Source organism: uncultured Thiodictyon sp., from assembly GCF_903946935.1.
In the GTDB taxonomy this organism is placed as follows: Bacteria; Pseudomonadota; Gammaproteobacteria; order Chromatiales; family Chromatiaceae; genus Thiodictyon.
Map to the genome: position 1 here is coordinate 1 of NZ_CAJAXH010000220.1, position 45,877 is coordinate 45,877.

At 65.3% G+C, this 45,877-nt stretch carries 48 protein-coding genes; 33 read left to right on the forward strand and 15 right to left on the reverse strand.

What is annotated here, in order from left to right:
• Positions 1–311: 311 nt before the first annotated feature.
• The 3 genes from QZX93_RS19155 to map form a co-directional block, all read right to left on the reverse strand.
• Complete coding sequence (locus QZX93_RS19155; RefSeq protein WP_295390832.1) at positions 312–815, reverse strand: hypothetical protein; 504 nt, start codon at positions 813–815, stop codon at positions 312–314.
• Between the two features lie 231 nt (positions 816–1,046).
• Positions 1,047–3,665 carry a [protein-PII] uridylyltransferase gene (glnD, locus tag QZX93_RS19160; protein ID WP_295390830.1) on the reverse strand — a complete coding sequence of 873 codons (2,619 nt, stop codon included), beginning with the start codon at positions 3,663–3,665 and terminating at the stop codon, positions 1,047–1,049.
• The gene (gene map / locus QZX93_RS19165; RefSeq protein ID WP_295390841.1) at positions 3,662–4,444 is read right to left on the reverse strand and encodes a type I methionyl aminopeptidase; all 783 of its coding nucleotides are present in this window, start codon (positions 4,442–4,444) and stop codon (positions 3,662–3,664) included. The genes glnD and map overlap by 4 nt, the downstream gene beginning before the upstream one ends.
• A gap of 452 nt (positions 4,445–4,896) precedes the next feature.
• On the opposite strand from map, the gene rpsB reads away from it, so the two are divergent.
• From rpsB to QZX93_RS19265, 20 genes are all read left to right on the forward strand, one after another.
• A complete protein-coding gene (gene rpsB, locus QZX93_RS19170; RefSeq protein WP_295390839.1) occupies positions 4,897–5,625 on the forward strand; it encodes a 30S ribosomal protein S2 in 729 nt (242 codons plus the stop codon).
• Positions 5,626–5,774: 149 nt separating this feature from the next.
• A complete protein-coding gene (gene tsf / locus QZX93_RS19175; RefSeq protein ID WP_295390829.1) occupies positions 5,775–6,659 on the forward strand; it encodes a translation elongation factor Ts in 885 nt (294 codons plus the stop codon).
• A 71-nt stretch (positions 6,660–6,730) separates the two neighbouring features.
• Positions 6,731–7,447: a UMP kinase gene (gene pyrH / locus QZX93_RS19180; protein WP_295390827.1), complete on the forward strand. Its 717-nt coding sequence runs from the start codon at positions 6,731–6,733 to the stop codon at positions 7,445–7,447.
• 2 nt (positions 7,448–7,449) lie between these two features.
• Positions 7,450–8,007 carry a ribosome recycling factor gene (gene frr / locus QZX93_RS19185; RefSeq protein ID WP_295390825.1) on the forward strand — a complete coding sequence of 186 codons (558 nt, stop codon included), beginning with the start codon at positions 7,450–7,452 and terminating at the stop codon, positions 8,005–8,007.
• A gap of 31 nt (positions 8,008–8,038) precedes the next feature.
• Positions 8,039–8,818: a polyprenyl diphosphate synthase gene (gene uppS, locus QZX93_RS19190; RefSeq protein ID WP_295390823.1), complete on the forward strand. Its 780-nt coding sequence runs from the start codon at positions 8,039–8,041 to the stop codon at positions 8,816–8,818.
• Positions 8,815–9,669 (forward strand): phosphatidate cytidylyltransferase, encoded by an 855-nt coding sequence (locus tag QZX93_RS19195; RefSeq protein ID WP_295390821.1) that lies wholly within the window; start codon positions 8,815–8,817, stop codon positions 9,667–9,669. The genes uppS and QZX93_RS19195 overlap by 4 nt, the downstream gene beginning before the upstream one ends.
• A complete protein-coding gene (ispC, locus tag QZX93_RS19200) occupies positions 9,666–10,853 on the forward strand; it encodes a 1-deoxy-D-xylulose-5-phosphate reductoisomerase (RefSeq protein ID WP_295390820.1) in 1,188 nt (395 codons plus the stop codon). The genes QZX93_RS19195 and ispC overlap by 4 nt, the downstream gene beginning before the upstream one ends.
• A gap of 6 nt (positions 10,854–10,859) precedes the next feature.
• Positions 10,860–12,206, forward strand: coding sequence for an RIP metalloprotease RseP (gene rseP / locus QZX93_RS19205; RefSeq protein ID WP_295390818.1), 1,347 nt, complete (start codon positions 10,860–10,862; stop codon positions 12,204–12,206).
• 288 nt (positions 12,207–12,494) lie between these two features.
• The gene (bamA, locus tag QZX93_RS19210; RefSeq protein WP_295390837.1) at positions 12,495–14,807 is read left to right on the forward strand and encodes an outer membrane protein assembly factor BamA; all 2,313 of its coding nucleotides are present in this window, start codon (positions 12,495–12,497) and stop codon (positions 14,805–14,807) included.
• Positions 14,808–14,849: 42 nt separating this feature from the next.
• Entirely contained in the window at positions 14,850–15,338 is a 489-nt protein-coding gene (locus tag QZX93_RS19215; protein ID WP_295390836.1) for an OmpH family outer membrane protein, read from the forward strand.
• On the forward strand, positions 15,335–16,417 hold the full coding sequence (lpxD, locus tag QZX93_RS19220) for a UDP-3-O-(3-hydroxymyristoyl)glucosamine N-acyltransferase (protein WP_295390816.1): 1,083 nt from the start codon (positions 15,335–15,337) through the stop codon (positions 16,415–16,417). The genes QZX93_RS19215 and lpxD overlap by 4 nt, the downstream gene beginning before the upstream one ends.
• A gap of 71 nt (positions 16,418–16,488) precedes the next feature.
• Entirely contained in the window at positions 16,489–16,929 is a 441-nt protein-coding gene (gene fabZ / locus QZX93_RS19225; protein ID WP_295390834.1) for a 3-hydroxyacyl-ACP dehydratase FabZ, read from the forward strand.
• Positions 16,926–17,696 carry an acyl-ACP--UDP-N-acetylglucosamine O-acyltransferase gene (gene lpxA / locus QZX93_RS19230; protein ID WP_295390814.1) on the forward strand — a complete coding sequence of 257 codons (771 nt, stop codon included), beginning with the start codon at positions 16,926–16,928 and terminating at the stop codon, positions 17,694–17,696. Before fabZ ends, lpxA begins: the two co-directional genes overlap by 4 nt.
• On the forward strand, positions 17,696–18,892 hold the full coding sequence (gene lpxB / locus QZX93_RS19235) for a lipid-A-disaccharide synthase (protein ID WP_295390812.1): 1,197 nt from the start codon (positions 17,696–17,698) through the stop codon (positions 18,890–18,892). Before lpxA ends, lpxB begins: the two co-directional genes overlap by 1 nt.
• Before the next feature lie 298 nt (positions 18,893–19,190).
• Entirely contained in the window at positions 19,191–20,009 is an 819-nt protein-coding gene (xthA, locus tag QZX93_RS19240; protein WP_295390810.1) for an exodeoxyribonuclease III, read from the forward strand.
• 57 nt (positions 20,010–20,066) lie between these two features.
• Positions 20,067–20,312, forward strand: a complete 246-nt coding sequence (vapB, locus tag QZX93_RS19245) for an antitoxin (RefSeq protein WP_295390809.1) — start codon at positions 20,067–20,069, stop codon at positions 20,310–20,312.
• Positions 20,296–20,712, forward strand: a complete 417-nt coding sequence (locus QZX93_RS19250; RefSeq protein WP_295390807.1) for a PIN domain-containing protein — start codon at positions 20,296–20,298, stop codon at positions 20,710–20,712. Before vapB ends, QZX93_RS19250 begins: the two co-directional genes overlap by 17 nt.
• Before the next feature lie 31 nt (positions 20,713–20,743).
• The gene (murI, locus tag QZX93_RS19255; RefSeq protein WP_295390805.1) at positions 20,744–21,589 is read left to right on the forward strand and encodes a glutamate racemase; all 846 of its coding nucleotides are present in this window, start codon (positions 20,744–20,746) and stop codon (positions 21,587–21,589) included.
• 54 nt (positions 21,590–21,643) lie between these two features.
• The gene (locus tag QZX93_RS19260; protein WP_295390803.1) at positions 21,644–22,237 is read left to right on the forward strand and encodes a hypothetical protein; all 594 of its coding nucleotides are present in this window, start codon (positions 21,644–21,646) and stop codon (positions 22,235–22,237) included.
• Complete coding sequence (locus QZX93_RS19265) at positions 22,228–22,446, forward strand: hypothetical protein (protein WP_295390801.1); 219 nt, start codon at positions 22,228–22,230, stop codon at positions 22,444–22,446. The genes QZX93_RS19260 and QZX93_RS19265 overlap by 10 nt, the downstream gene beginning before the upstream one ends.
• A 231-nt stretch (positions 22,447–22,677) precedes the next feature.
• On the opposite strand, the gene QZX93_RS19270 is transcribed toward QZX93_RS19265, so the two are convergent.
• The 4 genes from QZX93_RS19270 to fur form a co-directional block, all read right to left on the reverse strand.
• Complete coding sequence (locus QZX93_RS19270; protein ID WP_295390800.1) at positions 22,678–24,159, reverse strand: SUMF1/EgtB/PvdO family nonheme iron enzyme; 1,482 nt, start codon at positions 24,157–24,159, stop codon at positions 22,678–22,680.
• A complete protein-coding gene (locus tag QZX93_RS19275) occupies positions 24,123–25,328 on the reverse strand; it encodes a hypothetical protein (RefSeq protein WP_295390798.1) in 1,206 nt (401 codons plus the stop codon). The genes QZX93_RS19270 and QZX93_RS19275 overlap by 37 nt, the downstream gene beginning before the upstream one ends.
• Positions 25,325–26,143 (reverse strand): hypothetical protein, encoded by an 819-nt coding sequence (locus tag QZX93_RS19280; RefSeq protein WP_295390797.1) that lies wholly within the window; start codon positions 26,141–26,143, stop codon positions 25,325–25,327. Before QZX93_RS19280 ends, QZX93_RS19275 begins: the two co-directional genes overlap by 4 nt.
• Positions 26,144–26,281: 138 nt before the next feature.
• Entirely contained in the window at positions 26,282–26,695 is a 414-nt protein-coding gene (gene fur, locus QZX93_RS19285; protein ID WP_295390795.1) for a ferric iron uptake transcriptional regulator, read from the reverse strand.
• A gap of 141 nt (positions 26,696–26,836) precedes the next feature.
• Here fur and QZX93_RS19290 point away from each other — a divergent pair, with 141 nt between their 5' ends.
• Positions 26,837–27,301: an outer membrane protein assembly factor BamE gene (locus QZX93_RS19290; protein WP_295390793.1), complete on the forward strand. Its 465-nt coding sequence runs from the start codon at positions 26,837–26,839 to the stop codon at positions 27,299–27,301.
• A 262-nt stretch (positions 27,302–27,563) separates the two neighbouring features.
• Here the strand turns inward: QZX93_RS19290 and QZX93_RS19295 are convergent, their stop codons facing one another.
• From QZX93_RS19295 to QZX93_RS19325, 7 genes are all read right to left on the reverse strand, one after another.
• Entirely contained in the window at positions 27,564–27,998 is a 435-nt protein-coding gene (locus QZX93_RS19295; RefSeq protein WP_295390791.1) for a type II toxin-antitoxin system RatA family toxin, read from the reverse strand.
• Between the two features lie 3 nt (positions 27,999–28,001).
• Positions 28,002–29,348 (reverse strand): phosphoglucosamine mutase, encoded by a 1,347-nt coding sequence (gene glmM / locus QZX93_RS19300; protein ID WP_295390789.1) that lies wholly within the window; start codon positions 29,346–29,348, stop codon positions 28,002–28,004.
• A 190-nt stretch (positions 29,349–29,538) separates the two neighbouring features.
• Entirely contained in the window at positions 29,539–30,507 is a 969-nt protein-coding gene (gene folP, locus QZX93_RS19305) for a dihydropteroate synthase (RefSeq protein ID WP_295390788.1), read from the reverse strand.
• Positions 30,508–30,524: 17 nt separating this feature from the next.
• Positions 30,525–32,438, reverse strand: a complete 1,914-nt coding sequence (ftsH, locus tag QZX93_RS19310) for an ATP-dependent zinc metalloprotease FtsH (protein ID WP_295390786.1) — start codon at positions 32,436–32,438, stop codon at positions 30,525–30,527.
• 169 nt (positions 32,439–32,607) lie between these two features.
• Positions 32,608–33,231 carry an SAM-dependent methyltransferase gene (locus QZX93_RS19315; RefSeq protein ID WP_295390784.1) on the reverse strand — a complete coding sequence of 208 codons (624 nt, stop codon included), beginning with the start codon at positions 33,229–33,231 and terminating at the stop codon, positions 32,608–32,610.
• A 185-nt stretch (positions 33,232–33,416) separates the two neighbouring features.
• Positions 33,417–33,800 carry a high-potential iron-sulfur protein gene (locus QZX93_RS19320; RefSeq protein WP_295390782.1) on the reverse strand — a complete coding sequence of 128 codons (384 nt, stop codon included), beginning with the start codon at positions 33,798–33,800 and terminating at the stop codon, positions 33,417–33,419.
• A gap of 157 nt (positions 33,801–33,957) precedes the next feature.
• The gene (locus tag QZX93_RS19325; protein WP_295390780.1) at positions 33,958–34,428 is read right to left on the reverse strand and encodes a C40 family peptidase; all 471 of its coding nucleotides are present in this window, start codon (positions 34,426–34,428) and stop codon (positions 33,958–33,960) included.
• A gap of 310 nt (positions 34,429–34,738) precedes the next feature.
• Between QZX93_RS19325 and trxB the strand changes: the two genes are divergently transcribed.
• From trxB to infA, 5 genes are all read left to right on the forward strand, one after another.
• Positions 34,739–35,692, forward strand: coding sequence for a thioredoxin-disulfide reductase (trxB, locus tag QZX93_RS19330; RefSeq protein ID WP_295390778.1), 954 nt, complete (start codon positions 34,739–34,741; stop codon positions 35,690–35,692).
• Between the two features lie 46 nt (positions 35,693–35,738).
• Positions 35,739–36,926 (forward strand): GNAT family N-acetyltransferase, encoded by a 1,188-nt coding sequence (locus QZX93_RS19335; RefSeq protein ID WP_295390776.1) that lies wholly within the window; start codon positions 35,739–35,741, stop codon positions 36,924–36,926.
• A 4-nt stretch (positions 36,927–36,930) separates the two neighbouring features.
• A complete protein-coding gene (aat, locus tag QZX93_RS19340) occupies positions 36,931–37,725 on the forward strand; it encodes a leucyl/phenylalanyl-tRNA--protein transferase (RefSeq protein ID WP_295390774.1) in 795 nt (264 codons plus the stop codon).
• The gene (locus QZX93_RS19345) at positions 37,712–38,470 is read left to right on the forward strand and encodes an arginyltransferase (RefSeq protein WP_295390772.1); all 759 of its coding nucleotides are present in this window, start codon (positions 37,712–37,714) and stop codon (positions 38,468–38,470) included. The genes aat and QZX93_RS19345 overlap by 14 nt, the downstream gene beginning before the upstream one ends.
• Before the next feature lie 118 nt (positions 38,471–38,588).
• Complete coding sequence (infA, locus tag QZX93_RS19350) at positions 38,589–38,807, forward strand: translation initiation factor IF-1 (protein ID WP_100917997.1); 219 nt, start codon at positions 38,589–38,591, stop codon at positions 38,805–38,807.
• 148 nt (positions 38,808–38,955) lie between these two features.
• On the opposite strand, the gene QZX93_RS19355 is transcribed toward infA, so the two are convergent.
• The gene (locus tag QZX93_RS19355) at positions 38,956–39,816 is read right to left on the reverse strand and encodes a phosphatase PAP2 family protein (protein ID WP_295390768.1); all 861 of its coding nucleotides are present in this window, start codon (positions 39,814–39,816) and stop codon (positions 38,956–38,958) included.
• Between the two features lie 242 nt (positions 39,817–40,058).
• Between QZX93_RS19355 and QZX93_RS19360 the strand changes: the two genes are divergently transcribed.
• From QZX93_RS19360 to QZX93_RS19390, 7 genes are all read left to right on the forward strand, one after another.
• Positions 40,059–40,844: an alpha/beta fold hydrolase gene (locus QZX93_RS19360; RefSeq protein WP_295390766.1), complete on the forward strand. Its 786-nt coding sequence runs from the start codon at positions 40,059–40,061 to the stop codon at positions 40,842–40,844.
• A gap of 209 nt (positions 40,845–41,053) precedes the next feature.
• On the forward strand, positions 41,054–42,274 hold the full coding sequence (locus QZX93_RS19365; protein ID WP_295390764.1) for an argininosuccinate synthase: 1,221 nt from the start codon (positions 41,054–41,056) through the stop codon (positions 42,272–42,274).
• An 89-nt stretch (positions 42,275–42,363) separates the two neighbouring features.
• Positions 42,364–43,377 carry an ATP-binding protein gene (locus QZX93_RS19370; RefSeq protein ID WP_295390762.1) on the forward strand — a complete coding sequence of 338 codons (1,014 nt, stop codon included), beginning with the start codon at positions 42,364–42,366 and terminating at the stop codon, positions 43,375–43,377.
• The gene (locus QZX93_RS19375; RefSeq protein ID WP_295390760.1) at positions 43,374–43,916 is read left to right on the forward strand and encodes a hypothetical protein; all 543 of its coding nucleotides are present in this window, start codon (positions 43,374–43,376) and stop codon (positions 43,914–43,916) included. The genes QZX93_RS19370 and QZX93_RS19375 overlap by 4 nt, the downstream gene beginning before the upstream one ends.
• Positions 43,917–44,176: 260 nt before the next feature.
• A complete protein-coding gene (locus tag QZX93_RS19380; protein WP_295390758.1) occupies positions 44,177–44,356 on the forward strand; it encodes a DUF433 domain-containing protein in 180 nt (59 codons plus the stop codon).
• Between the two features lie 524 nt (positions 44,357–44,880).
• Positions 44,881–45,171, forward strand: coding sequence for a co-chaperone GroES (groES, locus tag QZX93_RS19385; RefSeq protein ID WP_295390756.1), 291 nt, complete (start codon positions 44,881–44,883; stop codon positions 45,169–45,171).
• Between the two features lie 108 nt (positions 45,172–45,279).
• Positions 45,280–45,877, forward strand: a 598-nt coding sequence (locus tag QZX93_RS19390; RefSeq protein ID WP_295394856.1) for a TCP-1/cpn60 chaperonin family protein, incomplete at its 3' end; no start/stop codon positions are given.

Genomic DNA, 45,877 nt, shown 5'->3' on the forward strand with positions numbered 1-45,877 from the left:
GACCTTTGCCAGAAAATCAAAAACTTCATCGACTATTTCAACAAGACAATGGCCAAACCATTCCGCTGGACCTACCAAGGCAAGCCGTTGGCAGCCTAGCTTGACATGGTCCGAGCACTTTCATCCTGCGGTACTAGGTCGGATTAGGACAGTTGCGCGCTAGCTTCCCGCGGGCCGCTAGGGTGCGAGGCGGAGTCTAGCGGAACAGCCAGGACTCCGACAGTGCCTTACAAGACCCCATCCCGGCCACCTTGCTGCGCGAGTCGGTGCACGAGTGGAAGAAGATCATCAAGCGCACCCTTGCGAACCGCTCATCCCTCAGCATCGCGCAAGCGGAGGCGATTCATGTGGCGATGGCTTGGAGCCCGGTCGGCAGCGACGTAGGGTGGATAAGCGCAGCGCATCCACCAGCGCGGCCGACACCTTGGCTGACCGTAGCGGGTCGGCCCCACCCCGCCGATGTTAAGCGCCCCATAGCGGAAGCAAAGGCCGTCGGCGAAGGCCCCATCGAAGGTGCGCCGGGCGGTGAGGTAGGTGCCGAGCTTCTCGGCGAGCAGGGCATCCCGCGGGCGTCCGGAGAGGTCGGCCATCTCGGTCGCCCAGTCGTAGATGTTCTGATAGTGCCCCCGGCTGAGAAATCGGGAGAGGACCCAGGGGCGCATATTGATGGGGATGCGGCCCTGCGCACGGATATGATCGACGAAGGCAGCCATGGCTGTCGCCAGTGGGCCGTCTGTTGGGCAGCTCGCCTGCAGTGCCGCGGTGCGTTGCTCCAGTGGCGCAGTGTTCGCCCGAGCGATTTCAAATAGGTCCATCAGTTCCAGCCTCTCGAAGTCTCCGGTCTCAAACAGCCTACCACGCCAAATGCGTCCTCAGCACCTCGGGGTATTCAGCGGTTTCCGCCAGTCGCCTGACCACATCGCTTTGATCGGTGTTGTACCCGCGAAACCTGGTTCTCATGTGGCCGGCAGCCGGCGACTTTTTTCGGTGAAAGGGCGTGACAGCAAAAAAACCGCAGGCAACACTGACCCCGCTGTCACGCCCTTTCAAGTCTTGGCGTTACCCTCCAACCGCGCATGAATCTCCCGGCTCAGGCAGGTAAGTGCCGTCTCGCACAGGATCGGCGCCTCGTCCGGGGTGGTGATGAAGAAGACGTCGTCTACCTCGGCGCCGACGGTGGCGATCTTGGCGTTTTGCAGGCGCACCCCGCAGGCCTCGAAGACCTCGCCGACCTCGGCCAGCAGGCCGGGGCGGTCCAGGGTGCTCAGGCGCATCACGGTGCGGCGGTTGGCCTCGTCCACCGAGAAGCTCACACGGGTCTCGATCGGGAAGTGGCGGTGGCTGCGCGGCGGGCGGCGCGCGACCGTGACGCCGTCGCGGGCGTGGGCGCGCAGGTCCGCGATGAGGGTCCCACGGATCTCATCCATCCGGTCAGAGTCGTTGACCGGGTGACCGTCTAGGTCCAACACCTGGTAGGTGTTGACCGCCATGTGGTCGTCGGTGGTCATGACGCGGGCGTCCATGATGTTCAGGGCGAGCTGATCCAGGACCGCGGTGGTGCGGGCGAACAGGTTGGCGCGGTCGGCGGTGTAGACGAAGATCTCGGTGCCGCCGCGGGCGGTGACTGGGCGGATGACCACCAAGGGCAGTTCGCCCGGGTGGGTGTCCAGGATCAGGCGGGTCTGCCAGGCGATCTCGTCGGGTGAGCTGTGCAGGAAGAAGTCCTGGCCGAACCGCAGCCACAGCCGGTCGCAGGCCGCGGGATCGCCGCCGTAGCGTTGCACCAGCCGCTTGGCCTCGGTCTGTTTCAGTTCGATCAGTTCGTGCTGGGCCTGGGGGTGCTCCAGGCCGCGCAGCAGGGCGCGTCGGGTGCTGTGATAGAGCTCGCGCAGCAGGGCGTCGATCCAGCCGTTCCAGCGTTCCGGGTTGGTGGCGCGCGAGTCCGCCACGGTGAGTAGATACAGATAGTCCAGGCGGGTCGGATCGCCGACCAGCTCACCGAAGGACTGGATCACCTCCGGGGCGCCGATGTCCTTGCGCTGGGCGGTCATGGACATCAGTAGGTGTTTCTCCACCAGCCAGGCGACCAGCCGGCTGTCGAACTCGGACAGCCCGTGCAGGCGGCAGAAGTCCCAGGCGTCGCGGGCGCCCAGTTGGGAGTGATCGCCGCCGCGGCCCTTGGCGACATCGTGGAAGAGCCCGGCCAGGTACAGGACCTCCATCTTGGGGATGCGCAGAGTCACCGCGCTGCACAGGGGGAATTCCTCGGCGTGTTCGGCGATGGTGAAGCGGCGCAGGTTGCGCAGCAGGGCGAGCGTGTGTTCGTCGACCGTGTAGACATGGAAGAGGTCGTACTGCATGCGCCCGACGATGTTGGCGAAGGCCGGGATGTAGGCGGCGAGCACCCCGTAGCGGTTCATGCGCCGCAATGCCTGGGTGATGCCACGGGGCTCGCGCAGGCACTCCATGAACAGGCTGCGGGCGCGGATGTCGGCGCGGAAGGCGTCGTCGATGCGGTGGCGGTTCTCGCGGATGGCGCGGATGGTGCTGGCGCGCACCCCGGTCAACTCGGGGTGGGTCTGGAGGATGTGAAAGACCTCCAGCAGGGCGATGGGGTAGCGGCGGAAGACGGTCGGCCCGCTGATCTCCAGAAAGCCGCTGCGTGCCTGAAAGCGCTTGTTGATCGGGACCGGGGGGCCGATGTCGTCGTGCAGCAGGATCGCCTCGCTGAACAGTTGCAGCAGCATCTCGTTTAAGCGGTTGAGCTCCTGCACGGTGCGATAGTACTGCTGCATGAACTGCTCGACCGCGAGGTTGTTGTCGCCGTCGCAGAAGCCGAACCCCTGCGCCAGGGTGCGCTGGTAGTCGAAGAGCACCCGATCCTCGCACCGCCCGGTGAGTCGGTGCAGCGCGAAGCGGATGCGCCACAGGTGGCTCTGCCCCTCGATCAGGGCCTGGTACTCGGGCTCGGTGAGGAAGCCCTGAGTCACCAGTTCGTGCAGGGTGGTGGCGGCGGCAAAATGCCGCTTGGCGACCCAGCCGATCATCTGGATGTCGCGCAGGCCGCCCGGGTTCTCCTTGATGTTGGGCTCCAGGTTGTAGGCGGTGTCGCCATACTTGTGCCAGCGCGCCTGCTGCTCCGCGGTCTTGGCGGTGAAGAAGGACTGGCTGTCCCAGATCCGATCCGGGCCGGTGGCGGTGCGCATGCGCTGGAACAGGGCGGCGTCGCCCGCCAACAGGCGCGCCTCCATCAGGTTGGTCATGACGGTGACATCGGCTTGGGCCTCGTCGACACACTCGGCCACGCTGCGCACGCTGTGTCCGACCCGTAAGCCGATGTCCCAGAAGAAGGTCACCAACTGTTCCAGGGGCTCCTTGAGCGCCGCCTCGGCCGCGGGCTCGGCCAGGATCAGGATGTCCAGGTCGGAACCCGGTTGCAGCTCCTGCCGGCCGTAGCCGCCGACCGCCGCCAGCGCCACGTCCGCGGCGTCCTTGACATGGTGGTGCCAGACCTCGCACACGACCCGGTCGGTGAGCTGGCTCAAGGCCAATACCAGGGCGGTGACCGGCACCCCTTGGTCGAACTCCTTGAACAGGGTCTCGCGCCCGTCCCGCAATTGTTGGCGATAGACCGGGATCAGGTCGCGGAGGTTGGCGTCCGTCATGCGCCGGGGACCGCGGCCCGCTCGTCGGCCCGCAGGGTCAGGACCTCGTGTCCGTCGGGGGTCACCAGCAGCGTGTGCTCCCATTGGGCCGAGAGGCTGCGGTCTTTGGTCACCACGGTCCAGCCGTCCGGCAGCAGCTTGATGAAGCGCTTGCCGGCGTTGACCATGGGCTCGATCGTGAAGCACATCCCCGGGCGCAGGACCAACCCCTCCCCCGGTTTGCCATAGTGCAGCACCTGGGGGTCCTCGTGGAACTCGCGCCCGATTCCGTGTCCGCAATATTCGCGCACCACCGAGTAGCCTTGGGCCTCGACAAACTGCTGGACGGCGTGCCCGATATCGCCCAGGGTGGCGCCGGGGCGCACCACCGAGATACCGCGCCACAGGGCCTCCCGCGTGACCTTGACGAGGCGCCTGGCCAGGATCGAGGGCTCGCCGACACAGAACATCATGCTGGTGTCCCCGTGGTAGCCGTCCTTGATCACGGTGATGTCCAGATTGACAATGTCGCCCTTTTTCAAGCGTTTGTTGGCGGGGATGCCGTGGCAGACCACATGATTGACCGAGGTGCAGATCGATTTGGGAAAGCCCCGGTAGTTCAGGGGTGCCGGGATGCTGCCCTGGACCTTGACGATGTGCTCGTGACAGCGCAGGTCCAGTTCCTCGGTGGTGACGTCCGGCTGGACGTAGGGGGCGATCATGTCGAGCACCTCGGCGGCCAGACGCCCAGCGACACGCATCCGCTCGATCGCCTCGGGGGTCTTGATGTGTACGCTCATAGGGCCTTTGAATGCGTCCATCTGGTATCCAGATTATTAAGGAAAAATTGACAGTCGATTCGCGCCGTCGTTGCCGGGGCGAAGCGGGCTATGGTATAAAACGCGGCACGCCGTCGCAAACGAGCGCCTGAGCGGTGCCTGGCGAAGTCAGGGTCAAGTGCGGGCGTAGGGCTCAGGAGATCAGGGCGGCCGGCGTCCCATCCAAGATTCAAGCGAAAAACTACGGTTTTTCGCTTTATTTTTAGGGGCGCTTGGCAGACCGGGGGTCTTCGGCTGCGGGGCGTCTTAAGTAGTTTAGGTAGCGGCCGCCTGGGCGGTCGGACATTCATCCGCACACGCGTCGTCACATGCTGCCGGGTGCCCGCCAGGTTCATCGCTGAGTGGGTTGCTGCATGGGACGCGTGGAGGCCCAACCCAACACAATTGAGGAAACGATCGTGAGTCAAGTATCCATGCGTCAGATGCTGGAGGCCGGCGTCCATTTCGGCCACCAGACCCGTTACTGGAACCCCAAGATGGGTCCCTTCATCTTCGGGCACCGCAACAAGATCCATATCATCAATCTGGAAAAGACGGTCCCGCTCTTCCAGGACGCACTGAATTTCATGAGCACCCTGTCGGCCAACGGCGGCAAGATCCTGTTCGTCGGCACCAAGCGGGCGGCCCGCGACGCCATCCGCGAGGAGGCGCTGCGCTGCGGCATGCCGTTCGTCAACCACCGCTGGCTCGGCGGCATGCTCACCAACTTCAAGACTATCCGTCAGTCCATCAAGCGCTTGAAGGACCTGGAGGCGATGTTCGAGAGCGGCGGCATCGAGCGCTTCAATAAGAAGGAGGCGCTGGACCTGTCGCGCGAGCGCGACAAGCTGGAGTTGAGCCTGGGCGGCATCAAGGACATGGACGGCCTGCCGGATGCGATGTTCGTGATCGACGTCGGCCATGAGAAGAACGCCGTGACCGAGGCCAACAAGCTGGGTATCCCGGTGATCGGGGTGGTCGACACCAACAACGACCCCAGTAAGGTCGACTATGTGATTCCGGGCAACGACGACGCCATCCGCGCCGTGCGCCTCTATATCGCGGGCAGTGCCGACTCGGTTCTGGAGGGTCGCGACTCCGCGGTCGGGATGGTGTCGGGCCGTGAGAGCGAGTTCCGCGACGCCGCCCCTGGACAGGAATAGCCCGGTCGAGCCCCAGGGGGCGCCCGCTGCGGGTCGCCCCTAGGCGCCTCCCCGCGGTGCCCCCCAGCTGCCCGCGTGCGGGCAACACCCAATTTTGCCGCGTCCCGCCACCTGAGCGGGGCGCCTGAGCAGTACAGAGGATTTGAGGCATGTCGATTACAGCCGCAACCGTTAAAGAACTCCGCGAGCGCACCGGCGCGGGCATGATGGAGTGCAAGAAGGCCTTGGTGGAGACGGGCGGTGACATCGAGGCCGCCATCGATGCGATGCGCAAATCCGGCCAGGCCAAGGCGGCCAAGAAGTCCGGACGCATCGCCGCCGAGGGCGCGGTGGTCATCGAGGTGACTGACGACGGCAAGCACGGCGTCATGGTCGAAATCAACTCTGAAACCGATTTCGTCGCCAAGGATGCCAATTTCGGCGCCTTCGCGGCGGCGGTGGCCAAGACCGCCTTGGCGAGTTCCGCGGCCGATGCCGCCGCCCTGGTGGAGCAGCCGCTCGCCGATGACCCCGCCACCACGGTCAACGCGGCCCGTGAGACGCTGATCACCAAGGTCGGTGAAAATGTCCAGGTGCGGCGCTTGGTGCGTTTCGACGGCGTCGAGGGGGTCCTTTACAGCTATCGTCACGGCCTGCGGATCGGCGTCGTGTTGGAATTGGTGGGCGGCGATGCGGTCCTGGGGCATGACCTGGCCATGCATATCGCGGCCAGCAACCCGGTCTGCCTGAGTGCCGACGAGGTGCCGGCGGAACAACTGGAGCGCGAGCGTGAGATCTTCCGCGCCCAGGCGCTCGAGAGCGGCAAGCCGGCCAATATCGTCGACAAGATGATCGAGGGTCGGATCCGCAAATTCATGGAGGAGGTGACGCTGCTGGGCCAGCCCTTCGTCAAGGACCCCGAGCAGACCGTCGAGAAACTGCTCAAGCAGGCGGGGGCCAGCGTGCGGCGCTTCGCCCGGGTCGAGGTGGGTGAGGGTCTGGAGAAGCGTAACGAAAACTTCGCCGAAGAGGTCATGGCCCTCCAGAAGGATTGACGGCCGGTCCGGGGCGCGCTCGCGCCCCACTCGCCCCACGGCCACGCCCCCATTTCACCTTGAGTGCTCTTATGCCGATCTACCGTCGCATCCTCTTGAAACTCAGTGGCGAGGCCCTGGCCGGCGGCGGTCAGGAGAGCATCGACCCGGACGTGCTCGAAGGACTGGCCGGCGACGTCCGCGACCTGGTCGCTGAGGGGGTCGAGGTCGCCCTGGTGATCGGCGGGGGCAACATCTTTCGCGGTGCGGCGCTGGCCGCCCGCGGCATGGACCGGGTCACCGGCGACCACATCGGGATGCTGGCCACGGTGATGAATGCCCTGGCCATGCAGGATCGCCTGGCGGCGCTGGGGGTGCCGGCGCGGGCGATGTCGGCGCTGTCGGTCGGTGGCGTGTGCGAGGACTATGACCGGGCGCGCGCGCTACGGCATTTGGCGAAGGGGCGGGTGGCAATCTTCGCCGCCGGGACCGGCAATCCCTTTTTCACCACGGATTCGGCGGCCAGCCTGCGGGCCATCGAGATCGGCGCTGACCTGCTGATCAAGGCCACCAAGGTCGACGGTGTCTACTCCGCCGACCCCCTGCGCGTCCCCGATGCGACCTTTTATCCCCGAATCAGTTACGATCGCGCCCTACGCGAGGGGTTGCAGGTGATGGATACGACGGCCATCGTGCTGTGCCGTGACCATGGCCTGCCGCTGCGCGTGATGAATATCAACGAGCCGGGGGCATTGCTACGCTTGGTGCGCGGTGCCGAGTTGGGCTCCCTGGTGGCAAGTGGTGATTGAAGATGATCAATGACATCAAGAAGGACGCGGCGACTCGGATGGGTAAGAGCGTTGAGGCCCTGGGGCACGAGCTGGCGAAGATCCGCACCGGGCGCGCCCACCCGTCGCTGCTGGATCACGTCATGGTCTCCTACTACGGCTCGGAGATGCCGATCCGCCAGGTCGCCAATGTCACCGCCGAGGACTCGCGCACCCTGGCCGTGATCCCGTGGGAGAAGGGCATGGTGCAGGCGGTCGAGAAGGCGATCATGCAGTCCGATCTCGGGCTCAACCCGAACACGGCCGGCACCGTCATCCGGGTGCCCATGCCGGCGCTCACCGAGGAGCGGCGCCGCGACCTGATCAAGGTGGCGCGCCACGAGGCCGAGCAGGCCCGGGTCGCGCTGCGTAACATCCGCCGCGATGCCAATGCCGAGTTGAAGGACATGGTGAAGGAAAAGATGATCTCCGAGGACGACGAACGGCGTGGCCAGGAAATCGTGCAGAAACTCACCGATCAGTATGTCAAGGAGGTCGACGACGTGTTGGCCACCAAGGAAACCGACCTGATGTCCATCTGAGGCGTGTCGAGCGCAGCCGAAACAAGACGACGTGGACACGCTAACCCCCGGCAGCGGGGCACACGATGCTGAACGGCGCGTACCCAGGCACGTCGCCATCATCATGGATGGCAACGGCCGCTGGGCCAAACAGCGCAATCGCGCCCGCACCTGGGGGCACCGCGAGGGTGTCAAGAGTGTGCGGGCGGTGGTGGAGGAGTCGGTGCAGCGCGGGGTCGGTACCCTCACCCTGTTCGCCTTCAGCAGTGAGAATTGGCGCCGTCCGCCCTCCGAGGTCAGTGTGCTCATGGATCTCTTCATGATCACACTGCGTGGCGAGGTGCGCCGGCTCGATGAGAACGGCGTGCGACTGCGGGTGATCGGCGAGCGCTCGGCCTTCAGCGAGAAGTTGCAGCGCCGCATCGAGGAGGCGGAGGGCCTCACCGCCCATAACACCGCCCTGAATCTCCAGGTGGCGGCCAACTATGGCGGGCGTTGGGACATCACCCAGGCGGTGCGCCGCGTGGTCGCCGACGTGGCGGCCGATCGGCTGGACCCCGCCGCGGTGAATGAGCAGGCCATCGCCGCGCGCCTGTCCTTCGCCGACCTGCCCGACCCGGATCTGTTGATTCGCACCGGGGGCGAGAAGCGCATCAGTAACTTTATCCTGTGGCAGTCGGCCTATGCCGAGCTGTTCTTCACCGACCTGCTGTGGCCGGAGTTCAATGCTGCCGCCTATGGCGGGGCGTTGGACGACTTCGCCCACCGCCAGCGCCGTTTCGGTCTCACCGGGGAGCAGGTCGTGGCCGCGTCCGGAGTGGCTGAACAATGAGCGACGCTAAGGTCTTGGCGGCTGGTAGCGCGCTGCGTCAGCGCACCTTGACGGCCTTTATCTTGGGGCCCCTGGTGCTGGGTGCGGTGCTGTGGCTACCCGCGCCTGGATTCGCCCTCTTTATGGCCCTAGTGGTCCTGATCGGCGCCTGGGAGTGGGCTGCACTCAGCGGCGTTGAGGCGCGGGCGGCGCGGGCGGCCTATGTCGTCCTGGTGGCAGTGGGTCTGGGTGTCCTCTGGTTGCAACCTCAGTGGCGCCCCTGGTTGGTCGCCGCGGGTGCCGCCTGGTGGGTCATCCAGACCGTCCTGCTGGCGCGCGTGCAGCATATCGAGTCCCGGCCCGGGTTGGATGCGGTGGGGGCGGCGACCGGACTCCTGGTGCTCGGCGTCGCTTGGGCGGCCCTGATCGAGTTGCGCGCCGCCGTCGCCGCCGGGCCAGTCCTGGTCCTGTTTCTGCTGTTGCTGATCTGGTTCGCGGACTCGGCGGCCTATTTCGCCGGTCGCCGCTGGGGGCGTACCAAATTGGCACCGGCGCTCAGTCCCGGCAAGACCCGCGAGGGGGTCTACGGGGCACTGGCCCTGGCCGGTGTCGGCGGCGTCCTGTTGGGCGCCGTGCTGGCCCCCGGGGCCGGCGGCCTCCTGCTGGCGGTGCTGGTGTGTGTCCTGACGGTCGCCATGTCGGTCGTCGGCGACCTCTATGAGAGCCTGCTCAAACGTCGGCGGGGGGTCAAGGACTCCGGTCAACTGCTCCCCGGGCACGGCGGCTTCCTCGATCGGATCGACAGCCTGACCGCCGCGGCCCCCCTGTTTATGCTCGGTATCACACTCTTGCTCCCGGTGGTAAATACATGATTGGCGTTGCGATACTCGGTTCCACCGGCTCTATTGGTCTCAGCACCCTCGACGTGCTGGCGCGGCACCCGGAGCGTTTCCGGGTCGTGGCCCTGACCGCGAATCGCAACGCGGAGCAATTGGCCGAGCAATGTCGCCGCTATCGGCCGGCCTATGCCGCCATGGCCGATCCGGCGGCCGCCCGCGTGCTCCAGTCCTTGCTCGCGGGGATGCCCGATGCGCCCGAGGTGCTGTCCGGGGTCGAGGGACTGGAGCAGGTCGCCGCCCTGCCGGACGCGCACTATGTGATGGCCGCCATCGTCGGGGCCGCGGGCCTGCCGCCGAGTCTGGCGGCCGCCCGCGCCGGCAAGCGCGTGCTGCTGGCGAACAAAGAGGCGCTGGTGATGGCGGGGGCCCTGTTCATGGATGCGGTGGCCGCGAGCGGGGCCGAGTTGCTGCCCATCGACAGCGAGCACAATGCCATCTTCCAGTGCCTGCCGACTGGCTTTCATGCCGGTCTGGCGCAGGTCGGGGTCGAGCGGATCCTGCTCACCGCCTCCGGCGGTCCGTTCCGTGACTGGCCCGTCGAACGCCTGGCCACGGTAACCCCGGAGCAGGCCTGTGCCCACCCGGTCTGGAGCATGGGGCGCAAGATTTCGGTGGACTCGGCTACCCTGATGAACAAGGGACTGGAGGTGATCGAGGCCTGCTGGCTGTTCGGCACCGGGCCGGAGCGGATCACCGTGGTGGTCCATCCGCAGAGTACGGTCCATTCGCTGGTCCAATACAAGGACGGATCGGTCTTGGCCGAGCTCGGCAATCCGGATATGCGCACCCCGATCGCCCATGCCCTGGCCTGGCCGGAGCGGTTCGACTCCGGGGTGGCCCCGCTCGACCTGGTGGCGCTGGGTCGACTCGATTTTCAGGCCCCGGACCCGGGGCGCTTCCCCTGTCTGCGGTTGGCCTTTGAGTCCGCCCGGGCGGGTGGTTCAGCCCCCTTGGTGCTGAACGCCGCCAACGAGATCGCGGTGGCTGCCTTCCTCGATGGCCGGGTGAGTTTTCCCGGTATCGCCCGGGTGGTGGAGGAGACATTGGCCGCTTCGCTGGAGCAATCCGTGGTGGGGCAGGATTTGGCCGGCCTCGTCGCGCTCGACCAGCGTGCCCGCGCCACGGCCGAACAACTCATCGCCAAGCAGGCCGTCTAGTCCGCCATGTCATTCCCCCACTGGCAGGATATCGGCTATTTTCTGATCGCCCTGACGATCCTGATCGCCGTGCATGAGCTCGGCCATTTCTTGGTCGCGCGCTGGCTCGGTGTCGGGGTGTTGCGCTTCTCCATCGGTTTCGGGCGGCCCTTGCTGCGCTATCGGCGCCGCGCGGACACGACCGAGTATGTGTTTGCGGCCATCCCCTTGGGCGGCTATGTGAAGATGATCGACGAGCGCGAGGAGGAGGTCGCCCCGGAGCAACTCCACCTGGCCTTCAACCGACAAGCCCTATGGCGGCGCGCGGCGATCGTCGCGGCCGGCCCGGCGTTCAATCTGCTGTTCGCCATCTTCGCCTATTGGCTGGTGTTCATGGCCGGTGAGACCGGGTTGCGGGCGGTCGTGGTGTCGGTGGCGCCGGACTCGCCGGCCGCCCAGGCCGGCTTTCAGGAGGGCGACCGATTGCTGCGGGTCGGTGATCGGGACGCCACGATCTGGGAGCAGGCGCTGTTTGCCTTCATGGCGGAGTCTGGCCGCGGCCGTGACTTGCCGGTCAGTGTCCGTGACGCCGCCGGGTGCGCACAGGAGCGTCTGCTCGACGGCGAACGCTTGGCCGCATTGCCCATGGATGCGGGCATCGTGCGGCGCCTCGGACTGAATCCCCGTCCGCCGCACATCCCGGCGATTGTGGGGGAACTCCTCCCAGGCGAGCCCGCAGAGCAAGCCGGTCTGCAACCCGGGGATCGGCTGTTGGCCGGGGACGGTGAGCCGATCCGCGATTGGAGTCAGTTTGTGGAGATGGTCCAGGCCCACCCCGGTCGGGAACTGCATCTAGCGATCGAGCGCTCCGGGGTGCCGTTGGTCCTGCGCCTGACGCCACATGCCTACGAGAAGAATGGCAAGACACTCGGGCGGGTCGGTGCCGCGGTGATGATGGATCGGCTCGAGGTTCGCTATGGCCCGCTGGCCGCGCTGGGGCAGGCGTGGGACCAGACCTGGGACGTCAGCCGACTCACCGTGCGCATGATCGGCCAACTGTTGGTGGGCCGGGCGTCCGTGGAGAATCTGAGCGGTCCGATCACAATCGCCAAGGCGGCGGGAGAGACCGCGAGCAGCGGGTGGGACTCCTTCGTCAAGTTCCTGGCCGTGGTCAGTATCAGCCTGGGCGTCATGAACCTGGTGCCGATCCCCATCCTGGACGGCGGCCACTTACTGTATTTTTTTATCGAGTGGATCAAGGGCAGTCCGGTGTCCGAGTCGGTCCAGATGCAGGCCCAAAAGGTCGGCATCGTCCTGATCGCCGCCCTCATGGGTCTGGCCTTCTACGAGGATCTCGTGCGGGTCTTTGGTTAGCCGCCCCCGATCCCGTATACTAGCGTCTATGGTGGCGGGAAAAATCACTGTCCAACCGCCTATTTTTTCGTCGCGAAGCGAATCTGCCTGTCGTGGGCAGTGTCCGCCTCGTTCAATTGTCGGGCATCTGCAAGCGGCGGGGCGGGTCGATCTCGCACGGGCGCCGTGAGTTTTTCGGTGCCCTTTATTCGCTGTCCCGGGGTGGCCCGCGGCTTGATCTGGGGGAGAGAGTCCTTGCGCGTTTCATCTGCTGACATCGGCGGCGCTCGGCGTCTGTCGCTCGTGGCCATGCTGATCCTGCTCCTGTTCGGTGCCACGGTGTCGGCGGACCAGTTCCAGATTGCCGATATCCGGGTCGAGGGCCTGCAACGCATTGCGCCCGGCACGGTCTTCAATTACCTGCCGGTGCAGGTCGGCGATACGGTGGGGGATGACGTCACCGGCAATATCATCCGCGCACTCTATCAGACCGGGTTCTTCGAGGACGTGCGGGTGGAGCGGGATGGTAACGTCCTGGTCTTGACCGTTCAGGAGCGTCCATCCATCGCCAAGATCGAGTTCGTCGGCAACAAGGACATCGATGAGAAGACCTTGCAGAAGGCCATGGAAGAGATCGGGCTGAAGGAGGGGCGGGTGTTCAATCGCTCGGTGCTGGATCGCATCGAGCAGGAGCTGGAGCGTCAGTATTACTCGCGTGGCAAGTACGGTGTGCTCGTCACCTCCACGGTCTCCCCGCTAGCGCGCAATCGCGTGGCCATCCGCATTGAGGTGACCGAGGGTCTCACCGCCCGCATCAAGCAGATCAATCTCATCGGCAACAAGGCCTTCGACACCAAGACGCTGCTCAAGCTGTTCGAGTTGGGTACCACCAGTTGGTACTCCTTTTACGCGAAGAACGATCAATATTCCAAGCAGAAGCTGGGCGGTGACCTGGAGCGGATGCGCTCGTTTTATCTGGACCGCGGCTTTATCAAATTCGATATCAAGTCGACGCAGGTCTCGATCAGTGCAGACAAGAAAGAGATCTACATCACGGTGGTGATGGATGAGGGGAGTCCTTACACAATAAGTGATATCAAATTGGCCGGACCGCCCGTCGTCCCGGTGGAGAAGGTTTTTCCGCTGATCCAGTTGCGTCGGGGTGAGCCGTTCTCCCGCAAGCTGACCACCGAGAGTTCCGAACGCATCTCCAGCCTGCTCGGCGACGAGGGCTATGCCTTTGCCAACGTCAATACCGTCCCCGACATCAACGAGGCGACCAAGCAGGTGTCCGTCACCTTTTTCGTGGACCCGGGCAAGCGGGTCTATGTCCGTCGCGTCAACATGAAGGGCAACACCCGCACCCGCGACGAAGTGTTGCGGCGCGAGATGCGCCAACTGGAAAGCTCCTGGTTCTCCGCGGCCCTAGTCAAGGATTCGCGCGAACGCCTCAACCGTCTCGGCTATTTCGAAGACGTCAGCACCGAGACCCCGGCGGTCGCGGGTTCGGCGGATCAGGTGGACGTGGATATCACGGTCAAGGAGAAGCCCGCGGGCAATCTGATGGCCGGTATCGGTTATTCCCAGTCCCAGGGTGTTCTGTTAAACGCCAGCATTAATCAGAACAATTTCCTCGGTACCGGCAAGCGCGTCTCGCTGGCGTTCAACACCAGTCAGGCAACCACTCTCTATCAGTTCAGCTACCTGAACCCTTATTACACCGTCGACGGCATCAGCCGCGGGTTTGATCTGTCCTATCGGAAGACCGATTTCAGTCAGTTACTCAACACCACTTACCAGACCTATAACTTGGATGTCGGCGTCGCCGGGGTGAATTTCGGGTTGCCGATCTCGCGCACCAGTCGGGCGGGGCTCGGCCTGCGCTATGAAAATACCAAGCTGGTCTATGACGCGACGATTGCGCCCTTCTACGCCCCGATAGCCGTGTATTTTGCTGCCAAAAATGGTAGCGTATACAATGACTTCGTTTTTAGTGCTGGCTATACTAACGACACCCGTGACCGGGCCGTCTTTCCTACCACCGGGTATAAGCACAGTCTCACTGCCGAGGTCTCCGTGCCTGGCAGCACGCTGACCTATTATCAGGTCGGTTATGAGGGCACGCGTTACATCCCGCTCTTCTCTAAGGTGGTGCTCTCAGCCTTCGGCGATCTGGGTTATGGTGACGGCTACTCCAACCTCAATTCCCTGCCGTTCTTTAAAAACTATTATGCTGGCGGCCCGCACTCGGTCCGCGGTTTCGTCGCCAACAGCCTGGGTCCGCGCGAACTCTCGCTGAATTTCGCTCCGTCGGGCGGTAATCTCAAGATGATTGGTAGCCTGGAGCTCTCGGCCCCGCCGCCATTAGGTGGTGAGATCGAAAAGACGTTGCGGGTGGGGGTCTTCCTGGATGCAGGTAACGTCTGGTTGACCCAGAACGTCTATCAATTTTTGGCTTACAAGACCGGCTTCAACGCTGGTGAGATCCGTTATTCGGCCGGTGTCTCGGCCAATTGGCTGTCGCCGATCGGCGCCCTCTCGATCAGTCTGGGCTTCCCGTTGAACGCCAAGACGGGCGACGATAAGCAGATGTTCCAGTTCGGGGTCGGCCAGACCTTTTGAGGCAGGGGAAACCGCAACGTGAACCCAACCCTTGTCGGCTTTGTGGCGCTGGCACTCCTGCTGGCGCCGGGTGCCCGTGCGACCGATTACAAGATCGGCGTGGTCGATCCCAATCGCGTGGTCGAGCGCTCTCCGCAATACGCCGCCGCTGGCAAGGCGTTGCAGGTCGAGGTGGAAGAGCGCGAACGCAATCTGCGTCAGCAGCAGGAGCAGATCACGGTCTTGCAGGGTAAGCTGGAGCGCGATTCGGCATTGATGAGCGAGAGTGAGATGCAACTGCTGCAGAACGACATCCGCAGTCGTACCCGCAAACTCAAATATGCCCAGGATGAGTTTCAAGAGGACTTTGCCCTGCGCCAGAACGAACTGAGGACCAAGCTGGGGAAACAGGTCCGCGAGGTGGTGATTGAACTGGCCAAGGAGCTCGGGATCGATCTCGTGATTTCCGATGGGCTGGTCTATTACAACCCGCGGATCGATATCTCGGACCTGGTGATCGAGCGACTGAAGCGCAATTCGGCAACCAAATGAACGATAACAGTAGCGGCGATGGCGTGACGGCGGCGGGTCTGGACCTGGAGCGACTCGCGGGTCTGCTGGGTGAGCCCTTTCGCGGCGATCCGCGCACCCGGGTGGTGCGCGTCGCCGATCTGCTGAACGCCGAGGCCGATTGTCTCAGCTTCCTGGGCGATCGGAAATACCGTGGCGCACTCGCCCACACGCGTGCGGGCGTGGTGATCCTGAGTGAGCCGGATGCGGCGGCGGCCACGGCTCCCGTGGTGATCAGTCGCAACCCCTATTTGAGCTTTGCGCGGGCGGCCCGCCTGCTCTACCCGTCCCCGGCGGTGGTCGGCGGTATCCATCCCGCGGCCGTCGTCGCCCCGGACGCGGTCATCGACCCCAGTGCCTGGATCGGTCCCACCGCGGTCGTGGAGGCCGGGGCCCAGATCGGGCCGCGCGTCTTTGTTGGCCCGGGGTCGATCGTCGGCGAAGGGGTGAGCATCGGCGAGGACAGCCGCCTGGTGGCGCGGGTGACCCTGTGTCGCGGGACGCGGGTCGGCAAGCGGGCGCTACTGCACCCAGGTGCGGTGATCGGTCGCTCCGGTTTCGGCTTCGCGAAGGATGGCGAGCGGTGGGTGCGTATCCCGCAGGTCGGCCGTGCGGTCCTGGGTGACGATGTGGAGATTGGCGCCAACACGACTGTGGACCGCGGTGCGATCGGTGACACCGTCATCCATGATGGGGTCAAGTTGGACAACCATATCCAGATTGGGCACAACGTGGAGGTGGGCGAACATACCGCCATGGCCGCGATGACCGGGATCTCCGGCTCCACGCGGATCGGGCGCAACTGCACCATCGCGGGGGCCGTGGGCATGGCCGGACACCTGACGATCGGCGATCAGGTCCATTTCACCGGTCAGGCGATGGTGACCCGCTCCTTTGCGGCGGCCGGGTCCTATAGCAGCGGAATACCAGCCATGCCCAGTGCGGAATGGCGACGGAACGTGGCGCGGTTTCGCCAGCTCGATGAGCTGACGCGTCGACTCAAGCAACTCGAAGCGCGCGTCGCACAGTCTAGTGCCGCGCCTGGGCAGGAGGATAACTGATGCAGGCATCTGAGCCAAAGCAGGTAGACGGGGCGCCGCTCACCGAGCGCGTCGCCGCGGACGTCATTACGATGGACATTCACAAGGTGTTGAGCCTGTTGCCGCACCGTTACCCCTTTCTATTGGTCGATCGGGTGCTCGAATTCAAGCGCGACGAGCGCCTGGTCGCGCTCAAGAATGTCAGCTTCAACGAGCCCTATTTCGCCGGCCATTTTCCGATCCGCCCGGTGATGCCAGGCGTGCTGATCGTCGAGGCCATGGCCCAGGCGACCGGACTGCTGGCCATGGCCTCGCGCCCCGAGGAAGTGGGTGAGAAGGCACTCTATTATTTCGTCGGCATCGATAAGGCCCGTTTCAAGCGCCCGGTCGAACCCGGCGACCAGTTGATCCTGTCGGTGGACCTGTTGGCGGTGCGCCGCGGCATTTGGAAATTCAACGGCGAGGCACGGGTGGACGACCGCCTGGTGGCCAGCGCCGAGATCATGTGTACCGCCCGGGACTTCATCGCTTGATTCACCCGTCTGCCGTCATCGACCCGGGCGCCCTGCTCGATGTGGGGGTGGAGATCGGCCCCTTCACGGTGATCGGCGCCGGGGTCGAGATCGGCGGCGGTACGCACATCGGTCCCCATGTGGTGATCCGCGGTCCCACCCGTATCGGCCGGGACAACCGCATCTTCCAGTTCGCCTCGGTGGGCGAGGACCCCCAGGATATGAAATACCATGGCGAGGAGACTCGCCTGGAGATCGGCGACCGCAATCAGATTCGCGAATGCGCCACGCTGCACCGCGGGACCATTCAAGATCAGGGGGTCACCCGGATCGGCAATGACAACCTGTTTATGGCCTATACCCATGTCGCCCACGATTGTCGCATCGGCGATCATGTGATCATGGCCAATGCCGCCTCTCTGGGTGGGCATGTGCAGATTCAGGACTGGGCCATCCTCGGCGGCTTCACCATCGTCCATCAGTTTTGCCGCATCGGCGCCCATAGCTTTTGTGCCATGGGCACGGCGGTGAGCAAGGACCTGCCGCCCTATGTGATGGTCGGCGGTCAGCCCGCCGCGCCCCATGGGATCAATAGCGAGGGGCTGCGCCGCCGCGGCTTCAGTCCCGCCGCCATCGCCGCCATCAAGCGGGCCTACCGAGCGCTCTATCTGGGCGGACTCAAATTGGAGGATGCCCTGGAGCGCATCCGCGGCCTGGTGGCTGAGGCCCCGGAGGTTGCGGCCTTGGTGGACTTTGTGGCCGAGCGTAGCCGTAGCATCGTGCGGTGATGCAGGCGTCCGAGCTGCGCGTCGGCATCGTCGCCAACGAGGCGTCCGGCGATCTGCTGGGCGGTGCCATCGTCTCTGAGCTCGCCCGACTGGTCCCTGGGTTGAGCTGCGTCGGGGTGGCCGGGCCCTGTATGCTGGCCGCCGGTTGCGCGACCCGGTTCCCGCTGGAGCGCCTCTCAGTCATGGGGCTCGCCGAGGTGCTCGGTCATCTGCCTGAGTTGCTGCGGATGCGCCGGGAACTCACGGCTTATTTCATCAAAGAGCGACCGGATGTCTTCATCGGAGTGGACGCGCCCGATTTCAATCTGGGCCTGGAGCGGCGCCTGCGCGCGGCCGGGATCCCGACGGTCCATATGGTGAGTCCCACCGTCTGGGCCTGGCGCCCGGGCCGGGTCAAGGGGATTCGGCGCGCGGTGGACCTGCTGCTGTGCGTCTTTCCGTTCGAGGAGGCCTTTCTGCGCCGCCACGGCGTGCCGGCGCGCTACGTCGGCCATCCGCTGGCCGATCAGATCCCCCTGGAGGTCGATCGGTCGGCCGCCCGCGCGTCCCTGGGTCTGCCGCTGTCCGGCACCCTGATCGCCTTGCTGCCCGGCAGTCGTCGCGGCGAGTTGCAGCGTCTGGCCGAGCCCTTCATCCAGACCGCGCAGCGCTGTCTGGCGGCGCGGCCGGGACTGCGCTTTGTCGTACCCCTGGTCAACCCCCGGTTACACGCCTATTTTGCCGCGCAGTTGCAGCGCCTGGCGCCGGACCTGCCGGTCACCCTGGTCGCCGGGCGGGGTCGCGAGGTCATCGCGGCAGCGGATTGTGTCCTCACCGCCTCGGGCACCGCGACCCTGGAGACCCTGCTGCTCAAGCGCCCGATGGTGGTCGGCTACCGCGTCCATCCCTTGACTTATCACGTGGTCAAGGGCTTGCGACTGGTGAAGGTCCAATATGCCGCGATGGCCAACCTGCTCGCGGGACGCGAACTGGCGCCGGAATTTATCCAGGATCGCTGCCGTGCCGAGCTGTTGGCCCCGGCCGTCCTGGCCTTGCTGGATGACCAGGCGCGGGTCGCCGAGATCACGGCTGAATACGCCCGCATCCATGCCGGGATGCGGCACAACGCCGCCCGCGCGGCGGCGTTGGCGGTGCTCGAACTGATCGGCCGCGCGCCTGGCCATAAAGATTTATTGTCTGCAAATGAACGCGAATGAACGCAAATTCATTGCGAAACGGGTTAATGGGTAAGTGAGTCGCCGCGTGACGGCGTTGGTCATCGTTCGGGCCACCGGTCCCAGCGATAGGCCGCCATTTCCCATTCTCTGCGTCTCCGCGTCTCTGCGTGAGACATTATTGACTCACGCAGAGACGCGGAGACGCAGAGAAAGATGAGGATAGCGCCACTAGCCGGAACGATGACCAAGGCCCGGCGTGACTGCGTTCTGTTTTATTTGCGTTCATTCGCGTTCATTTGCGGACAAATTTTTTTCCGGGTGCGGTAGAGGTGCCTAGATGCTCACGATCTGTTCATTCAATATCAATGGCATTCGCGCCCGGCCCCACCAATTGGCCGCGCTGAGGGCGGGGCTCGACCCCGATATCCTGGGTCTCCAGGAGTGTAAGGTGGTCGATGAGGAATTCCCCTTGGAGGCGGTGCAAGGGATCGGTTATCGTGCTCAATTCCATGGCCAGAAGGGGCACTATGGGGTTGCGCTGCTCAGTAAGGCGGAACCGTTGGCGGTCGAGAAGGGATTCCCGACCGATCCGCCGGACGCCCAGCGCCGGGTCATTACCGCGCGCTATGCCTTGCCCGGGAATCATGAGATCACCGTCATCAATGGCTATTTCCCCCAGGGGGAGGGTCGCGACCATCCGGTGAAATTTCCGGCCAAGGCGCGTTTCTATCGGGACCTGGCGGCCTATCTGCGGGAGCGCTTCAGTCCCGACCAGAATCTCGTGCTGATGGGTGACATGAATGTCGCGCCCCAGGACCTGGACATCGGCATCGGGGCGGATAACGCGAAACGCTGGCTACGCACCGGTAAGTGCAGCTTCCTGCCGGAGGAGCGGGAATGGCTGAAGGTCATTACCGACTGGGGCCTGGATGACGCCTATCGGGTCTTGCATCCGGCGGTCGATGACCGCTTCAGTTGGTTCGATTATCGCTCCAAGGGCTTTGACCAGGAGCCCCGGCGGGGTCTGCGTATCGATCTGATGCTGGTCAGCGCCCCGCTCAAGCAACGCCTGCGCGATGCCGGTATCGACTATGAGTTACGCGCCATGGAACGGCCCTCGGACCACTGTCCGGTGTGGGCGCGCTTCGATTTTTGAGCGGGATCGGTTGCGCTGGAATATACTTCCGATCTATATCGCCCGGGAGGCCTTCCAGTGCAAAAAACCGCAAAACTCTTCCTCAACGGCCGCAGTCAGGCGGTGCGGTTGCCCGCGGAGTTCCGTTTCGAGGGCAAAGAGGTCTACATCGAGCGCTCGGGCGACACCGTCATACTTCGCCCGAAGCTCGCGGGATGGGACGATTTTTTTGCCGGCCCGAGCGCGACACCGGATGATTTCCTCGCCGACCGTGGCGATATACCGCCCCAGGATCGGGACTTTTTCCATGATCTGGATGCTTGATACCAATACCAGCAGTTTCGTGATCCGCCGCCGACCGCCCAGCGTGAAGGAGCGATTTGATGCAGTGGGTCATGGGCATATCGCTATTTCGGTCGTCGTGCTGGCCGAACTCTTGTTTGGTGCCGAACTCCACCCGACCCGGGGTGCCGCGATTCGTCACGACATCGACGATTTCAGTCGTCGTCTACAGGTGCTCCCATGGACCGCGGAAGCGGCGGCTGCGTATGCCCGTATCCGCGCGGTGCTACAAGGTCAGGGGACGCCCATCGGCAATATGGATATGCTGATTGCGGCCCATGCACTGTCCGCGAATGCGGTGCTGGTTACGAACAACACCCGTGAGTTTAAGAGGGTGTCCGGGCTGCGGCTCGAGGACTGGGTGTCTTCGCCCACCGCCTGACGCTGGTGTAAGCGGTGGCGAATTCAAGGCTATGACCCCTCATCATCCCATCGGAGTATTCGACTCCGGCGTCGGCGGACTCACCGTGCTCAAGGAGATCCGCCGGGAATTGCCCGCCGAGGACCTGCTCTATGTGGCCGACTCCGGTCACGCTCCCTATGGCGACAAGTCGCCATTGCAGATCGAGGCGCGGGCCGTGGCGCTCACCGAATTCCTGATCGGGCAGGGTGCCAAGGCCGTGGTGGTGGCCTGCAATACCGCCACGGGGGCCGCGGCCCGGCTCCTGCGCAGCCGCTATCCGGTGCCGATCATCGCCATGGAACCGGCGGTCAAGCCGGCGGTGGCGCTCACCCGCAGCGGGGTGATCGGCGTGCTGGCCACCCGCGCAACCCTGGCCAGCCACAGCTTCGGCGCACTCCTGGCGCGGGTCGGTGCCGCCACCGCCGCGCAGGTCCTGCTCCAGCCCTGTCCCGGTCTGGTCGAGCGGATCGAGGCCGGCGACCTGGACGGTGACTTTACCCGCGCACTGCTGGCGGACTATTTGCGCCCGCTGTTGGCGCGGGGGGCCGACAGCATCGTGCTGGGTTGTACCCATTACCCCTATCTGCGGCCGCTCATCGTCGAGGTGGCGGGCACCGGGGTGGCGGTGCTGGACTCAGGGGCGGCAGTCGCGCGCCAGGTCAGACGCCGCCTGGAGTCCAGCGGCTTGCTGGCCCCCGCGGGATGCCATGGGACTGAACGCTTCTGGACCAGCGCCCACCCGGCGGCCGGTCAGGAGCTGGTCTCGCGCCTATGGCAGACCCGGGTGACACTGGAGCCGCTGCCCGCCGGCTGGCCTGCGGACTCGCTCGCGATCGCTGCCGGTCGCGCAACCTAGCCACCCGCCAGCCCGTCGGACGCTTGCCCGGCGCCCGCAAGCCGCCTAAGATCGGTGCCCTATTCGATCTCGAATCGTTGGATTTCCGATCCTTTCCCGCTCCGGCCCACTGACGGATGGCCACCGCCCGCAGGCGACCAACTGGCACTCATCGACCGTTATTTCGCCCAAGGGATGGAGCGGCTCGCAGAGAACAGGCAACAGGTCGAGCCAGTCTCCGCGCAATTACTCGCCGTACTCGACGACGCGGTGGGCAAGGCCGCGGTCGCCAGCCTGGTGAGGGCATGGGACGGACTCGACACACTGCAACAGGCCTATGCCGATTATCGGCAGCGCAGCGCAGGCATTCCGGCCGGGACGTCGGAATCCAGGCCAGGGATGGTAATCTCTCAGTCGGCACAAGTACTCAGCACACAGCATGATCAAGGCCGGCAGCCTGACGGCGATCACGCCACCGTGGAAGGCAAGAACACCGCGCAACGGGCACTGAGCGCCACCTTTGTGCCATTCTTCACCGCCCTCCTCTCGTTCCCACGCTCCAGCGTGGGAATGCCGTGCGGACGCTCCGCGTCCGGTCCGCTTACTGGACGCGGAGCGCCCGCTCATGGTATCGGTAAGGTCAAGATAAAGGTGAAAAGATGGTTGTAGCTTTTGTGGTTTGCATCCAAAAGGAAAACCTGGGCGATATCCATGTCGGCCGTCTTTATGAAGTGGTGGAGATGAACGCCGGACATGGAATGATGCGCATCATTGATGAATCAGGCGATGATTATCTCTATCCCGAGCGGTGTTTCGAACCGGTGTTTCTCAAGGAGGCGGCCGCACTAAGGCTTAGTCAAGTATTACCGCACAACTAGACGAGCGCAGCGGGCCTTGATCCGCGTTCCGGCCAGTCGCGGCCCGTCTGCAACCGGAGGTCGAGGCTTTAGCCGGTGGCGGTTTCCGGCAGACTCAAGAGCAATCCGTGGCGCCTGCGCGCCGGACCGGCTAAAGCCTCGACCATCAGTGGCCGGAACGATGACCAAGGCCGTTGGCGCTTTTCTGCCGGAATCATGAGGTGTGCGCTTATTCATGGCGGACGCATGCGCCTATAGGGTTCTGGCGGGCCGCAAACCGATGCTGTAAGACCGGTACAGTGGGCTGTTGCGCAAGCGGACGGCCGCGCGCAGCGTATTGGCGGTGTCGAGCCAAGCCCCGCCGCGTGCCACGCGCACTGTGCAGTTGCCGCGTATCCAGGCCGACCCATCGCTCGGGGCGCCTTGGTAGGTGTCGTGCCAGCAATCTTGGGTCCACTCCTGGACATTGCCCAGCATATCCTTGAGGTCGAAGGCATTGGCCGCGAAGCTGCCGATCGGTGCCAGTTTGGCGTGATGGTCGTCGCAGGGCAGGGGCGCATAAGGCTGCCGACCCTCCCGCTTGCCCGTCTGATCAAAGACATTGGCATACCGACAGGCGTTGCCGGGGTCGTCGCCCCAGAACCAGGGCGTTGTGGTCTTGGCCCGCGCGGCATATTCCCACTCCGCTTCGCTCGGCAGCCGATAGGTCTGGCCGGTCTTCTTGCTGAACCAGGCCATATAGTCTTGGGCGTCGTTCCAGTTCACGTCGCCTACCGGCAGGCGACCCGCTTCGTTGGGGTCATGGGTGCAGCCCCCGGCCTTCACGCAGGCATTCCACTGGTCGAAGGTGACCTCGTATTTGCCGATGGCGAAGGGCCGCTCGAAGGTGACGGTATGGACCGGTCCCTCGTCGTCGGAACGCCCCGGCTCAGTCGCCGGGGAGCCCATCTGGAAGGTCCCGGCCGGGATGACGACCATCTCGGGGCAGTCGGGGCAGTCGCGGAAGGTCTCGCCGACCTTGGGTGGTGCGATCGGTTGAACGCGCGCGGCGGCGGGTGTCGGGCCGGCCTCAGCGCTGGTGCCCCAGGCGATCCCGTTGGACTTGAGAAAGCGCTTGAGCGCCGTGGCCGGCACCGCCAGTCCAAAGTTGCCTTCGTTGGCCATGACCAGGCCCACCACGGCCGCCCCCTTCAGTAAGGGGCCGCCGGAGTTGCCCTCGTCCACCCCGCCCGAGAACAGGATGGCCCGGTCCTTCCACGCCACCACGCTGCCTTGGATGGCGGCCCAGGTGCGCAGGCCGGACGGAACCCCCAGGGCGGTCACGGGGTCGCCGGCCTCCAGATCGTCCCCCCCGCCCGGCGCCATCGCCAAGGCCGGTATCCCGGCGGGGAGCCCGGACTCGAGCAGTAGCACAGCGAGGCCCTCGGGGTTGGCGCCCTCCAGTCGGACGACCCGCGCCGCGTGTGCCCGTTGCGGGTGGTCACGGAAATAGAGCCGGGGTGCGGGCTCGCCCTCCACCACATGGGCCGCGGTGGCCACATAGGCGGATTCGCCCTCGATCCGCACCACGAAGCCGCTGCCGGAGCGCGCCTGCCCGCCCGGCGAGGCCTCGATGCGCACCACCGCCGCCGCCTCGTCCGCGGCCCATGGGGTGCCTGGCCAACCCAGCCCCAGGCCCAGACCCAAGAAGGCGGCGATCAGGAATCCTCGGCCGGGGTGCGCAGCGTTTGCCATAGTTTGTAACCCGCCAGTGAGGTGGGGAAGAGCCACCCGGCAATGCTGAACAGGATGCGCAGTGCGGGGTTGTCCCAGAGCCAGTCGAACCAGGTCAGTCGGGCGTCCTGGGGCTGTTCCGGGGTGCCGATCCGGATCCCGGACGCGACGGCGTCCAGGGTGAGCTTCAGACCGGTGCGTCCGCCGTCGCTGGCCAGACTCAGGCGTTTGATCCGCGCCTTCTCGATCGGCCCCAGGCTCACGAAGTCGGTGGCGGACAGGGCTACCGGGGCCTTGTTCGGAAAGTCCGGATAGCTCAGGGTGCCGGGGGCGACGAGGCTGCCTTCGTGCTCGCCGCCCGGTCCCTGCCGGGTGAAGTCCACTGTGGCGATTGGGATCTGCAGGTCGCGCAGCAGGGCGTCCGCGGACCCCACGGGCTCGAGCTGGATCACCAACCCCTGCGCCGAGCCCTTGACCGTGACGATCCGGTTGGAGCTGGCACGCAGCGACAGTGAGTCCGGATAGCCCGGCACCTGCAGGTCAGCGGCCGACGCACCGGCGAGGTCTTCGGTCAGCTGCAGGTAGTCGGCATCGAGCTGAAAGGGACCCGGGAACGTCAGATGGACCCGCGCCGGGTCCGCCGCCAGGTTGGTCGCCGCGTTCGGGGCCAGGTCCAGGGTCAGCCAGACCTGTTCGGCCTTGGTTCCCGTGGCCAGGTCCATGGCCATCAGGGTCCCGGCCGGGGCGCGTACCGCCTTGATCACGCCGGGGGGTGCGCCGTCCGCCGTGTGCAGGGTGACGGCGGGCGCGAGCCCTTGCGCCTCGGGCACGGGCTGCAACACCGGCCGGCCCGTCAAGGTGAGGGCTCGCCAGGCCCCGCCGTCCAGGACCTCCAGCGAGGTGGATGCCAGGCTCACCCGGGAGGGCCGGTCGATCCGCACCGACCGGACCTGGCCGTGATTGATCAGTTCGGTTGAGCCCTGACCGGACAGGCTGGGCGCGAGCGTGGCCGTAAACCGGTCGACGGTCAGGACCAACTCCACCCGGGTCGGTCGATGGACCAACATCGCCGCCAATACGAGTCCGAGCACCACCACGGTCGGCGCCAGGAGCACGAGGACCCGCCGCCGGATGGGCGGGTGCGGGCTGCGCGGGCGTGGCGTGGGTGGGCGTTGCTTGGCGCGACTCATTGCAGCGCCGGGTCGTGGGTGAACCGGACCTCCTGCAACACGGGTTCATTGGTGGCCAGCGACCAGCCGTCGACCCGCAGCAGGTACTTGCCCGCCGCGAGGGCCGCTACCGGGACCCGACAGGTAAAGGGGCGGCCGGCACCGACCCGCTCGAAGGTCTTGGACCAGAGCGTCCCCGCCACCTCATAGGCGGACAGGGTGCAGGTCAGGCGGGCCGGGAGATTGGTCTTGAAGGTAAACAAATAGTCGGTCACCGTCACCGGGGCATCGTCCCCGGAGAGCACGGCCAGCGCTACGCGCTCCGTCGGGGAGGGCGCGTCGTTCCCCGCCAGTCTCACCACCGCGCCCAGGTCGGCGGGTTGCAGACCGCGGCCGAAGAGCCACCCCAGGACCTCCCGGGTCGGCCAGTGGAAGGCGTTGGCCGCGCCGCTGCGCCAGGGCGTCGGCCCATGGACCTTGTCCATCCAATAATAATGCCGGTAATCGAGCTCCCGCACGGCGATCCGCACGCGCTCGGGCGCGGCGTCCGGCGGTAGGATGAAGCTCAGGCGCATGCGCTCGGGCGGTGCGGCGGTCAGCCCGCCCACCGGTGCGGCGCGTGCCGAGATCAAGGCGATATCGTCGCCGCTCACCGGGCGGGGGCGGATACCCTCGCTGCGGTCGCCGCGGTCCTGGTAGTCATATTGGTCGGCGCTGACCGCCGCCGGTAGGGCCAGGCATAGCAGTAGCGGCGCGAGCCGCGCCAACCGGTTGGGCGGCGCGCGGCGCGGTCCAGACGGCGATGTGCAATCCAAGGACAGTTCTCGATCGGGCATTGGGCGGCTCCAGTCCTGGCGGTGGGCTCGATTCCGGTGGCGCGAACGCACCCGAGGTCTTGTGCTCGGGCGGCGCGATTATAGCAAAGACCCCGCTCGAGGGGTCTGACATCAAGAACCTGCCGATAGCCGCCGTCTTTACTCCTTGGCGCAGCCCGCGCAGACGCCGTAGATCACCAGCGCGTGGTCCTCGATACGGAAACCGTGCTGGGCGGCGATGGCGCGCTGGCGCTCCTCGATCAGTGCGTCGGCGAACTCGACCACTCGATTGCAGCGGATGCAGACGAGGTGGTCATGATGCTCGCCGCGGTTGATCTCAAAGACCGACTGGCCGGTCTCGAAGTGCCGCCGACACACCAAGCCGGCCTCCTCGAACTGGGTCAGCACCCGGTAGACCGTGGCCAGGCCGACGTCCTCGCCATTGATCAGCAGTTCTTTGTAGACATCCTCGGCGCTCAGATGGCGGCGCCGACTGCCCTGCAGTACGCTCAAAACCTTCGCGCGGGGGCGGGTGACCTTGAGCCCGGCCCCTTTGATCTGTTGGTTGTCCATCCTCGCCCTCCGCGGGGGGTGCGTCAGCTTCCCGTCCGGGTTCCATGTTCAGGGGCCGGGGCTGCTGTATGATGGCGGGATTTATCCGCTTTGCCCTATCATAACAAGATGCGAAAGCTTCCCACTCGTTCGACCGCCTGCTTGCTTGGCCTCGCCACGCTGGTCCTGACCGGCTGCGCGGGGAGGCAGCAGGTCGACGATTATCAGAAATCCGTGTTGGAGCGCCTGCCCTTCGTCTACAAGATGACCGTGCAGCAGGGCAACATCGTCACCGCAGAGCAGGTGGCCCAACTGCAGCCGGGCATGAACAAGCGCCAGGTGCGCTACCTGCTCGGCACCCCGCTCTTGACGGATTTTTTCAACAGCGACCGCTGGGATTATGTCTACACCATGCAGCGGCCCCGTAAGCCGAAGGAACGACGAAACCTCACCGTGTTTTTCCAGGACGATGCGGTGGTGCGCTTCGAGGGCGATGCCCTCCAGACCGCCCAGCGGGCGGGGCCCGATCAGGCCAAGGAGACCCTGGTGACGGTGCCCGACTATCGCGAGCGCGGTGGGGTGATCACCCGGGGGCTGGAGGCGGTCGGCCTCAAGAAGGACAAATAGGCATTGGCGGCGAGCGTTTAGCGGCCTGGGTGCGTGCTTGTGGAAAGGGCCGTTGTCACGCCAAGGCGCCAAGCGCGCCAAGGTCTCTTAGCGCGTTATCGGCGTTGGTCCACTCACCCGGTGGGTGAACGGTATAGTGGGGCTACCCTCTTGTATTTCTTGGCGAGCTTGGCGCCTTGGCGTGAGTGATTCCCGGCTTTAGGGTTGGTCGGCCGAGACCGGGACCGCGCGCCCGATCCCGGCGCGCCGTCCCTGACGCGGGTCAGGGGCGATAGACCTCGTCGGCACGCTTGCAGAAGGCATCCACCAGGGTGTTGGCGATCTGGTTGAAAACCGCCCCGAAGGCCTTGTCGATCAAGCGGCCGGAAAACTCAAACTCTAGTTCCAGTTCAACCTTGCAGGCATCTTCCCGCAACGGCGTGAAGCGCCATCCGCCATGGAGCTTGCGAAAGGGGCCGTCAATGAGTGACAGCTCCATACACCGGTCCCGCTCGTAACGGTTGCAGGTGCTGAAGGCCTGATGGATGCCCATGCGTGCGACCTCGATGCGGGCGCAGATCTTCTCCGGGGTCTCCGAGAGCACCTCCGTGCCATGGCACCAGGGCAGAAAGCTTGGGTAGGCGGTGACGTCATAGACCAGATCGAACATGCGTTCTGCCGAGTGGGCCACCAGGGCGCTTTTCTTAACGACGGCCATGGTTCAGAGTGCTCCGGTGCCGAGTTCGGCCCGCACCACGGTCGCCAGCCGTTCGGCCAGGGCCTGGACCTGGGACGGGTCGGCCCCTTCCACCATCACCCGTACCAAGGGCTCGGTACCGGAGGGGCGTAGCAGGACCCGCCCCCGCCCATTCAGTTCCTGCTCGGCCCGGCGCACGGCCTCGACGACGGCCGGCTGGCGCAGGACGTCCCGGCGCTCGGCGAGGCGAATATTGATCAGGACTTGGGGATAGTGCTCCACCTGCCCGCACAAGTCGTCCAGGCTTGCCCTCAGCGTCCGCAGGGCCGCCAGCACTTGCAGGGCGGCCACGATGCCGTCCCCGGTGCTGGTGCGGTCGCGACAGATGATATGGCCCGAGGGCTCGCCGCCCAGGACGCTGTCGGTCCGCTTGAGGTGCTCCATGATGTAGCGGTCGCCCACCTGGGTGCGGGCGAAGCCGATACCGAGCCGCTGCAACGCGTGCTCGAATCCGAGATTGCTCATCAGGGTTCCCACCACGTCACCGCGCAGGGTGCCTGCGGCCTGGCGGGCGCGGGCGATGATGTAGAGCAGGTCATCGCCGTCGACCAAACGGCCGTGTGAATTGACCATCAGCACCCGATCGCCGTCGCCGTCGAAGGCGATCCCAAGATCGGCGCCCGCGTCCACCACCGCCTGGCACAGGGCGGCCGGACTGGTTGAACCCACGTCACGGTTGATGTTGAGCCCGTCGGGCTCGGTGCCCATTGGCACCACCTCCGCCCCCAATTCCTCAAATACATGGGGGGCGGTGTTGTAGGTCGCCCCATTGGCGCAGTCCACCACCAGTTTGAGCCCGCGGAAATTCATTGCCGCGGGGACGGTCGACTTGCAAAACTCGATATAGCGTCCGCCCGCGTCCTCGACCCGCCGGGCCTTGCCCAGGGCCGCGGCGTCCACGGTCGTCAAGGGCCGCCCGAGCTCCGCCTCAATGGCCAATTCAACCGCGTCCGGCAGCTTGTCACCGTCGGCGGAGAAGAACTTGATGCCGTTGTCCTGATAGGGGTTGTGGGAGGCGGTGATGACGATGCCGGCACAGGCCCGGAAGGTGCGGGTGAGATAGGCGACGCCCGGGGTGGACATGGGCCCCAGCAGGCGGATATTGACCCCGGCGGCGACCAGCCCCGCCTCCAGGGCGGACTCGAACATATAGCCCGAGATCCGGGTGTCCTTGCCGATCACCACGGTGCTGCCGTGGCCGTTACCCAGCACGCGACCCGCCGCCCAGCCCAGCTTGAGCACGAAGTCCGGACTGATATTGGGTTCGCCCACCCGGCCGCGGATCCCGTCAGTGCCAAAATATTGTCGCATTGTTGTCCCCATCTGTGTAAGCCGCGGTCTGAGCCCGGCCCTCATCTGTTCCTGCGCCCCGTAAGCGCGGCAAGGCCGCAAGCCGTGGAGCACGCATTTTTTGTGTGAATCCTAGCAGGGACAAGTTGAACGCTTGCTGACTATGCCAGGTTGCTTGGAGTTCATGGGCTGCCGGCGGCCCGTGGCGGGCTCAATCGACCGGTGATGGCCGCGTTACCCTGAAAGTCGCGTCGGGAGCGCGGTCCAATTCTCCCACCCCTATTGGGTGAGGGCAGGGTGGGGGAACGGCCAAGGCGCCCGGCACTGCCATCGTTCGGGGTGGTGTGGGCGCCATGGCCGTTACCGCCTCCCACACCCTCAGTGCGTCGCGGGTCTCGGTCACGTCATGCACCCGCAGGATCGCCGCCCCGCGTGCCACCGCCAGGAGTGCGCCGGCCAGGCTCCCCGCCAGCCTATCTGCGGGGGCGCGGCCGGTCAGTGCCCCGACCATGGACTTGCGCGACAGTCCCACCAGGACCGGCACGCCCAGCTCAGTCAGTACACGCAAGTTGGCGAGCAGGCGCAGATTGTGCTCCAGGGTCTTGCTGAAGCCGAAGCCTGGGTCAATGATCAGTCGCGTGCGGGGGATCCCGGCGCGTACACAGGCATCCAGTCGCTCGGCGAGGAAGGCCCGCACCTGTACCACCACGTCCGTGTAGTCGGGGGCCAGTTGCATGGTCCGGGGCTCCCCGACCATGTGCATCAGGCACACCGGTACCCCGAGTTGGGCGGCGGTGTCCAATGCGCCGGGCGCCCGCAGTGCGCGCACGTCGTTGATCAGCCCGGCCCCGGCGGCCACCGCGGCGCGCATCACCTCCGGCTTGTAGGTATCCACCGAGACGGGTATCGGCAACGCCTGCGCCAGGGCGGTCACCACCGGGATCACCCGTGCCAGTTCCTCATCGAGGCCCACCGGTGTGGCGCCGGGCCGGGTCGACTCACCGCCGACGTCAATGATGTCGGCCCCCGCCGCGACCATGGCCCGGGCCTGCTCCAGGGCCTCCGCAACGCCGTTATAGGCCCCCCCGTCGGAGAATGAATCGGGGGTGACGTTGAGGATGCCCATCACCCGCACCCGCTGGAGGTCGAGCGGTCGACCGCCGCAATCCAGTGCTGACATGCCGCGCGCCGGCCTGCTCAGTGCTCACCGGCTGGCCGGCCCAGGTGGCCATCGTCTTGAGGTACGCCATGACCGTCACCGGTCGGGTTCGCCCGCGGGCGGGTCGGCTCCTCGTCGTTCCAGTCCTTGGGCGGGCGGGGTGCGCGCCCGCTCATGATGTCGTCGATCTGGTCCGCGCTGATGGTCTCATACTTGATCAGGGCGGCGGCCATCGCGTGCAGCTTCTCGATATTCTCGGTGAGCAGTTGGTGCGCGCGCGCATAGTTGCGTTCGATGAAGCACCTGACCTCATTGTCGATCAGGTGGTTGGTCTCATCCGACACGCTCTTGTGCTGGGCCACCGAGTGGCCCAGGAAGACCTCCTGCTCCTCCTCGCTGTAGGTCAGCGGCCCCAGCCGATCCGACAGGCCCCACTTGGTGACCATGCTGCGGGCGATATCGGTTGCGCGCTGGATGTCGTTCTGCGCCCCGGTGGTGACGCTCTCGGCCCCGAACACCAGTTCCTCCGCCACGCGCCCACCGAACAGGCTGGAGATGCTGCTCTCCAGGCGCTGTTTGCTGTAGCTGAAACGGTCGTCCTCCGGCAGGAACAGGGTCACGCCCAGGGCCCGCCCGCGGGGGATGATGCTGACCTTGTGGACCGGGTCGTGTTCCGGGACCAGCCGGCCGACGATCGCGTGACCGGCCTCGTGATAGGCGGTGAGGCGCTTCTCTTCGTCCGACATCACCATGGAGCGGCGCTCGGCACCCATCATGATCTTGTCCTTGGCCTTCTCCATGTCCTCCATGTCCACCAGCTTCTTGCTCGCGCGGGCGGCGAACAGGGCCGCCTCATTGACCAGGTTGGCCAGGTCCGCGCCGGAAAAACCGGGGGTGCCGCGGGCCAGCACCGACGCCCGTACGTCCTCCGCCGCCGGGATCTTGCGCATGTGGACCTTCAGGATCTGCTCGCGCCCGCGCACGTCCGGCAGGGGCACGACCACCTGTCGGTCGAAACGCCCGGGGCGCAACAGGGCCGGGTCCAGCACGTCGGGACGGTTGGTGGCGGCGATGACGATGACACCCTCGTTGCCCTCGAAGCCGTCCATCTCCACCAGCAACTGGTTGAGCGTCTGCTCGCGCTCGTCGTGACCGCCGCCCAGGCCGGCGCCGCGGTGGCGGCCCACCGCGTCGATCTCATCGATGAAGATGATGCAGGGGGCATGCTTCTTGGCCTGCTCGAACATATCGCGCACGCGCGAGGCACCGACGCCGACGAACATCTCGACGAAATCCGAGCCCGAGATGGTAAAGAAGGGCACCTTGGCCTCGCCGGCGATAGCGCGGGCCAGCAGGGTCTTACCGGTACCGGGGGGGCCGACCATCAGCACGCCCTTGGGGATCTTGCCGCCGAGCTTCTGGAACTTGGCCGGGTCGCGCAGGAAATCGACCATCTCCGAGACCTCCTCCTTGGCCTCCTCGGCGCCCGCCACGTCCTGAAACGTGACCTTGACCTGATCCTCCGAGAGCATGCGCGCGCGGCTCTTGCCGAAGGACATGGCCCCCCGCCCACCGGCCCCGCCCTGCATTTGGCGCATGAACAGGACCCACAGGCCGACCAGGACCAGCAACGGGAACCAGTTGATCAGGATCGACATCAGGGCCGAGGGCCGGTCGGGCGGGGCGGCATTGATAATCACTTTGTTATTCAGTAAGTCGCCCACCAGGCCGTCGTCACCCGGGCTGTAGGTGGTGAACCGCTGCCCTGCCTCGGTGATGCCCTCAATGGTGCGCCCCTGGATGGTGACCTCTTTCACGTCCCCCTGCTTGACCTGTTCGATGAAGGCAGAGTACGTCAGGCTGCGCGGGGCGGATCGGGTGGTGGTGAAATTGTTGAAGACAGTCATCAGCACGACGGCGATGACCACCCAGAGAATCAGATTCTTCGCCATATCGCTCACGGCTGCTCGCCTCTAGTGGTGGGGTGACCTGGGGTCGGCTCCCGGCTCTATCCGGGCAAAGTAACACCCTTGGGGTGCCGAAAAAAGGCCAGGTCGCCCCCGCGATGGATGTTCCGGGGACCTGGCTTGGGGTGACGTGCCGTTGGGGGCGGGGCCGATTTCAACGGGGGCGGAACCCTTTGGCCACCAGGTACAGTTCCCGGCTCTCGGGCCGCGACGCCTTGGGCTTGCGGTTTGCCACCACCGCAAAGTCGGCCCGCAAGCCGCGCAGCATCTGATCGAACCCTACGCCTTGGAAGGTCTTGACCACCAGGCCCCCGCCCGGCTTCAGCGTCGCCTGGGCCAATTCCAGCGCCAGTTCGACCAGATAGGCGGTGCGCGGCTGATCGACCTCGGGGGTACCCGATATATTGGGCGACATATCGGAGAGCACCAGGTCGACCGGCGCCTCACCGAGACACTCGCGCAGCGCCGCCAGGACCTCGGGCTCACGGAAATCCCCGGTCAGGATCGCCACCCCCGGCAGCGGGTCCATCGCCAGGAGGTCCAGGGCGAAGACCTGGCCGCGCTTACCGACCAGCTGGGCGGCGACCTGCGACCAACTGCCGGGGGCGGCGCCCAGATCGACGACCCGCATCCCCGGGGCGAGCATCCGGTCGCGCTCCTGGATCTCCAGGAGCTTGTAGGCCGCACGCGAGCGATAGCCCGCTTGCTGGGCGAGCTTGACGAAGGGATCGCTCGCCTGGCGATCGAGCCAGCGGCGGCTGGATTTAGTGCGAGCCATGGGTCCGGACGATCGGTCGGGTCTCGGCGGTGTGCGCTGCGGTGGTCATGGTGTTTGCCCCATTCGAGGTGCGGCGGTGGTGGTGGCCCGGCCCTTGCGGGTGGTGCCAGGTCAAGAACGCAAAACGGGGCACCTAGGCCCCGTTTCTGTGTCCCTCAAGGGATGAGGGGTCGGGCGAGTGGCGGTTACGCGGGCTTGACGGTCCAGGAGACGCACCAGCCGTTGACGCTGACCAGTTTGCCGGGGAAGAGTGTACAGCCTTGCCAGTCGGGGGTGTCGGCGCCGGGCACCAGCAACTGACAGTTCGAGCACTTCTGCTCGGCCGCCGGTAGACCCTCGCGCGGCTTACCCGGGCCAACCGCATTGGCGCGGTCGGCCTTGGTGGCGTCCTCACTGTACTTGAGTGCCACGGCGGTCGGGTCATTGGCCGCGACGGCATCGGCGGGGACCGCGGCCTGGGCGTTCGCACTGCCGACACCGACCAAATTGATGACCGGAATGGCGAGCGCGGCGCCCAGCATCCGCTTGACGGCGTCGCGACGGTTCTCGTTCACGGGCTTGTCAGACATCTGTAGCGAACTCCTCTTGACGTCGGATCGGCTGATATGTGGGTGACTCGCCCAGGTACAACGCCTGGGACCGCCCGGCATTCTGCAACACGGGGGCGGAAAAGGCGAGCCGGATCGGGTTGTTCGACCAGTCGAGCGACCGGCCGATCGACCCTTGTCAGTCCAGATAGCTCCCCGCGCCCACGTAGCGAGCGGTCCAGTAGGGCGCGTAAAGCCGTGTCAGTCCCACCTTGTGTTGCGATGTCGATGCGTGTACGAAGCGGTTCTTATCCACCATCAGCCCCACATGATGGACGCCGGGGCCGGTGTGAAAGAACACCAGGTCGCCGGGGCGCAGGGCCTCCAGGGGCACCGGTCTGGCGCGACGCAGTTGGTCGACCGACATCCGCGGGATGGGGACCCCGGCCTGCTGATAGGCGTAGTGGGTCAAGGCGCTGCAATCGAGCGCCCGGCCGGGCGCGTTAGCCCCGTAGCGATAGGGTGTACCGACCTGGGACAGTGCGGCGGACACCACCTCCGAGCGCTTGCCGCTCACCTGTTGTGAGCTGTTGAGTCCAGCGCAGCCGCTGAGTAGCAGCACCGCGGCGACCAGGCCGGCGGACGACAAAAACCGAGTAACACTCTTCATAATCGACTCCCGCTTAACGTCGCAATCGCTTGTTTCGGAGTCTTTTATACCTCCGGCACTTACTTGTCAACCGGGCGTGCGAAGCGCCCCAGCATCCCGGGCGACGTGGTCGTCATCTGTGGCTTGACAACCAATAAGGTTTTGCCAAGTGGGGTGCCCGTAAGATCGCCCGCGGCCGCCCGCTGCTTTACGCGACCGTGCCTAACCCTTAACCTTGCGCCTTTGGCAAGGGCGCGGGCCCAATTGCCCCAACCGATGGCGCCCGGGGACGCACGACCGGCATCACCGCCACCCTCCCGGGAGGAGATCCATGAGCAACACCAAGCATTGCCGACTGCTGATCCTGGGATCGGGTCCGGCGGGTTATACCGCCGCGGTCTATGGCGCCCGGGCGAATCTGCACCCGGTGCTGATCACCGGTCTGGAGCAGGGCGGTCAGCTCATGACGACCACCGACGTGGACAACTGGCCCGGCGACCCGGACGGCGCCCAGGGGCCGGCCCTGATGGATCGAATGCGCCGCCATGCGGAGCGCTTCGAGACCGAGATCATCTTCGACCACATCAATCAGGCCGATCTCAGCGGGCCGCCCTTCACCCTCACCGGCGACTCGGCGGTCTATACCTGCGATGCACTGATCATCACCACCGGGGCCAGCGCCCGCTATCTGGGGTTGCCCTCGGAGCAGGAGTTCCGCGGCCGCGGCGTGTCCGCCTGCGCGACCTGCGACGGCTTCTTCTTCCGCGGCCAGAAGGTGGCGGTCATCGGCGGCGGCAACACGGCGGTGGAGGAGGCCCTGTATCTGTCCAACATCGCCTCCGAGGTGACCCTGGTCCACCGCCGCGACAGCCTGCGGGCGGAGAAGATCCTGCAGCGCCACCTGCTGGACAAGGCGGAACACGGCAATGTGCGCCTGGCTTGGAACAGCACCTTGGATGAGATCCTGGGTGACGCCACCGGGGTGACCGGCATCCGCATCAAGAGCACCGAGGACGCGTCCACCCGGGATATCGAGGTCCAGGGCGTCTTCATCGCCATTGGTCACCAGCCCAACACCGAGATCTTCGCGGGCCAACTCCAGATGGCCGGCGGTTATCTCAAGGTCCACAGCGGCACCGACGGCAACGCCACCGCGACCTCGGTGCCTGGAGTCTTTGCCGCGGGCGACGTGATGGACCATGTCTACCGCCAGGCCATCACCTCCGCGGGCAGTGGGTGCATGGCCGCCCTGGATGCGGAGAAATATCTGGACTCGCTGGGGTGATGCGGGTGGGTCGCCGGGCGCGGCGACGAGCCCCCCGTGACGGCGGGTGCGCCTGATCGTGTATACCCTCAGCACCCACGCTGCGATCGACGCGATCCCGGCTGTCGACTGGGATCGTCTGGTCGATCCCGAGACGCCCTTTCTGCGTCACGCTTTTCTCGCCGCCATGGAGCACCACGGCTGCCTGGGTGAGGCCTTGGGCTGGGTTCCGCATCACCTGGCGCTGCGCGATGCCGCCGGCACCCTGGTCGCTGCGGCCCCGTGCTACCTCAAGTTCAACTCCTACGGTGAATTTGTTTTCGACTGGGCCTGGGCGGATGCCTACCACCGTCATGGACTGGCCTACTACCCCAAGCTGGTCGTGGCCTCACCCTATACGCCGGCCACCGGGCCGCGACTGCTGACGGCGGATACCCCAAGGCGCGCCGAGTATGCCCGCGCCCTGGCGGATGGCGCGGTGCGGGTGGCCGAGCAGTTGGGTCTGTCCTCGCTGCATTGGCTCTTTACCGCGCCCGCGGAGGCCGAACTGCTGGCGGGGCGGGGGCTGCTGCGGCGCCTCGGCTGCCAATTCCACTGGACCAATCCGGGCTACCGCTCATTCGACGACTTCCTGGCGACCTTCACCGCGGAGAAGCGCAAGAAGGTGAGACGCGAGCGGCGCCGGGTGCAGGAGGCCGGGATCGGTATCCGGCGGGTGCCGGGCGATGAGGTGAGCGAGGCGCAGTGGGCGACCTTCCACCGACTCTACCGGGATACCTTCGACAAACGCGGGGGCATCCCCACCCTGACCCTGCCCTTTTTTCAGGAGCTCGGCCAGACCATGGGGCACAATCTGCTGTTGGTGTTCGCCGAGCAGGGGCACTCGATCGTCGCGGCGGCCTTCAATCTGGTCGGCGAGCGCTCGTTGTTCGGGCGCCACTGGGGCTGCTTCGCCGATTTCCACAGTCTGCATTTCGAGGCTTGCTACTATCAGGGGCTGGAGTACTGTATTGACGCCGGGCTCACCCGTTTCGAGCCGGGCGCCCAGGGTGAGCACAAGGTCAGCCGGGGCTTTCTGCCGACCCCGACCTGGTCCGCCCATTGGATCGCGGACCCGCGCTTTCGGGAGGCCATCGCCCGCTTCCTGACTGAGGAAACCCAGGGCATGAACGCGTACCATGAGTCGATGCATGGACACAGCCCTTATCGCGAGCCGCCGGCGGTTGCCAATCTGGCGCTGTCCGGGCTTGATTGAACTCATGATCCCGCTGCTCGCGCCCGACGATCCGCGCCCTTTTCCGGATGTGCGCCGGGCCTTGCGGCATCCCAACGGCCTGCTGGCGGTCGGCGCCGACTTAAGCCCGCGCCGACTCATCAGTGCCTATCGACACGGCATCTTCCCGTGGTTCAGTGCAGGTGACCCGATCCTTTGGTGGTCGCCGGACCCACGCACTGTGCTGTTGCCGGGGCGCATCCGTATTTCCCGCAGTCTGGCCAAGCGGCTGCGGCGCCAGCGGTTTGGGGTGACCATGGATCGGGCCTTTGCGGCCGTGATCCGTGCCTGTGCGGCGCCCCGCGGCTGTCCGGGCGACGCCGCCGACGGTTTGGCGGCGGACGGCGCGAATGGCACCTGGATCCTGCCGGAGATGATTGCCGCCTATGAGCGCCTGCACCGGGCCGGGATCGGTCACTCGGTGGAGGTGTGGGAGGGCGAACGGCTGGTCGGCGGCCTGTACGGTGTGGCCATCGGCCAGGCATTTTTCGGCGAATCCATGTTCAGCCGCGCCACCGATGCCTCCAAGGTCGCCCTGGTCCATCTTTGCCAGGCGCTCAATGGGCGGGGCTTCGGGCTGATCGATTGCCAGATGCGCACGGAGCATCTGCTGAGTCTGGGCGCACAGGAGGTGCCCCGGGCCGAATTCGTGGCCTTGCTCGATCGCTACTGCACCGCCCCGGGGAGCGGCGGGACCTGGGACGACGGGGCGCTGCACTTTCCCATGGATCGCCCGCCCGCTGCCGACGCTGCCATCGGGAGCCGCCATGAACCCGGGTGACGAGGGCAATCGCGAACGGCAGCTCGCGCTCTATCTGACCGCCGAGCACAGTTGTTCCTATCTGGACGGGTGCCGCGCCCGGACCCTCTTCGTCGACCCGCTGGCGCGCATCGACTCAGTGACCTATCAGGCCCTGGTGGAGCAGGGGTTTCGCCGCAGCGGTGCCCATGTCTACCGCCCGGCCTGCCGGGGGTGTGCCCGCTGCGTGCCGGTACGGATCCCGGTGGGCGCCTTCCAACCCAATCGTTCCCAACGACGTAACTGGACGCGCAACGCCCCGGAACTGCGGGTGATCGAGACCGCGGCGGCCTTCGATCCGGGTCATTTCGCCCTCTACCAGCGCTATCTCGAGCGCCGGCACCCGGCGGGGAGCATGGCAGAGGACGCCAGCGCGGAGAGCTATCGACGGTTCTTGGTTGAGCCATGGGGCGGCGAGACGCGCTTTCTGGAGCTGCGCCTGGCGGATCGCCTGGTGGGGGTCGCGGTCACCGACTGGCTCCCCCAGGGTCTGTCGGCCGTCTACACCTTTTTCGACCCCGACCTGGACGCGCGCGGACTGGGGACCTTCGCGGTACTCGCCCAGATTGTGACCGCGCGGCGACTGGGGCGGCCCTATGTCTATCTCGGATATTGGATCGAGGAGTCCCGGAAAATGGCTTATAAGTCTACATTCAAGCCCTTAGAGGCATGGGACGGGCGCCGCTGGGGGCGTCTGGAGCGCACCGGCAAGCATGGCGGCGAGTGATCCTCGCCGCGTCCCCGGGTCGACGTTTCCGGCCACTCACACCCGGTTCGTGGGAATGCCTTGTGTTATACTCCTAGCCCTTTACCAGCCCGGGGCTGTATTCCAGTACACATGAACCATGTCTAAAGACGACGTTATCCAGATGGAAGGGACGGTCACGGAGACCCTACCCAATACAGTGTTTCGAGTACAGTTGGAGAACGGTCACATCGTGACCGCCCACATCTCCGGCAAGATGCGCAAGCACTACATCCGAATTCTGACCGGCGACAAGGTCACGGTCGAACTCACGCCTTACGATCTCACCAAGGGCCGCATCGTCTATCGGGCGCGCTGACCTGCGGCCGTCGCCCAAGGATTGCCCCTGATGGCCCGATCGGTCCGCCGACCCGGCAAGGCCGGTCGGTGGTGTTCGCGTGCGTCGGCGCCGTGTGGGGCAGTGACGATGGGCGCCCTCTCAAGGACGCAATCACCGGCGCCGAACCCTAGCCCCTTGCCCCAGTCGGCCGGCGGCAGCGAACCAGCGGCCAGACGACATAGCTGGCCAGGGTATAGGCGAGTGTGCCCCAACCCAGGGCCAGCAGCAGGGGCTGCGCCAGCGGATCGTCGGCCGCCTGGGCGATCAGGACGATGGCGCAGCCGGCGCACAGGGTGATCAGGGTCAGATGGGTTGCCGCGTGGGTTGCACCCGCGCTGAGGCGCGCGGCCAGTCGGGCGCCGATCCAGGCCGACAGCACCCCGCCGCCGAGCCCAAAGGCCACGTCCACCGGCCAGTGAACCCCCACCGCGATCCGGCTGAACCCCACCAACAGCGCGACCAGTACCCAGAGCGTCCGGGCCTCCCAGTGGCGGGCGTAATAGACGAGCACGCCGCAGAAGAGCCCGGCGGTCACGCTATGGCCGGAGGGGAAGCTCAGCTTGCGCAGTGCGGGGCCGAGCAGGTTGAAACTATCGGGCGGCAGCACGGCGGGCGGGCGCGCCGCGTCGAACAGTGGCTTGAGTCCCCGGCTGTAGGCGACCGCGACGAGCCCACCCAAGACCAGCGCCCAGAAGACCAGCGGGTAACGTCGTGCCAATAACAGGCCGAGCACGAAGGGGGCTAGATCGCCACCGAGGGCGGTGAGCCAGGCCCAGACCCATGGCGGATAAGCGCCGGCGGCGGCGTTCAGCGCGATGAAGCCCCCGTGATAGCCGCCGACGAGCCAGAGGCTGAGGCCGATGGTGAGGCAGGCTGCGGCCCAAGCGGCCAGCCAGACCCCGCCGTGGGATGGGGTAAGCTGGGTGCGCAGCGCCCCGGCGGTGAGCGTGCGGTCGAGGTCGGTGCGCAGCCGGGCAAGCAAATTCATAAGGCGTTTTTCCATCGTGGCCGACCGGGATGTAGGGACGGTTGGGTCGGCGGCTCGGGGTGTGTAAGGCTGTTTCAACCGCGTGAACGCTAAACGGGCCAACGCTAAAGGTCAACCGCGGTGGCGTCCGTCAGTCCGCTGCGGGGGAGGGAGGCCTGGAACCCTGGCGCTACGCGCGCTTGCAACCGGGCCAGGAACCTGATCAAGTCGGTTTTCTTGGTGAAACGTCTTGGGGGGATGCGATGCCGCTGCGGTTGCACCATCGGCACTATGGCGAGCCCGGTTCGCGGGCGCTGCCGCTCCTGCTCATCCATGGCCTGTTCGGCTCGGCGGCCAATTGGCACGGGATTGCCCGGCGCTTGGCCCATGACCGCCGGGTCCTGGTGCCGGACCTGCGTAATCACGGGCGCTCGCCCTGGGATGCGCGGATGGACTACCAGGCGATGGCCGCGGATCTCGCGGCATTTGTGGACGGCGAGGGCATCGCCCGGGCCCACCTGGTGGGTCACAGCATGGGCGGCAAGGCGGCCATGTGGTTGGCACTGTCGGCGCCCGAGCGGGTGGGCTCCCTGGTGGTGGCCGATATCGCCCCGGTGACCTATGCCAGCCGCCATGGCGCCCTGGTCAGCGCCCTGGCCGCGCTGCCGCTGGCGCAACTCACCGACCGCCGGGACGCGGACGCGCGCCTGGCGCAGACGATCCAGTCTGCGGCGGTGCGCGGCTATCTGCTCCAGAACCTGGTGCATGAGCGGGCCGGCGGCTGGGGTTGGCGGGTCAATCTGGCGGTGCTCGCCCGCTCCCTCGACCAGATACTGGGCTTCCCGGCGGCCGGCGGCCTGCAATTCCCCGGCCCCGTCCTCTTCCTCTACGGCAGCCGCTCCGACTATGTGTCCGGCGCTGGCCTGCCGCGCATCCGCGCGCTCTTCCCCCTGGCCCGCCTGCGCACCATCGCCAACGCCGGGCACTGGGTCTATGCGGACCAGCCAGACGACTTCATCGCGGCGGTGTCGGGGTTTCTCAGGGATTGAGCCGCTGGCTCCCGCCCCCCTGGCGGGGGGGCTCACTGCAACCAGGCCCTGGCCTGTTGCGCCGACACCGGGCGTGATAAGAGATAGCCCTGACCATAGGGGCAACCCATGGCGTGACAGGGGGGCCCTAAGGTTTGGTGTGCCGACCGAGCGACACGCCCCGCCGCGCTCTATACTGGCCGTTTTTCCGCAAATTCGAGAGCAAGACGATGGCAAAGGGCAAGATCGACAAGGTGGTGCTGGCCTACTCGGGGGGCCTGGATACCTCCGTTATCCTGCGGTGGCTGCAAGAGAATTACGGCTGCGAGGTGGTGACCTTCACGGCCGATATCGGCCAGGGGGAGGAGGTGGAGCCGGCCCGTGCCAAGGCACAAGCGGCCGGGGTCACGGAGATCCACATCGACGACCTGCGTGAGGAGTTCGTCCGGGACTTCGTGTTCCCCATGCTGCGCGCCAACGCGCTCTACGAGGGCGAGTACAAGCTCGGCACCTCGATCGCCCGCCCGCTGATCGCCAAGCGCCTGGTGGAGATCGCTATCGCCACCGGGGCGGACGCCATCTCCCACGGGGCGACCGGCAAGGGCAACGACCAGGTGCGCTTCGAGCTGACCGCCTACGCGCTCAAGCCCGACATCCAGATCATCGCCCCCTGGCGGGAGTGGGACCTGCTGTCGCGCGAGAAGCTGCTGGCCTATGCCGAGGAACACAAGATTCCGGTCGAGATGAAGCGCGACGGCACCAAGTCGCCCTATTCGATGGACGCCAACCTGCTGCACATCTCCTACGAGGGCTATGACCTGGAGGACCCCTGGGTCGAGCCCGGCCCGGACATGTGGCGCTGGACCGTCGCCCCTGAGCAGGCCCCGGACCGCCCGACCGAGATTACGCTCACCTTCGCCGGCGGCGACTGCGTGGCCGTCAACGGCGCGGCCATGAGCCCGGCGGACCTGCTGGCGGAACTCAACCGCATCGGCGGGGCGAACGGCATCGGCCGCGACGACATCGTTGAGAACCGCTTCGTCGGCATGAAGTCGCGCGGCTGCTACGAGACCCCCGGCGGCACCATCCTGCTCAAGGCGCACCGCGCCATGGAGTCACTGACGCTTGACCGGGAGGCGGCGCACCTGAAGGACGAGCTGATGCCCCGCTACGCCAGCCTGGTCTATAACGGCTTCTGGTACAGCCCGGAGCGCCTGATGCTCCAGGCCGCCATCGACCAGACCCAGAGCGTGGTCAACGGCGAGGTCCGGCTCAAGCTCTACAAGGGCAATGTGCTGGTGGTCGGGCGCCGCTCGCCCACCGACAGCCTGTTCGACGCCTCCATCGCCACCTTCGAGGAGGATGCCGGGGCCTACAACCAGGGCGATGCCACCGGGTTTATCCGGCTCAATGCCTTGCGGCTGCGGGTGGCGGGGCGCAAGCGGGGCTGAGGCTTAGGGCCAGGATCGGCGGCACCTTGGTTGCCGCCGATCCTGGGTCGAAATGACCATTTTGACCTATTGCATTGGCAGGTTGAGGGATGCTGAATCGAATTAAACTGACGAACTTTGGCCCGCTGAGTACCCTAAAATGGCTGGACCTTGGATCAATCAATCTCGTCATCGGGGACAACGGCTGCGGCAAGACCTTTCTGCTGAAAGCGATTTACAGCGCGCTGCGCACCATCGAGAGCTATGGCCGTGGCGATGAGCAGCGTTCAGCCGCAGCGATCTTGGCCGAGAAACTCTATTGGACTTTTCAGGCAGAAAAGATCGGCGACTTGGTAACCAAGGGAGCGGATGAGCCCTTGTCTTGTCGCGTTATGCTTGATGAACATGAATTCCGCTACAGCTTCGGTAAAGATACCAGCAAGCAGATTACCACGCTGGAGAACCATCTGCCGGCGCGGGGCAGCAACTCGATCTTCCTGCCCGCTAAGGAAATCCTGTCACTCCAGCAGATCATTCTCAAGTCTCGCGAGCAGGATAGTGTCTTTGGTTTTGACGACACCTATTTGGATTTGGCTCGGGCGCTTCAGCATCCGCGAACCGCCGGGAAGAACTACGCTGAGTTCGCTTCGTCCCGTAAGAGTCTGGAGGATATCATCGGGGGCGTAGTCGAATATGACGACACAGCGGGCCGCTGGCAGTTCCGCACCGGCCGCCACCGCTTTCCGATCGGGGTCACTGCCGAGGGCATCAAAAAAATAGCGATTCTCGATACGCTGCTCGGCAACCGCTATCTCGATACACGATCAATCGTGCTCATCGACGAACCGGAGTCGGCCTTGCATCCCATAGCGATCTCGAAATTGCTGGATATCGTGGCGGTGCTCGCTGGCCGCGGAGTCCAGTTCTTTCTCGCCAGCCACTCGTACTTCGTCATCAAAAAGCTGTTCTTGATTTCGCAGCAACAAGGCTTATCGATTCCAGTGATCTCCGCGACCGAGGACGGTTGGATATCGGACGACCTCAAACGCGGCATGCCGGATAATCCGATCGTTGCCGAGTCGATTCATCTCTACAAGGAAGAGATCAAGGTTGCACTGCAATGACCGATGTGCGCGTTGTTGAGTCCGGAATGGTTTTCGGGCCGTTTCCTTCCGAGGACTGTTGGGAAATCGAGCACAGCGCTTGCTACCTTGAAATAAGCCAGGGAGTCCAAATCGCCGAATTTGTCCGGATCGAACATCGCCGGAAGCGCCCGCCACTCATCTGGACGGTGGAGGCCAAGACCGGAAGCCCCAATCCGGCGGTGAAGCAAGACGATTTTGACAAATTCATTGGAAAGATATGCGCCAAGCTAACTAATACAATGATGTTGGCAGTAGCGACGTGTCTAGGTCGTCATCCTGACTACAAGTACGAGCTTCCTACGTCGTTCAAGGTGCTCGATTTGGCTAAAGCAGACTTTCGGCTGGTGCTGGTGATTAAGGGAGACCCGAACCCCTTTCCTGATGCATGGTTGCCGCCCATCAAAGATGCGCTGGCCCTAAGTCTCCAGCCCCTGGTAAACACTTGGCGACTCTCGCCAACAGCCGTGATGGTCTTTAACCAAGCCTTGGCAAAGCAATATGGGTTGATCATGGATTAGGCTGGCGATTCGTTCGCCGAATAAGCCCGAGCGCGGCGATAATGGTCGTTTGGGACGTGCTTTTTTCGGCCTTGGTCATAACCCCGGCCACCGCACCAACCGCGAGGTCGTCGGTCCGCACAGCGGACCCTACGGACCCTACGGGCGCGACGCAAGCCGTAGGGTCCGCTGTGTGGACCGATCGCCGCTGGCCGGAACTATGATCAAGGCCCTTTTTTCCGTGGCCCGGCGGATCGATTTTTCCAATAGCAGCGGACAAGATGAAATACCACGACCGAATCGCAATTCAGCCTGGTAAGCGTGGTGGTCGCCCAGTCATTAGCATGACCGCCGATGAGATCATTGAGGACTTTCCGGAGCTGGAAATAGCCGATGCAAGGGCGTGTCTCGCCTATGCTGCCGACCGTGAGCGTCACGCGGTTGTGCTCAACGCATCGTGAAACATCGAGGCAAGCCTCGAGGATGACAATGCGCACTGCCTAGAGATTGAAAGCTGAGGCTTGGCTGGACTGCTCGACGCGCCCGGCCGTGACAGCAGTTATCCGCGGCATCCAGGCCGATGGCTGCCCCGTTCGCGGTGTCTTGGGGGCAGACGGCCGTAGCTCTGAGCCGCCATTATATTCTTGTGTTTTTCCGGCGCTGTTCGCGCAAGACATCCAGGGGCCACGGTCGGCCCGTAGACTCGCCACACTGGGGTGCGGCGCTCCCAGGGTCGCGCTCAGGTGCCTGGAAAAGCAATAAAGACTTTATAAATCAATATTTCGTGACGTTTGCTCCGAGCCCGGATGCTGCCAATGTGGCCTTGCCGCCGCTCCCAATTTTGCCGACCGCGTGTCGTCCCGGCTTGACACTCGAGCGTTTGTGCCTAATATTGGCACTCGCTAGCGGTGAGTGCTAACAGCCCGGGTGCCTTCCCGCGCCGGTGTACCCTCACCACACCCCCATCTTCTGAGGAAATATCCAGATGAATATTCGTCCCTTGCATGATCGCGTCGTTGTCCGTCGCATGGAAGAGGAGCGTACCACCGCCGGTGGCATCGTCATCCCCGACTCTGCCACCGAGAAGCCGATCCAAGGCGAGGTGATCGCGGCCGGCCGCGGCAAGATCCTGGAGAACGGCGAGGTCCGTCCGCTGGACGTCAAGGTCGGCGACCGCATCCTGTTCGGCAAGTATTCCGGCACCGAAGTCAAGCTCGACGGCAAAGACTTCCTGGTGATGCGCGAAGACGACATCATGGGCGTCGTCGAGGCCTAAGCGCCGCCTGACCGTCACCCGACGGTCCCCCAGTTTGCCCCCCAGTGGCCCCTCAGGGCGTGACGCCCCGCGGCGCCCCTGACCACAGATTCAATTGAGAAGATTCCCATGAGTGCAAAAGACGTTAAGTTCGGTGGCGATGCCCGTGCCCGTATGATGGAAGGCGTGAACATCCTGGCCAACGCGGTCAAGGTGACGCTGGGCCCGAAGGGCCGCAACGTGGTCCTGGAGAAGTCCTATGGCGCCCCGACCGTGACCAAGGACGGCGTGTCCGTGGCCAAGGAAATCGAGCTGAAGGACAAGTTCGAGAACATGGGCGCCCAGATGGTGAAGGAAGTCGCCTCCCAGACCTCCGACGTGGCCGGTGACGGCACCACCACCGCGACCGTCCTGGCCCAGGCCATGGTCCGCGAGGGCCTTAAGGCCGTCGCGGCCGGCATGAACCCGATGGATCTGAAGCGCGGCATCGACCAGGCCGTGATCGCCGCCACCGCCGAGCTGAAGACCCTGTCGCGTCCCTGCACCGAGAACAAGGAGATCGCCCAGGTCGGCACCATCTCCGCCAACGGCGACACCGATATCGGCAACAAGATCGCCCAGGCGATGGAAAAGGTCGGCAAGGAAGGCGTCATCACCGTCGAGGAAGGCACCTCCCTGCACAACGAGCTGGACGTGGTGGAGGGCATGCAGTTCGACCGCGGCTACC

Excerpts from the sequence above, each read along its gene's own strand:
- QZX93_RS19155 (WP_295390832.1), bottom strand. The coding sequence starts at position 815 with ATGGACCTATTTGAAATCGCTCGGGCGAACACTGCGCCACTGGAGCAA.
- glnD (WP_295390830.1), bottom strand. The coding sequence starts at position 3,665 with ATGACGGACGCCAACCTCCGCGACCTGATCCCGGTCTATCGCCAACAA.
- map (WP_295390841.1), bottom strand. The coding sequence starts at position 4,444 with ATGAGCGTACACATCAAGACCCCCGAGGCGATCGAGCGGATGCGTGTC.
- rpsB (WP_295390839.1), top strand. The coding sequence starts at position 4,897 with ATGCGTCAGATGCTGGAGGCCGGCGTCCATTTCGGCCACCAGACCCGT.
- tsf (WP_295390829.1), top strand. The coding sequence starts at position 5,775 with ATGTCGATTACAGCCGCAACCGTTAAAGAACTCCGCGAGCGCACCGGC.
- pyrH (WP_295390827.1), top strand. The coding sequence starts at position 6,731 with ATGCCGATCTACCGTCGCATCCTCTTGAAACTCAGTGGCGAGGCCCTG.
- frr (WP_295390825.1), top strand. The coding sequence starts at position 7,450 with ATGATCAATGACATCAAGAAGGACGCGGCGACTCGGATGGGTAAGAGC.
- QZX93_RS19195 (WP_295390821.1), top strand. The coding sequence starts at position 8,815 with ATGAGCGACGCTAAGGTCTTGGCGGCTGGTAGCGCGCTGCGTCAGCGC.
- ispC (WP_295390820.1), top strand. The coding sequence starts at position 9,666 with ATGATTGGCGTTGCGATACTCGGTTCCACCGGCTCTATTGGTCTCAGC.
- rseP (WP_295390818.1), top strand. The coding sequence starts at position 10,860 with ATGTCATTCCCCCACTGGCAGGATATCGGCTATTTTCTGATCGCCCTG.
- bamA (WP_295390837.1), top strand. The coding sequence starts at position 12,495 with ATGCTGATCCTGCTCCTGTTCGGTGCCACGGTGTCGGCGGACCAGTTC.
- lpxD (WP_295390816.1), top strand. The coding sequence starts at position 15,335 with ATGAACGATAACAGTAGCGGCGATGGCGTGACGGCGGCGGGTCTGGAC.
- fabZ (WP_295390834.1), top strand. The coding sequence starts at position 16,489 with ATGGACATTCACAAGGTGTTGAGCCTGTTGCCGCACCGTTACCCCTTT.
- lpxB (WP_295390812.1), top strand. The coding sequence starts at position 17,696 with ATGCAGGCGTCCGAGCTGCGCGTCGGCATCGTCGCCAACGAGGCGTCC.
- xthA (WP_295390810.1), top strand. The coding sequence starts at position 19,191 with ATGCTCACGATCTGTTCATTCAATATCAATGGCATTCGCGCCCGGCCC.
- QZX93_RS19250 (WP_295390807.1), top strand. The coding sequence starts at position 20,296 with ATGATCTGGATGCTTGATACCAATACCAGCAGTTTCGTGATCCGCCGC.
- murI (WP_295390805.1), top strand. The coding sequence starts at position 20,744 with ATGACCCCTCATCATCCCATCGGAGTATTCGACTCCGGCGTCGGCGGA.
- QZX93_RS19265 (WP_295390801.1), top strand. The coding sequence starts at position 22,228 with ATGGTTGTAGCTTTTGTGGTTTGCATCCAAAAGGAAAACCTGGGCGAT.
- QZX93_RS19270 (WP_295390800.1), bottom strand. The coding sequence starts at position 24,159 with ATGGCAAACGCTGCGCACCCCGGCCGAGGATTCCTGATCGCCGCCTTC.
- QZX93_RS19275 (WP_295390798.1), bottom strand. The coding sequence starts at position 25,328 with ATGAGTCGCGCCAAGCAACGCCCACCCACGCCACGCCCGCGCAGCCCG.
- QZX93_RS19280 (WP_295390797.1), bottom strand. The coding sequence starts at position 26,143 with ATGCCCGATCGAGAACTGTCCTTGGATTGCACATCGCCGTCTGGACCG.
- fur (WP_295390795.1), bottom strand. The coding sequence starts at position 26,695 with ATGGACAACCAACAGATCAAAGGGGCCGGGCTCAAGGTCACCCGCCCC.
- QZX93_RS19295 (WP_295390791.1), bottom strand. The coding sequence starts at position 27,998 with ATGGCCGTCGTTAAGAAAAGCGCCCTGGTGGCCCACTCGGCAGAACGC.
- glmM (WP_295390789.1), bottom strand. The coding sequence starts at position 29,348 with ATGCGACAATATTTTGGCACTGACGGGATCCGCGGCCGGGTGGGCGAA.
- folP (WP_295390788.1), bottom strand. The coding sequence starts at position 30,507 with ATGTCAGCACTGGATTGCGGCGGTCGACCGCTCGACCTCCAGCGGGTG.
- ftsH (WP_295390786.1), bottom strand. The coding sequence starts at position 32,438 with ATGGCGAAGAATCTGATTCTCTGGGTGGTCATCGCCGTCGTGCTGATG.
- QZX93_RS19315 (WP_295390784.1), bottom strand. The coding sequence starts at position 33,231 with ATGGCTCGCACTAAATCCAGCCGCCGCTGGCTCGATCGCCAGGCGAGC.
- QZX93_RS19320 (WP_295390782.1), bottom strand. The coding sequence starts at position 33,800 with ATGTCTGACAAGCCCGTGAACGAGAACCGTCGCGACGCCGTCAAGCGG.
- QZX93_RS19325 (WP_295390780.1), bottom strand. The coding sequence starts at position 34,428 with ATGAAGAGTGTTACTCGGTTTTTGTCGTCCGCCGGCCTGGTCGCCGCG.
- trxB (WP_295390778.1), top strand. The coding sequence starts at position 34,739 with ATGAGCAACACCAAGCATTGCCGACTGCTGATCCTGGGATCGGGTCCG.
- aat (WP_295390774.1), top strand. The coding sequence starts at position 36,931 with ATGATCCCGCTGCTCGCGCCCGACGATCCGCGCCCTTTTCCGGATGTG.
- QZX93_RS19345 (WP_295390772.1), top strand. The coding sequence starts at position 37,712 with ATGAACCCGGGTGACGAGGGCAATCGCGAACGGCAGCTCGCGCTCTAT.
- infA (WP_100917997.1), top strand. The coding sequence starts at position 38,589 with ATGTCTAAAGACGACGTTATCCAGATGGAAGGGACGGTCACGGAGACC.
- QZX93_RS19355 (WP_295390768.1), bottom strand. The coding sequence starts at position 39,816 with ATGAATTTGCTTGCCCGGCTGCGCACCGACCTCGACCGCACGCTCACC.
- QZX93_RS19360 (WP_295390766.1), top strand. The coding sequence starts at position 40,059 with ATGCCGCTGCGGTTGCACCATCGGCACTATGGCGAGCCCGGTTCGCGG.
- QZX93_RS19365 (WP_295390764.1), top strand. The coding sequence starts at position 41,054 with ATGGCAAAGGGCAAGATCGACAAGGTGGTGCTGGCCTACTCGGGGGGC.
- QZX93_RS19370 (WP_295390762.1), top strand. The coding sequence starts at position 42,364 with ATGCTGAATCGAATTAAACTGACGAACTTTGGCCCGCTGAGTACCCTA.
- QZX93_RS19375 (WP_295390760.1), top strand. The coding sequence starts at position 43,374 with ATGACCGATGTGCGCGTTGTTGAGTCCGGAATGGTTTTCGGGCCGTTT.
- QZX93_RS19380 (WP_295390758.1), top strand. The coding sequence starts at position 44,177 with ATGAAATACCACGACCGAATCGCAATTCAGCCTGGTAAGCGTGGTGGT.
- groES (WP_295390756.1), top strand. The coding sequence starts at position 44,881 with ATGAATATTCGTCCCTTGCATGATCGCGTCGTTGTCCGTCGCATGGAA.